This is a genomic window from Pseudolactococcus hodotermopsidis, assembly GCF_011170085.1.
Lineage (GTDB): Bacteria > Bacillota > Bacilli > Lactobacillales > Streptococcaceae > Pseudolactococcus > Pseudolactococcus hodotermopsidis.
Genome location: NZ_BLLI01000009.1, coordinates 1 through 48,504, shown reverse-complemented (window position 1 = coordinate 48,504; position 48,504 = coordinate 1). Strand labels below are relative to the sequence as shown.

The window sequence follows — 48,504 nt, the reverse complement described above, 5'->3', positions numbered from 1 at the left end:
CCCTAAACTCTTCACGACTTCGTCGTTCAATCATTAAGGGAGTAGCTAACCCAACGCCTAAGCGGTAAACCGCTAAGGCACGTTGTGCATAGCTACTTCCCTAAACTCTTCACGACTTCGTCGTTCAATCATTAAGGGAGTAGCTAACCCAACGCCTAAGCGGTAAACCGCTAAGGCACGTTGTGCATAGCTACTTCCCTAAACTCTTCACGACTTCGTCGTTCAATCATTAAGGGAGTAGCTATGACAACAGATAAATTCGGAGCGGATCTCATTGTAGATTCGCTCATTAACCACAATGTTAAATACATTTTTGGTATTCCAGGTGCGAAAATTGATAAGGTTTTCGATACTTTAGAGGACAAAGGGCCAGAGCTAATCGTTGCTCGTCATGAGCAAAATGCTGCTTTCATGGCACAAGCAGTTGGCCGTATTACTGGCGAGCCAGGTGTCGTTATCGCGACCTCTGGTCCAGGTGCGTCAAATTTAGCCACAGGTTTAGTGACTGCGACAGCTGAGGGCGATGCAGTTTTGGCGATTGGTGGTCAAGTCAAACGTGGTGATTTGCTCAAACGCACGCACCAATCAATGAACAATGCGGCACTTTTTGAACCGATTACCAAATACTCAGCGGAAGTCCAAGATCCAAACACGCTCTCGGAGATTATGGCGAATGCCTACCGACTCTCTAAGTCGGGTAAGCCTGGCGCGAGTTTCATCTCCATTCCCCAAGATGTTGTAGATAGCAAGGTCGAAGTTGCCGCTATCAAACCGCTAAATGCACCAAAACTCGGTAATGCCTCTATCGACGACATCAACTATCTGGCACAAGCTATTAAAAATGCTGTCTTGCCCGTTTTATTGCTTGGCAGTGGTGCGTCGTCAGCACCTGTAACTCAGGCAGTTCGCGAGTTGTTGACCCATGTTAATCTGCCAGTTGTTGAGACTTTCCAAGGTGCTGGCGTGATTTCACGCGATTTGATACACAATTTTTTCGGACGTGTCGGTCTTTTTCGCAATCAACCTGGCGATATGTTGCTGAAAAAATCTGACCTTGTTATAGCGATTGGCTATGACCCGATTGAATATGAGGCACGAAACTGGAATGCTGAAATCGACAGTCGTGTGATTGTCATTGATACGGCACTGGCTGAGATTGATACTTACTATCAACCTGAACGCGAACTGATTGGCGACATGGCGCAAACTTTAGAGAATTTGATTCCTGCAGTGCGTGGTTATAAGATTCCTGAGGGAAGTATTGCGTATTTAGACGGCTTGCGAAAAATTCTTGAAAGCCAAGATTTTGACCGTCATTCTGAAAAAAATCGTTTACATCCATTGGATTTTATTGACGTTTTTCAAGCTACTGTCAAGGACGATGAGACAGTTACCGTTGATATAGGCAGTCACTATATCTGGATGGCGCGCCATTTCAAATCTTATGAACCGCGTCATTTGCTTTTTTCAAATGGTATGCAGACTCTTGGTGTCGCATTGCCTTGGGCGATTTCTGCTGCTTTATTGCGCCCTAACAAAAAAGTTTACTCTATTTCTGGAGACGGTGGTTTTCTATTTTCAGCGCAAGAACTTGAAACCGCAGTTCGTCTTAAGTTACCAATTATTCACATTATTTGGAATGATGGGCATTACAATATGGTTGAGTTCCAAGAAATTATGAAATATGGTCGTTCATCGGGTGTTGATTTCGGAGCTGTTGATTATGTCAAATACGCTGAGGCTTTTGGTGCTACGGGTATCCGTGTGACAAATAAAACCGATTTGGCAGAAGTTCTGGGCAATCTTGAGGCGACGACTGGACCAGTCATCATTGACATTCCGATTGATTACAAAGATAATATCAAACTTGGCGAAACAATATTACCAGATGAATTTTATTGATGAAAATGATAAAAATATAGGTGTAACTTGTTGCTAAAATCGTTATTTTACATAAATTAAATTATGTAAAACCGAAAAATGAAAGGAAATAGAAGTTTGTCTGAACCCATAAAACTTTTTCAATATAATACATTGTCAGCGCTCATGAGTGGGCTTTTCGAGGGCAGTCTGACGATTGGTGAATTGCTAGAGCATGGCAATTTAGGCATTGGTACACTAGATGAAATTGACGGCGAGCTGATTGTTCTTGACGGTAAAGCCTACCAAGCACGTGGCGATAAGACGATTACCGAAGTCAAAGCAGATGTCAAAGTCCCTTATGCAGCAGTTGTTTTTCATCAAGCTGAAGTTATTTTTAAGCAGCGCTATGAAGCAACTTCTGACGAACTCCAAGCACGAATTGAGGCTTATTATGATGGTGCTAATCTTTTTCGCTCCATCAAAATTCATGGCACATTTACCAAAATGCACGTGCGTATGATTCCCAAGGCAAAAGCAGGTCTGAAATTTGCAGAGGTGGCGGAAAGTCAGCCAGAATACACGATTGAAAACGTGACTGGCACGATTGTTGGCATTTGGACACCTGAGATGTTTCACGGCGTGAGTGTTGCTGGCTATCATCTGCATTTTATCACGGATGATCACACATTTGGCGGTCATGTTATTGATTACACGATTGCGGAAGGCATCGTCGAAGTGGGCGCTGTTGACCAACTTGATCAGCGTTTTCCTGTGCAAGATCGCAAGTATCTGTTTGCCAAGCTCAATCTTGACGAATTAAAGGAGGATATTGAAAAAAGTGAGTAATGCAAGTATAAAGTGGATACATTCGCGACTGAAATTCGGTATCAAACCTGGTCTGTTGCGGATTAATTACCTGTTAGAGGCGCTGGATAACCCACAAAATAAGCTGAAAACTGTCCATATCGCTGGCACCAATGGCAAAGGCTCAACAGTTAGCTTTTTGTCTAATATTTTGCAGCAATATGACCTAAAAGTCGGCACTTTCACCTCGCCTTATATCGAGATTTTTAACGAGCGAATTGCGATAAATGGTGGCTTTATTTCAGATGATGAACTTGATTCGATAGTCGCAGTTATCAAACCTCTAGTTTTGGAAATGGATAAGGATGAAAATCTTGCCAATATTACTGAATTTGAGATTTTAACAGCCATTGGTTTCCAGTATTTTTATCAAAAAAAAGTTGATATTGCACTAATAGAAGTCGGACTTGGCGGTCTTTATGATTCGACAAATGTGATTACACCACTTGTATCGGCTATTGTAACGATTGGTATGGATCATCAGGATATTTTGGGCGATACGATTGAAAAAATTGCGAGTGAAAAAGCAGGCATTATTAAACATGCTGTGCCAGTTGTTGTCGGAAATGTATCAGATGAAGTGCTTCAAGTCATTGCTGCAAAAGCTGAGACTGAAAAGGCACCGATTTTCCGTCCTCAATCGCAAGTCTTTGAGCTTAGTCTACATGGTCAGTATCAACAAGAAAACGCTGCGCTTGCTGTCAAAATTTTCGATATTTTGGCTGAAAAATTGAATTTGACACCAAATGATGGGAAAATTGTTCAAGGATTGAAACAAACTTTTTGGCCTGCTAGAATGGAGAATCTCAACGGGTTTATTCTTGATGGCGCGCACAATATCCCCGCAATTAAACGTTTGATTACTGAATTTGACGGTAGCCAAAACGTGAGGATTCTTTTTTCAGCCTTGCAACGAAAAGATTTTCATGAAATGATTCGGCTTTTACGAACGATTCCAAATGTCAAGCTGACTTTGACGACTTTTGATTATCCTAAGACGATTGTGTCTAGCGATGTGGCAGGGATTTCGGACGTTACTTGGCTTGATGATTGGCGAGAGTTTGTTGAAACGCCTAGAAATGCTGATGATATTTATTTGATTACAGGGTCTCTTTACTTTATGAGTCAAGTTCGGGCGTATTTGCTTAATTTAAAATAATGTTAGATTAACAAAAATAATGTTTACCAGTTGACATTATTTTTTTGTCATGATATACTTAACTGGTAAACTAATTTGCGAATGCCTATACTTGACCAAGTACGAAAATGCTATGCAAGATTATTTGATAACTCAATAGTTGGTTAAATTATCAAAAAACTGTATTGATTTTGCGCTTGATTGTAATAGCTTCAAAGTAGTTATCTCAATATTTTGAAAGGAGAAGTCATGGCTAAAAAGTCAAAAATTGCCAAGTACAATCGGCAAAAAGCACTGATTGTTCAGTATGCTGAAATTCGCCAAGAATTGAAAGCGAAGGGTGATATTGAGGGCTTACGTAAATTGCCTCGCGATAGCAATCCCAATCGCTTGAAAAATCGCGATATGATTGATGGTCGTCCCAATGCTTACATGCGCAAATTTGGCATGAGTCGGATTAATTTCCGCAAGCATGCACATTTGGGACAGATTCCAGGCGTGAAAAAGGCAAGTTGGTAAGTCTAAAAAGTGTTAATGAGTGTTCAGCACCGTAGGAAAATAGAAAATTTTAAGGTTCTGCGTTTGCGCAGGTTCTAAAATTTGTCTTTTTCCCTAGGTGTTGCTCATTAAAAACTGGATTATAAAAAGTGTTAATGAGCGTTCAGCACCACAAGATACCGTGTTTACATAATTAATGTAAACTATCTTTTCTGCTAAGAATTGTTAATTATCCAATTGACATTTACCAAACAAAAATAAATCATGATATTGAAAGCGGTGCGATGAAGTCGCAAACTTTCGTGAAAATTAGGAAGAGCCGTAAGTGAACGTAGTTTGTGCGGACAAATTGTCTATTTTCCTAGAAAGTTAGCTTGAAATTCAAATAAGGAGGAAAAATGGCTAAACCACAAGATTTACCAACGGCTTACCGTCGTTTGAAAAGTCCTAGTATCAAGATTCGCAAGGCTGCTTTGCGTGTGATTCGGGAACACAATCGTAACAAAAAACGCACATAAGGTAATTTACCAGTTGACAATATTTTTTTTGATGATATACTTAACTGGTAAACTAATTTGACAAGGAGATATTTTTGAAAAAGAAATTATTATTTGGTCTTTTGACTGCTGCAGCTAGTTTATCACTTTTTGCTTGTTCAAATGCAGGTGATAGCGATCAAAAGTCTGATAAATTGCAAATCGTGACGACTTTTTATCCTATGCAAGCATTTACCAAAGGTGTTGTTGGTGATGAGGGCGAAGTTTCGGTCTTGGTCAAGCCGGGTATCGAACCGCATGATTTTGAGCCGTCTGCCAAGGATGTGGCGGCGATTCAAGAGTCGGATGCTTTTGTCTATAACAATGAGAATATGGAGACTTGGGTCGCCAAAACGACGAAAGAGATGACTGATGTTGACCTTATCAAAGCGTCTGAGGGAATTTTACTCCTAGCGGGTTCGCATGATGAGGAAGATGAGGGAGTCGGTCATGAGCATGCGCTTGATCCGCATGTTTGGCTGTCGCCAGCGTTTGCTATCAAAGAGGTTGAGACGATTCGTGATAGCTTAATCAAGCAGTTTCCCGATAAAAAAACGGCTTTCACGGCAAATGCTGCAGCATATTTAGAAAAGCTCACAGCACTTGACGAGGATTATCGGACAAGTCTCAGTGAGGCGAAACAGAAGAATTTTGTCACGCAACATGCAGCATTTGCCTATTTGGCGCTATCTTACGGTTTAAATCAGGTCTCTGTATCGGGGATTGACCCTGAGACTGAGCCGTCTGCAACGCGTCTCAAAGACCTCAAAGCCTATGTCGAAAAAAATGAGATTCACTACATTTATTTTGAGGAAAATGCCTCTGATAAGGTTGCAAAAACCTTGGCTGATGAGGCAAATGTCAAGATTTTACCGCTGAATCCCTTGGAATCATTGACCCAAGAGCAGATTAAGGCGGGGGAAGATTATATTTCTGTGATGAAAGAAAATCTTGCTAATCTTGAAAAAACGACAAATGCTGTCTCTAAAGTGACTGAAATTGCACCAGAAAAAGCTGTCGAAAAGACAATTTCTCAAGGCTATTTCAAAGATTCGCAAATCAAAGATCGTGCGCTTTCTGATTGGGCGGGTGAGTGGCAATCGGTTTATCCTTTGCTTGAAACAGGCGCGCTTGACCAAGTGATGAGCTATAAAGCCTTGCGCAACAAGGATATGACAGCTGAAGAATACAAGGCTTACTATGAAAATGGTTACAAGTCTGATGTTGATAAAATTGACATCAAAGGCGATAAAGTGACTTTTTACATCAAAGGCAAGGCGCATACAGCGACTTACAAATATGTGGGCAAGAAAATTTTAGACTACGAAGAAGGCAATCGGGGCGTTCGTTTTATGTTTGAGGCGGTTGGCGAGACCAACGGTGCTTTCAAGTATTTCCAATTTAGCGACCATAGTATTGCACCAACGAAAGCTGAGCATTTCCATATTTATTATGGCAATGAGAGCCAAGAGGCGCTTTTAGATGAACTTGAAAATTGGCCGACTTATTATCCTAGCGACCTTTCTCCAGAGGAAGTCGCACAGGAAATGGTGGCGCATTGATTGAAATTTTTAAGAAAAATTTATCGTATTCACAAATGCTAAGTGGCGTGGCTTGACTTTAGCTACGTTCTTAAGAACATCGTTTATCTGTAAATGGTGTTTTTTTGTTATTTTATTTAAAAATGTTTCAAAATCGTAACTTTTGTTGCATGAGCATATAATTTAGGTTATAATGTATATATGTAAGTATAATTTTAGAATGTTAGACGGTGGAGAGAGTCAAATGAGCTATATTGAGTTAAAGCATTGTTACAAGAAATACAAATCTGGCGATTCAGAAATAATAGCTAATAATGATTTGAATTTTTCAATTGAAAGCGGCGAATTAGCGGTTATTTTAGGAACGTCTGGTGCGGGAAAATCAACACTCTTAAATATTTTAGGTGGTATGGAAGTAGCTGATGAAGGGCAAGTTATTGTTGGTGGGGAAGATATTTCGCATTACAATGCTAAGCAGCTAACTAAATATCGACGGTTACATATTGGATTTGTCTTTCAGTTTTATAATCTCGTGACTAATTTGACTGCTAAAGAAAATGTTGAATTGTCTTCAGAAATTGTCTCAACGCCTTTGGAGCCTGTTCAAGTGTTGAGAGAGGTTGGGTTGGAATCTCGAATGGATTATTTTCCCTCTCAATTATCTGGTGGTGAGCAACAGCGTGTTGCGATTGCAAGAGCGGTCGCTAAAAATCCTCAAATTTTACTATGTGATGAACCGACTGGTGCACTTGATTATGAAACAGGAAAACAGGTGCTAAAGATTTTGCAAAATATGTGTCGGAGTATGCAAACAACGGTTATTATTGTAACACATAATAGTTATATCGCACAAATTGCGGACAAGGTAATTAAAATGCGTGATGGTAAGATAGTTGCGTGTGAAGTGAATCAAAATCCTAAAGATATTGATAATATCGAATGGTAAAAATAATGGGTGTTTTTTTATTTCTGAACTAAAAAATATCTAAATCAAAAGTCGAATTAATAGAAAGTGTTGAGTTTGAAAAAGAAAAAACTTTGGAAAGACATTCTATTGTCAATTCCGAAATCTAAGGGAAGATTTATTTCCATATTTTTACTAATGTTTTTAGGTGCACTCATGTTTACTGGTTTGAAAGTTACAGGACCAAATATGAGAAAGACAGCAAATGACTTTTATCAAAAAAATAATCTTGCTGATTTTACTTTAATTTCGACCTATGGCTTAGATGAGTCGGATATGGCGTTTCTTGATGAGATGTCTGGTATTGATAAAGTTGAGTTTGGCTATCTCCAAGATTCACTAATTAAGGGAACTAAGGATGCGATAAGAATTTTCTCAATGCCTAAAGAGTTGTCAAAATATAGTCTTGAGTCGGGGAGGTTTCCCAAGAATGACCATGAAATCGCCTTAAATTTTTCTTTGGAAGAGCGATATAAACTTGGTTCAACTATAACATTTGAGGTATTAGAAAATAATATTTTAGTTAATCATACCTACAAAGTAACTGGTTTTGTAAAATCTAGCGAAATTGTTGGTAGAAAAAATATGGGACAAACCGATATTGGTACGGGTGAATTGGCTGGTTACGCAGTTGTTATTCCTGAAACATTTGATGCAAGTTCTTATATCATTGCTAGGTTGAATTTATCGACGACAAAGGATATGGATCCTTATAAAAGAGCCTATACTGCTGAGATTATGAAGCAGCAAACTAGGATTGAGAAGGCTTTAACTAAGCGTGCGAAAGCGCGTTATTCAGATATTATAACAACGGCACAAGAAGAGCTGAATACAGGAAAAAGTGAGTTAAAGACAGCTAAGAGTGAGTTTGTTGAGGCGCAAAATAAGCTAAAAGAGGCTAAGGAGCAGATTGACGATTTAAAGCGTCAGATTGCAAGCAATCAAGAGGCGTATAATGAAACTGTTTCAAGTAAACAGGCTGAGATAAATGATGGTCGCAAAGAACTAGATAGCAAGCAAGCAACTTTAAGTGACTATGTTGCTGAAACAAATAAAAACATTAGCGAAATCAATCTCAACCAAGCTAAACTTGAAGAGAAAAAAGCTGAATATCAGGCTAATCAAGATATTATGCCTTGGCAACAAGCGCAAGCAATCGTAAATGATATAAATACAAGTCAACTTCAATTAAATCAAATGATAGATGAAGTTGCTGAAGTAAGCAAAAAGGTGGAAACATCTAAAGTTGAGGTTAGTGAGGCGCATGCGAAATTAGAGGCAGCGCAAACTGAATTAGATACTCAGACGATTGACGGACGAAAAAAGATAGATGAGGCGCAACTGCAATTATCTGAGGCTGAGGCTGAATATGCTGTTAAATTTAGTGAGTATGAATCAGAAAAAGGAAAAATTGAAGCTGATATTTCAAAAAGCGAAAAGAAACTAAGAGATTCGGAAGTAGAATTAGCTGATTTAGAAAAGCCAGTCTATACATTGGGCAGTCGAAAAACGAATCCTGGTTACAGTGGCTATATCGAAAATTCAACTCGGATTGATGTTTTAGGTAATGTTTTTCCGATAATTACTTATGTGGTTGCTGTTTTGCTTTCTTTGACAACAATGGTTCGCTTTTCCGATGAGGAACGCATTAATATCGGCACATTAAAAGCTTTGGGATATTCTGATTTTGATGTTAAAGCAAAGTTTGTTGTTTACGGTTCAGTTTCAGGTTTATTGGGCGCTGGACTTGGTATCGTTTTGGGGCATATTCAATTTTCAAAAGCAGTATTTGAGGCTTATCGACCAATTGCGACTTTTGATGTGCTTCAACTCCAATTTTATTGGAATTATACCTTGTTAGTCGTTGCTATTACTTTGTCATGTACCGTTTTAACGTCTTATCTTTCTGTTACAAATGATGTGAAAGCTAAAGTTTCAGAGTTATTGCGTGCTAAACCACCAAGAGCAGGACAAAAACTTTTCTTGGAAAAGTTACCATTTATTTGGAAACGTTTGTCATTTAAATATAAAATCATGATGCGTAATTTATTTAGATATAAACAAAGAGCATTTATGACAATCTGTGGTGTAAGTGGTTGTATCTGTTTGTTAATTGTTTGTTTGGGAATAAAAGGTTCATTGTCAGGGATTGTTGATAGACAATACCAAGAAATCATCAAGTTTGATTTTATTGTGACGAATCAAAAGAAATTATCTGAAAATGATGAAAATGAACTTGATAAATTATTGACTGGCGAGGAGGTAAAGAGTTTTTCAAGTGTTTATTTAGAACCAATTACAAAGTTGGATAGTAAAGGTTTTGATCAAGCTATTAATATGATTGTTCCAGCAGCAAGTGAAACTAATATTTCGGATTACATTCACTTTAAAGATCGAAAATCTGGCATTGACCTTAATATGCCAAGCGATGGTGTTGTTATATCTGAAAAATTGGCAAATTACTTCCATGTGGCTGTTGGTGATAAATTTAAGGTAAAAGTCGCTTCTGGGAAATATATTGCGATGCCAGTTTCTGAAATAACAGAGATGTATCTGGGACACTATCTCTTTATGTCCCAAGCAACATATGAAAAGATGTTTGAAAAAGATCTTTTGGTTAATTCTGAATTAGTACAGCTTAAAAATAATGATAGGCAAAATGAAGAAAAAGTAGCCACTCACTTTATGGAAAGTCCTGCTGTTAAATCAATGATTAGAAATAATTACAGAAAAGATTTAATCAATTCTTTACTTACTTCTCTAAATAGTATCATATTTATCCTCAGTGTCATGGCGGTAATACTTTCTATTGTTGTTATTTATAACTTGACTAATATCAATGTTTCTGAAAGAATTAAAGAATTGGCAACGGTTAAAGTTCTAGGTTATTATGATATGGAAAGTACTTTGTATATCTATCGTGAAACGATTGTGTTGACAATTATTGGCATACTTTTTGGATGTGAATTGGGCATACTTTTACATCGCTTTATTTTAAAAGTTTTACCAAATGATGATTCAATGTTTGACCCTAAATTAGAATTAGTTAATATTGCGCTAGCCTCGTTAATTGTAATGAGTGTAACGTTATTGATTATGGTTATTATGCACAGGAAGATTAAAAATATTCCAATGATAGAGGCTTTAAAATCAGTTGATTAAAGCAGTTTAATTTAGATAGTTCCAAATTGGAGCTATTTTTTGGAAATTTCTAATTTTTAGTATAATTAGATTTAGAGGAAATTAAGAATGTTACAATTAAGAAGGATTAGCAAGCGTTATATGACGAATGAATTTACGCAAATCGCACTGGATGAGGTGAGCGTAAATTTCCGTGAAAATGAATTTGTTGCTATTCTTGGTCCGTCTGGTTCAGGGAAAACGACTTTGCTCAATATCATTGGTGGTCTTGATCACTATGATACAGGCGATATGCTGATTGATCCCAAGCACATTTCCTACCCTGTTTCAAGGTATCTTGCCGGTTATGATGCGGGCGATTTGCTGATAAATGGCAAGTCCACTAGGGACTTCAAAGACAGAGATTGGGATGCTTACCGTAACAACTCGGTTGGTTTCATTTTCCAAAGTTACAACCTCATTGGTCACCTAAGTGTTCTTGAAAATGTGGAAATGGGCATGACCTTGTCGGGTGTGGCTAAAGCCACGAAGAAGTCGGAGGCAATCAAGGCGCTGGAGCGTGTGGGGTTGAAGGACCACGTGCATAAGAAACCCAATCAGCTGTCGGGTGGACAGATGCAGCGTGTTGCTATCGCGCGTGCGCTCGCTAATGACCCCGATATTATCCTCGCTGATGAGCCGACTGGTGCGCTTGACACGGTGACGAGCGAGCAAATCATGGCGCTGATTAAGGATATTGCCAAGGATAAACTGGTTATCATGGTCACGCACAATCCCGATTTGGCGACAACTTATGCGGATCGAATCATTAATTTTAAGGATGGTCATTTGCTTAGTGATAGCCATCCTTTTGATGGGGAGAAAGAAACCTCAGATTATGTTTTGAAGAAGACAGCCATGGGTTTGTTTACGGCGCTGAAATTATCAGCTCGTAATATTTGGACGAAGAAATGGCGAACAGCGCTGACAGCATTTGCCTCGTCAATCGGAATTGTTGGCATTGCACTGATTCTTAGTACTTCAAATGGTTTCCAAAAACATATTAACCAATTTCAAACAGATTCTTTGACGGAATTTCCAATTATTATTTCCCCGCAAGCAACGAGAAATAAAAATGAACTAACGCCTTCTGAACGCGAGAAGTTGGAAAAGAAAAGTTTGTCTAAGTCTAAAGAAATCGAAGTTTATGACCCAGCTAAGTTAGTTTCAGTCCATCGTAATAAACTCACACCTAAATATATTGATTATGTTGAAAAGATTAGCACAAAGGATGCGACAAGTGTTGGTTTTACTCACATTATCAGCTTAAATTTACTGCGTGATGACAAAGGAAAAATCGTTCCTGTCAAGCTCCCAACGGGAGAAGAGATGCCTGCAAATATTGCTATTTATGATACTGATGTGCATCTGACGACTTATCCAGTCCAACCTGACGGTGAAAAAGAGAGTTATTTGGAAATTAACTATGATATTCTAGCGGGGAGTTATCCCAAAAATGCGAATGAAGTTGTCATGGTCGTTGATGATCAAAATCGTGTGGATATGACAACGATGAAAAATCTTGGTTTCACTGATTTTGCTGATAAAGAAGGGCAAATCAAGTTTTCAGATATTGTTGGCATGGAAATGAAACTTATCCGCAATAATGATTATTATACAGAAGTGTCAACAGGTCATTTTGCGCCCACTCAAGATTTGGCTGCTGTTTATAAAAAAAGCAGTGGGGAAACAATCAAGATAGCGGGCATTATCCGTAAAAAAAAGACGATTCAGTTCCGCCTTTTAGGATTGGGGATTGCTTATTCTGATGAACTTTTTGAGAAAATTTTGAAAGCAGAAGGTGATTCTAAGATTGTTACCGCACAAAAAAATGCTAATACCAATGTTTTAACCAAAGAGCCTTTAACACCAGAGACGAAAATAACAGCTTTGAGCTATCTTGGTGGTAATGCGATTCCTTTGATGATTTATGTTTATCCAAAAAGTTTTGAATCTAAGGAAAATATTATCAAATATCTCGATAAATATAATAAAAATAAAAAAGAAGAAGATAAAGTCATTTATACTGATTTGGGGAAAGAGATGACCAGATTGACTGGCGATATTATGTCTGGTATTACTTTAGTTCTTGTGGCATTTGCGGCGATTTCATTGGTTGTATCGTTGATTATGGTTGGTATTATTACCTATATTTCAGTTCTTGAACGAACGAAAGAAATTGGTGCTTTGCGGGCGCTTGGTGCTAGAAAGAAAGATATTACGCGCGTTTTTAATGCTGAAACCTTAATTATCGGTAGCTTTTCTGGCATACTTGGCATTACGTTTGCTTATCTGCTGACTTTCCCAGTTAATATGATTATTAAAAAGAAAACTGATTTATCGAATGTTGCGCAGCTGAATCCGCTACATGCGATTATTTTAATCATTGTTAGTGTTACCCTTACCTTGCTTGGTGGTTCGATTCCTGCCAAATATGCAGCCAAGAAAAATCCTGTTGAGGCTTTGCGTTCGGAATAACTGATTGAAAAGACGTTTCTTGTTTATGATAGGGACGTTTTATTTAGTTTATTGATAAACTAAGTAAAATGTGCTATACTAATTTAATCTTTTGGGCTTGATTTTTTAATCCTTGTCAATTTGTTTTTGTTAGGGCATGTCATGGCAATTTATTATGAAAGCTACCAATCTTTTGGCACCGAGTAATCGTAGGAAATAGATAAAATCAATTTATTTAGGAAAATTTTGTTAAAATATAAGCATGGAAAAAGTAAAATTAGAAGATGTCATTCTTGAACTTGAATGTTGTGATGCGGAAAGTGAGAGCTATTTTAATCTCAAAACAGGTCAATTTTTACAGTGTAATGACTTTGTACTTGATAGAGAAGAACTTTTGGCACTTCAAAATGACTTGTTCTACGAAATTAGTGGTCGAGGTGCTTTTAGACACTTTAAGGACAAGGTTAATCTATTAGGAATTGAAGAAAAATGGTATGCTTTTCGTGACCAAGCTTATCGTGAAATTGCTATTCAGTGGTGCAAAGAGAATCATCTTTCTTATGAATAGAAAATGTTGATAACATTTAAAAGAGGCTGAGAAAAAGTCAGAAATTAGCATAATTTAGCTAATTATAAAATAGAAAACCACATGAATGATCTTATTGTGAAACGAGGTGAAGAATAACAATTTCGTATAATAAGCTAGATTAGATGTTATTTTTATTGTTAGCATAAATTTATGAAGTGAATTTGTTTTTTGTTCTCATATCAAATTTAAAAATTTTGAGCAAATTAGATAATATCAGTAATTTCAATAACTATCTTGCCTATAAAAAACGAGTCTTCCGATAAAAGAAGAACTCGTTTTTAATCAATCAAAAAACATAATCCTCATCCCGCATAGCCTCAACTTGCCCAAGCAAGTAGCCATTTCCGACTTGCGAGAAGAAGTCGTGATTAACCGTGCCAGTTGACAAGCCGTTCATCACAATCGGGTTGACGTCACTTGCATTATCGGGAAAAAGTGGCTCAAAACCGAGGTTCATCAGCGCTTTGTTGGCGTTGTAGCGCAGAAAAATTTTAACGTCCTCTTGCCAGCCGAGTTTGCTGTAAAGGGTATCAGTGTAGAGTTCTTCGTTGGCATATAAGTCATACAAGAGGTCGTAAGCCCAGTTTTTGAGATTTTCCTGTTCAGTTTCAGTCAACTCATCATAGCCGAGCTGGAATTTATAGCCGATATAAGTGCCATGCACCGATTCGTCACGGATAATCAGCTTGATAATTTCAGCAACATTGGCTAATTTATTATTGCCAAGATAATACAAAGGCGTGTAGAAACCGCTGTAAAATAGGAAAGTTTCGAGAAAAACGCTGGCAATTTTCTTTTCAAGTGGCGTACCCGTTTTGTAAATATGCGTGACTTTTTGCGCTTTATATTGCAGATTGTTATTAGCGTCAATCCAAGCAAAAATGTCATCAATTTCTGTTTTCGTGTTTAGCGTTGAAAAAATGGACGAGTAAGATTTAGCATGTACTGATTCCATGAACTGAATATTATTTAGTACTGCCTCCTCATGTTGTGTGCGCACATCGGCACGAAGGGAGTCCATGCCGCTGTCAGATTGGACGGTATCAAGCAAAGTCAAACCGCCAAAAACGTGGCTGACTAAATTGCGTTCATCATCAGATAAACTGCGCCAATCGTCCAAGTCGTTTGACAATGGTATGCGCGTGTCAAGCCAAAATTGTTCGGTCAATTTTTCCCATGTTGATTTGTCAATTAAATCTTCGATGTTATTCCAGTTTATCGCCTTGGTATAGTTTTGATTTGTCATAAATTCTTTCTAAATAACGTTATTTTACATAAATTTAAGTATGTAAAAAAGTTAAATCACACAAGATTCACAGTGGTTGCTACCTATCTCATCCCCATTATCAGTAAAAGTACGAACGTAATAAATAGACTTCACACCTTTATGGTGGGCATAATTGCGTAGAATATTAAGGTCGCGGGTCGTTTGCTTGGTGTCTGTTTTCCAGTCGTAAATGCCGAGCGGAATCTCGCTACGCATGAACAAAGTCAGCGACAGCCCTTGGTCAACATGCCGAGTCGCCGCTGCATAAACGTCAATGACGCGCCGCATATCCATATCGTAGGCACTCGTATAGTAAGGAATCGTATCAGTCGCAAGGTCGCGCGCGGGATAATAAATCTTGCCCGTTTTCTTCTCTTGTCTCTCCTCAATCCTTTGGGTAATGGGGTGAATGCTTGCCGAAACGTCGTTGATATAGGAAATCGAGCCGTTTGGTGCCACAGCTAACCGATTTTGATGATACAAACCGAATGACATGACATCTTTTTGGAGGGCTTTCCAGTCGTCAGCTGTCGGGATATGAATGCCGTTAAACAACGTTGCAATCTGTTCAGAAAGCTGTGCTTCTCCGATAAATGAATCGAAGTAGCTGCCATCAGCATAGGTTGATTTTTCAAAATCAGCAAACTTAATCCCAGTTGTCCGCGCAATGTTCATGGATGATTTGAGCGTGTAGAAATTCAGCAACATGAAATAAATATCGGTAAATTCAATTGATTCAGGCGATCCATAAACGATGTGATTTTGGGCAAAGTAGGAGTGGAGTCCCATTGCACCTAAGCCAATCGTGTGAGCGCGTGAATTACCATTTTTGATACTAGGCACAACATCAATTTCCGAATGATTTGTGATAAATGTTAGGGCTTTGACCATGCTGTCAATTGACTTCTCAAAATTTGGCGTTTTCATCAGATTAACGACATTTGTCGAGCCAAGATTGCATGAAATATCCGTACCTAAATGCTGGTAAGTTTGCTCATCATTAAGGATAGATGGCGTTTGAACTTGGAGAATTTCCGAGCAAAGATTGCTCATAACGATTTTACCGTGAATCGGATTAGCATGATTTGCTGTGTCAATATTGACAATATAGGGATAGCCCGATTCTTGCTGGAGTTTGGCGATTTCTTGCTCCAAATCACGCGCACGAATGTGGTATTTCTTGATATTGGCATTTGCGACCATTTTATCGTATTCAGATGTGAGGTCAACATAGCTGAAAGGCACGCCGTAAATACGCTCAACGTCGTAAGGACTGAAAAGAAACATATCAGCATTTTCACGGACAAGTTGATAGTATTTATCGGGAACAGTCACGCCGAGCGATAGTGTTTTAACGCGAATCTTCTCATCGGCATTTTCTTTTTTCGTTGACAAAAATGCCAGAATATCGGGATGAAAAACGCTGAGATAGGTCACGCCTGCGCCTTGACGTTGCCCGAGTTGGTTGGAGTAAGAAAAGCTGTCCTCGTACAGTTTCATAACAGGTACAACACCGCTCGCTGCATTTTCAATGCCTTTAATTTGTGCGCCCGCCTCGCGCAGATTTGACAGGTTGATCCCAACCCCACCGCCAATGCGGGAAAGTTGCAACGCAGAGTTGACAGAACGCCCGATGCTGTTCATATCGTCAGTGGGTTGAATCAAAAAACATGAGACGAGTTCACCGCGTCGTGCGCGACCAGCGTTTAGAAAACTCGGTGTTGCGGGCTGATAACGCTGATTGATGAGTTCATCAGCAAGAGCTTGTGCTAATGCGGTGTCGCCGTCTGCAAAATACAAAGCATTCATGAGAATTCGGTCTTCGATATTTTCCAGATAAAACTCGCCGTCATTGGTTTTCAAGGCATACTGCTGGTAAAATTTATAGGCTGCCATGAATGATTTGAATTGGAAATTTTGAGCGTAAAGCCAATCAGAGAGTTGTGTGATAAAAGCAATCTCATATTTTGAAATAAAATCTTGTTCAATGTAATTATTTTCTAATAAGTAACTTATTTTATCTGCAACTGTTGGAAAGGTTTTGAGATTTGGTTGCACATTTTCTTCAAAAAAGGCAAGAAGTGCCTCGTGGTCTTTGTGTAAGGGAATTTGTCCGTTGATAGGAATATTGATTTCATTGTTAAGCCGAAAATAAGAGACATTTTCTAAATTTTTTAGCGACATATTTTAATAACTTTCTATAATTTCTTTAACTTTCTCGACATCTTCAGATGTGCCATTAAACTCAAAATCGTATACTATCGGAATCTGATAGGCTGCGGATAACTCTTTTGCCGAGTAGATATAAAGTTCAGCAAAATTGCGGTTGCCACTTGCGATGATAGCTTGGCAATTTTGGGCATTTTCAGCCATGAAATCCCAAACATCTTGGAGAATTTCTTTCTCATAAGTTGGGATAATCAGAATGAAAGGTTCTGAAAGTGTCAATGTAGCAGTAATTTCAAGGGCAGGAAAATTTAGTTTTTTGACAAAACGTGCGACTTGGCGTGTCACGCTGTAATAAGCAATTTTCATAGTAATTTCGCCAATTCTGTCGGACGAAAACCAGAGAAAGCGAGATCGTTTTTGACAATGATTGGCGCTGCCATAAAGCCCATTGCCTTGATTTCTGCGATATATTCGGGTTGGTCGTCGATGTTGATTTCCGTGAAAGCGACGGCTTTGTCGGCTAACCATTTTTTGACCATTTTGCATTGCATGCAGTCATTTTTTGAAAATACTGTGACCATTTTTATTTTTCCACCTTTTTCTTGATTGTTCCTTTATTTTAACAATAAAAAAATATCTAGTCAATGATTTTGACTAGATATTGTGTCTCTGATATTTCAAAACACTAGATATTGTGTTTTTGGTGTGTGATATTAAGCCCAAAGTTGAAAATGTTTTCAGTTTTGTTACGAATCCTTGCGATATTGTCCCGATGCTTGCAGATGATAAAACAAGTGATAAATAATATAACAAATGTAAAAAGCCAGTCGTAATTAGTAAAAATGAAGTGAAGTGCTGGAAAAATCAAGGTTGCTAGAAAAGCGATAATACCAGATACAATACTGGACATTGACACCATACTGGTCAAATAAACCATCACCAAAAAAATAATCACAACAAAAATCATGAATTTGGGATTGTAACCTAAAATCATGCCAAGAGAAGTGGCAACACCCTTGCCACCGTGAAAATGATCAAAAATAGAAAAAGTGTGACCAAAAATCGCGCATAACCCAAAGAGAGCTGGGGAGAAAGTATGTAGGCCAAACATGATTGGAAGAGCGGTTGCGATTGTCCCTTTGAGCATATCAATGGCAAAAACGGCAATGCCAGCTTTTTTACCTAAAACACGAAAAGTGTTAGTTGACCCAGTGTTGCCAGAACCGAAATCACGTAGATTTTTATGGAAAAAATACTTGCCAATCCAAAGACCAGAGGGAATTGAGCCTAATAAATAGGCAATAATTAAGAATAATATCGTTGTCATATACTTATTATATCATAATTTTTTTGATTATATCATAATTTTTGATTTGACATCTGTTTGTAAAAGTTATATACTGGTGTTAGTTTTTAAAACTAACGATAAATGAATTGGAGTTGATATAGATGAGTCTTGCAGAGAATTTGATTTATTTTAGAGAAGTAAAAGGGTTATCACAACGTGAGATAGCTAAGAAAATCGGCGTTGCCAACACCTCTTATTTTGCGTGGGAACGTGGGACAGCAAAGCCTAAAAGAGAAAATTTGTTGAAGTTAGCAGAAGTTTTTGATGTGTCCCTTGCAACATTGACAAAGGATATTGCACAAGAGCTTCTAAGCAATTTTAATCAACTAGATAAAACAAGAAAGGAAGAGGTCATGAGTTTTACGGAAAAACAATTAGCCGAACAAAACGATGAAAAAGTTGTCAAACTCTATCCTTACAAGGTTTACGAGAAATTATCAGCTGGGACTGGTTTTTCTTATATGGACGATGGCAGTTATGACATGGTTTATTTTGATGCGGAGATGTCTTATGACTTTGCTAGTTGGGTCTATGGCGATTCCATGGAACCTGTCTATGCGGACGGCTCAGTTGCCTTAATTAAAGACACAACTTTTGATTATGATGGGGCAATTTATGCGATTGATTGGGACGGCCAGACTTATATTAAAAAAGTTTACAAGGAAGAAGGTGGGCTGCGTCTTGTGTCAATCAATAAAAAATATGCGGATAAATTTGCGCCGTTTGATGACGAACCCCGAATTGTTGGGAAAATTATTGGGAATTTCTTCCCAATTGATGTGTAAAATTTCACAAATTAGTCTATACCAATAAAAATAACTTTATCTCTTGACTTTCTATTTTGTTTAGTTTAAGATACTTATATCAAATTCCTTAAGTGGAATATTGAACTATACCAATTTTGAAAAATAGGAGAAATGATATGTGTGGCATTGTGGGAGTAGTTGGTAATAAAAATGCTTGTGACATTTTAATGCAAGGACTTGAAAAACTGGAATATCGTGGTTATGATAGTGCAGGAATTTTTGTGACGAATGACTCTAAAAACTCAAAACTCATTAAATCAGTCGGTCGCATTGCTGATTTACGAGAAAAAATCGGTATTGATGTGGCTGGAACTGCGGGAATTGGTCACACACGTTGGGCAACACACGGTAAACCGTCAGAAACGAATGCGCACCCCCATACCTCGGCTGATGGTCGTTTTGTTCTTGTCCATAATGGCGTGATTGAAAACTATCTTGAAATTAAAAGCGAGTATTTGGCGGCTGACACTTTTAAAGGTGAAACAGATACAGAAGTCGCTGTGCATTTGATTGCTGCCCTTGCTGAAAAAGAGGGACTTAACACGCTCAATGCTTTCAAAAAAGCCTTGACGATTATTGAGGGTTCTTACGCATTTGCCCTCATGGCTACTGAAGAACCTGATGTGATTTATGTAGCAAAAAACAAATCGCCACTGCTTATTGGTTTAGACGATGGCTATAATATGGTCTGTTCAGATGCTATGGCGATGATTCGCGAGACGAGCGAATTTATGGAAATTCATGATAAAGAGCTTGTGGTGCTGACAAAAGATGCCGTAGAAATTCAGGATATGGATGGTAAGATTATATCACGTGACAGTTATATTGCTGAACTTGATCTTTCAGATATTGGTAAAGGGACCTATCCATTTTACATGCTCAAAGAAATTGACGAACAGCCAGCTGTCATGCGTAAACTTAGCCAAGTTTATGCAGATGAAAATGGTGCTGTTAAAGTTGATGAGAAAATCGTTGCTTCTCTTGCCGAATCTGATCGTATTTATATCATTGCAGCAGGAACATCTTACAATGCGGGTTATGCCAGTAAATTTTTACTAGAAGAATTAACCGAAAAACCGGTTGAACTTGGTATCGCCTCAGAATGGGGTTATAATATGCCACGTTTGTCTGACAAGCCATTTTTCATCTTCTTATCGCAGTCGGGGGAAACGGCTGACAGTCGGCAAGTTTTGGTCAAGGCAAATGAGCTAGGTGTGCCAAGCTTGACCGTGACAAATGTCCCAGGGTCAACCTTATCACGTGAGGCGAGTTTTACCATGCTTTTACATGCAGGACCAGAAATCGCTGTTGCCTCAACGAAAGCCTACACTGCCCAGATTGCCGCCTTGGCATTTCTAGCAAAAGCAGTAGGAATAGCGATTAACAACAAAAAAGCAATTGAGTTTGATGTTGTTCACGAGTTGTCTATCGTTGCCCAGTCTATCGAAGCGACCTTGTCTGAAAAAGAATTGATTGAAAGCAAAGTAACAGGATTGCTTGAAACAACGCGCAATGCCTTTTATATTGGGCGCGGACAGGATTACTATGTGTCAATGGAGGCAAGTCTCAAACTCAAAGAAATCTCTTACATTCAGTGCGAGGGATTTGCGGCGGGTGAACTGAAGCATGGTACGATTGCCTTGATTGAAGATAACACGCCCGTTTTGGCACTGATTTCCAACAACCCAAAAGTTTCTGCTCACACGCGAGGCAATGTCTCAGAAGTGGCAGCACGCGGTGCCAATGTTGTGGCGATAGTTGAACAAGCCGCAGCGATTGCGGGGGACGATATTATTGTCAATAACGTACATCCTTATCTATCAAGCATTTCAATGGTTGTACCAACACAATTAATTGCCTATTACGCCAGTTTACACCGTGGACTTGATGTGGATAAACCACGGAATTTGGCTAAATCTGTGACGGTTGAGTGAAAATAAAAAAGTTGAGAAGTCATCATTTCTCAACTTTTCTTTTGCTATCTCTAATTTTCTGCCCTTTTTCCTCGTCAGCTAAAATTGTTTTAAAATCTGGTATTGCAAGGTTAGGATATTTATTGTGAAAGGCACTACTCACAATGCGATAAGCTAATCGGGCATTGCGTGAAAGAATCGGACCATGGAAATAGGAGCCAAAAACGTTCTTATAATTCATGCCTTCAGTGCCGTCCTCGTTGTTGTTGCCTTGACCAGTGATGACACGACCAAGCGGTTTTTGTGTATCAGCGAGAAAGGTGCGACCTTGATGATTCTCAAAACCGTAATAAGTTTCGTCAAATTCGTCATTGTGAATCTCAATATCGCCAATAAAACGGTTGTCTTTTTGATTTAAGGTATAGTGATTCATGGCAGAAATGCCGTTAATCTTGCGACCATTTGCCTCGATATAGAACTTACCAAGCAACTGGAAACCACCACAAATGGCAAGCATAGCACCGTTATTTTCAATGAATTTTGTTAGCTCACGAGCTTTTGTTGGCAAATCTTCGCTGACGATAAATTGCTCATAATCTTGCCCACCACCAAAGAAAATAAGGTCATAGTCATCAGCTTTAAAGTCGTCGCCAAGGGAAACAATGTCGACTATCATCTCTGTGCCAAGTTTTTCGCCGACATATTTCATCATGAGAATATTGCCATTATCACCATAAGTGTTCATAATATCGCCGTAAAGGTGCGCCACACGTAGCTTGTAGGGGAAATCGCCGTTGGATTTGATAGAAGTATAGGTCATTTCATTTCTCCATTCACGTAGTGGCGACTCGCCAAAATCTCGCGCATGTCAAGCATAGCGGTGTAAGTTGCAAGGATGTAGACGTGCTTGCTCGTTTGTTTTTCAATCAAATCAAGCACATCGTTTAGCTTTTCGCTTTCGGTAATCTTGTGCTTATCAAAGCCTGAGACACGGATTCTGCGCGCCATCTCACTATGCCGAACGCCACCAGTAATGACGGAAGTGACCTTGAGCTGATTGACCAGCTCAAAGTTCGCATCCCATATCCAACTCGTGTCAATGCCGTCAGCATAATTAGCATTGAGCAGCGCGACAAGCGCAAAGTCATAGGGGGCAAGTTTCATCATATCCAAGACTTGATTAGCGCCGACAGGATTTTTGATGAGGACAAGCGTACAGCTTTTTTCGCCAATCTTAAAAGTCTCTTGCCGACCGAAAACAGCGTGAGAATTATCGAAACCTTTTTTGATAACAGACGATTCCAACCCAAAAAACTCAGCAACTGAAACAGCAGCAAGGGCATTATAGATATTGTAAAGACCGCCAACATTGATTTTATAATTAGTGTCGTCAATGACAAATTCTGATGATGTATTGGTAATTTTGGTTAATTTTGATAGGCGATAATCAAGTTTTGGGCGATGAAAACCGCAGTTCTGACAGATATAATTGCCAAGATTAGCATAGGTGTTCATGGTAAAGTCGAGAATATGATGACAAGCAGGACATAAAATACCCTCTGTGTTATAATGTGCTCGACGAGGTTCGTGCGTTTCGTGGTCAAAACCATAATATTTGACAGGGTTGACAAGTACTTTCGAGTTAAAAAGTGGGCTGTCACCATTTAGCAAAACAGTCGCATTGGGCGCTTTAGCGGCCCCTTTAATGATAAAATCGTAGGTCGTGTAAATTTCGCCATAGCGATCCATTTGGTCGCGGAAAATGTTGGTAAAAACAAAGAGACTAGGCGTGAGAAAGTCAGTCACAGCAGGCAAACTTGCCTCATCAATCTCAAGGACGGCAATTTTCTTACCCGTTTTGTTCTTAGGTGCAGACAAAAAAGTGGCGACAATGCCAGTCAGCATGTTTGCGCCAGTCGTGTTGGTTACAATAGAACCAAAAGCATTTTCGAGAATGCCAACGCTCAGCGCTGTTGTCAGTGTTTTGCCATTTGTCCCTGTCACGACAACAATCTCATAATCACGAGCGAGCGTATCAAGAATTTTAGAATCGATTTTGAGTGCCAGTTGTCCAGGTAAGGTTGAGCCACGTTTGAAGAAGTTTTTTAATATAAATTTGCTCGATTTTCCAACGAAAATCGCTAAACTTGATTTTAAGGTCATATCCATATTTTACCATATTTTGTGGTAAAATTTAAGTGGAGGACTTGTCATGACTAAAATTAAAAAAATCGGTTTTATCGGTCTCGGCGTTATGGGACAGGCGATTGCGGCGAATTTACAGGTGGACGGCTACGACCTCACTGTTTTCAACCGCACAGCCTCAAAAGCAGACGATTTGGTTGAAAATGGTGCTAACTACGCGCCAACGCCACGTCAAGTAGCTGAAGTTAGCGACCTTGTCATTACCATGGTCGGCTATCCAACAGATGTAGAAGAAGTCTATTTTGATGCAGAAAATGGCATATTTTCAGGCATTTCAGCAGGGAAAATTGTTGTCGATATGACAACCTCAACACCGACATTAGCCAAGAAAATCGCTGAAAAATCAGCTGAACTTGGCGTTTTAACACTTGATGCACCAGTCAGCGGTGGCGATATTGGCGCTAAAAATCGCACTTTGACTGTCATGGCGGGTGGCGACAAGCTAGCATTTGAACAAGTTTCAGAAATTTTCAGCAAAATTGCCAAAAAAGCCCAATATTTCGGCGCAGCTGGCAGCGGACAACATGTTAAAATGGCGAATCAAATCGGGATTGCGGGAACAATGACAGCACTCTCAGAACTTTTGGTCTATGCCAAAGCAGCTGGACTAGAACTTGATGCCGTGATTGACACTTTATCAGCTGGTGGGGCAAATACGTGGTCACTGGTTAATTATGGGCCACGTATTCTCAAAGCAGATTACTCACCTGGCTTTTTTGTCAAGCATTTTATCAAGGATTTGAAAATTGCCTTGGATGAATCTGCCAAGATGTCCTTAGAATTGCCAGCAACTCAATTAGCACTTGACTTGTATGAAAAAGTGGCAAATCAAGGCTATCATGATGCGGGCACGCAAGCTTTGATTAGGCTTTGGTGGACGGAATAATTATTTTTAGAGCTCCATAAGTAATTTACTTGTAATGTTATTCTATTGAATGATTATTTCAGTGAGTTAGAGTTTACCTATGTTTTTCAAAATTTTATCCACAAAAAATGAAAAATAGCACATATCCAAAGTTTAATAAGCCTTAATACAAAAGGAGTTACAAAAAAATGGTACTAATCCAATGGTTTCCTGGACACATGTCCAAAGCACGCAGGCAGGTGCAAGAAAATCTCAAACATGTTGATATTATCATGGAATTAGTTGATGCGAGATTGCCTTTATCAAGTCGCAATCCTATGCTAGATAAGATAATCGGCACTAAACCACGTCTTATCATCATCAATAAGAAAGACTTGGGCGATGAGTTAGAGAGTCAAAAATGGGTGCATTATTTTCAATCACAAGGCATTTTAGCGATTAAAATCAATGCTAAGGAGCAGCAAACGGTTAAAAAATTGACCAAGGCTGCCAAGGCAGTTTTAGCTGAGCAGTTGCAACGTGCTAGTGAGCGTGGTATTCAAAATAAAGCGATTCGGACGATGATTATCGGCATTCCAAATGTTGGTAAATCAACCTTGATGAATCGTTTAGCTGGTAAAAAAATTGCGATTACAGGCAATAAACCTGGTGTCACAAAAGGGCAGCAGTGGCTTAAAACCAATGAAGAATTGGAAATTCTCGACACCCCTGGCATTCTTTGGCCAAAATTTGAAGATCAGACGGTGGCGCTTAAATTGGCGCTAACAGGGGCTATCAAAGATGATTTGATTCCCAAGGATGAAATTACGATTTTTGGTTTGACTTTTTTCAAGAAAAATTATCCGTCAGAATTGCAAGCACGTTACAAACTTTCTGAGGCACAACTGGCGCTTTCGGCGGTTGATTTGATTGTCTTTTTGACGAAAAAAATGGGCTTTAGAGATGATTACGATCGCTTTTACGATCTTTTTGTCAAGGATGTCCGTGATGGCAAGCTAGGCACGTACACCTTAGACCGTCTGGCAGATTTAGAGGATGATGAAAATGGCGACAATTAAAGAAATAGCGACTATTTTGCAGTCAGCTGAGAGTTTGGCAAGCCCTATATTTGAAGAGTGGTCGCAAGATTCACGTCAAGGGGTGCAAAAATTAATCCTCAAGCGCAAAAAAGAGATTCAAGCTGAACTCAAAGAAAATGCTCGACTAGAGCATTTATTAACTTACGAACGACAACTTTACATAAATAAAATTATGTTAATTGCTGGAATTGACGAAGTTGGTCGTGGCCCATTAGCAGGTCCGGTCGTTACAGCAGCCGTCATCTTACCAGAAAACTGTAAAATAACAGGCTTAAATGACAGCAAACAGATTCCTAAAGCACAGCATGAAACAATTTACAATCAAGTTATGTCAAAAGCACTTGCAGTTGGCATTGGTATCGTTGACAATCACGTCATTGATCAAGTTAATATTTACGAGGCAACAAAAATCGCCATGTTACAGGCGATTGAGAAATTGGCGATTCGACCAGAGCATTTGTTGATTGATGCCATGAAACTTGAGAGTGATATACCGCAGACTTCGCTGATTAAAGGCGATGCCAAGTCAATGTCAATTGCAGCGGCGTCTATTGTTGCCAAGGTCACGCGAGATCGTATGATGGCTGATTTTGATAAAGAATATCCAGGCTATGATTTGGCACATAACGCAGGATACGGGACGAAAAAACATTTAGAAGGACTTGAAAAATTAGGCTATACACCTATTCATCGCAAGTCCTTTGAGCCGATTAAATCAATGGTTAAATTTACATAATTTTAAATATGTAAATTTAACCATTTTTTTCATAATATTGACTTAAAATAGTTGCTTTTTGACTAGAAATGTCAGAATAATTCCCTGTTAGTTTTGTTCGCAAGTAAACTTTATCTTGGTCGGTAATTACCCCTATAAAGTCAGCGTTCGGATAACTTTCGTTTACTTTTAATAGCCGATTTTTGAGTTCAGAGACATTTGCCACATAAGTAATCGGTACATCAAGAAAAAGGCTCGTTTGGGTTCGAGAGAGGTTGGCGAGTGCTGTAATATGGCGGTTGGGAATGAAAATCAGTGCGCCGTTAGAACCGGTCAAAGTCATGGAACGGATGCCAATCGTCTTGACTGTTCCCGAAATATCGAGGTTTTTAAAGCTGACAATATCGCCAACATTGACTTGATGCTCGACAATGATGAAAAAGCCGTTGATCACATCACTCATCAAATCGCGACCAGCGAAACCGAGCGCCACACCAATAATTCCTGCTCCCGCAAGGAGACTGCCAACAGGCAGACCAAAAATACCAAGTACGGTGTAAATATAGAGGAAAATGGTCAAGTACTGAAAAGTCGACTGAATCAAGCGCGAAAGCGTTAGCACCCGCGCACTATCAGCAATGTTGGTCTGGCTATACTTGTCAAAAAGCCGTTTGATAATCAACTTGAGCAAGCGATAGAAAATATAAAATAACACTGTCGCAAGCAAAAGCTGGACAAATTTTTCTAAAGTTGTCTCAAAAAAGGTTTCAAGATGTAAAAATTTCAAGGTAATTTCTTCTCCAAATCAAATAATTTTCAGAAAATTTGTAATTCTTCTTGCAAAAACACCCAAAATGGGCTAAAATAAGTATATCAAATTTTTAGAAAAGATGGGTGATTTTGCCTGTCAGATAACGAGGAATTTTCAATGACTGTAAACATCGACTGGGATAATCTTGGCTTTAACTACATGAGGTTGCCATATCGCTATATCGCGCATTTCAAGGATGGGAAATGGGAGGCAGGAACACTGACTGAGGATGCTACTTTACATATCTCAGAGTCATCTCCAGCTTTGCATTATGGGCAACAGGCTTTTGAGGGTTTGAAAGCTTATAAAACTAAGTCTGGTGACATTCAACTTTTTCGTCCTGATAAGAATGCCGAACGCTTGCAAAAGACGGCTGATCGGCTGCTTATGCCACAAGTCCCGACAGATATGTTTATCAATGCGGTAAAAGCTGTGGTTAAGGCGAATCATGCGTATGTGCCACCTTACGAAAGCGGTGGTAGCTTGTATTTGCGCCCGCTCTTGATTGGTGTTGGCGATATTATCGGTGTACAGCCAGCGCAAGAGTATATTTTCACGATTTTTTCCATGCCTGTTGGGAATTATTTTAAAGGCGGTTTAGCACCGACGAATTTCATCGTTTCACGTGATTTCGATCGCGCAGCACCACATGGGACAGGTGCTGCCAAGGTTGGTGGTAACTATGCAGCAAGTCTTTTGCCAGGTTTTAATGCTCACGAATCTGGCTATTCTGATGTCATTTACCTAGATCCCGCAACACATACTAAAATTGAAGAAGTGGGTTCAGCCAATTTCTTTGGCATTACCAAAGATAATGAATTTGTCACACCGCTTAGTCCGTCTATTTTACCGTCAATTACCAAATATTCCTTGCTTTATCTAGCTGAGAATCGTTTGGGACTCAAAGCGACAGAAGGGGAGGTTTTCATAGATGACCTTGACCGTTTTGCTGAGGCTGGTGCTTGTGGTACAGCGGCAGTTATTTCACCAATCGGTGGGATTCAAAATGGCGATGATTTTCATATCTTTTATAGTGAAAATGAAGTTGGTCCAATCACGCGACAACTTTATGATGAACTTGTTGGCATTCAAAAAGGGGATATTGTCGCACCTGAGGGGTGGATTTATAAGGTTGAGATTGCTTAATAAAAACAGTTTACATAATTAAAATTATGTAAACTGTTTTTGAATTATGGAAATAAAGTTTATTTTTCTTCATTATAACATGATATTTTGCATTTATTATGTTAATTGGAAAGAAAAGTGCTACATAATAAATACATTTATTATAACACAACACAATTTCAAAATCTCACAGTAAAAGTAGTTCCTTTCCCCATCACACTTTGAACCTCAATCGTCCCACCAAGTTCAGCAAGATTTTTCTTGACAATGGTAAGTCCAAGACCAGTTCCATCGGAATTTCGGGAGGTGTCAGAGCGGTAAAAACGTTCAAAAATACGTGTTTTTTCGATTTCTGAAAGCCCAGGACCATTATCTGAGACGGTAAATGTTATTTTATCTGTTGTTTTGGCAATCGAAATGATAATATGACCAGTGTTTGGTGTGTAATTTATTGCATTTTCTATTAAATTTTTTAAAATAGCATAGAGATGTTTTTCATTAGACTTGATAGTCACGTTTTCTAAGTGTGTGCTGATTTGAAGGGATTTTTTAGAGATGGCTAATTCATAATTTTTAAGTATATCCTGCGTCATTTGTGTTAGATTGACTTTTGTTTTCTTGATATTTGTTGTTTGGCGGGTTATTTCTAGCGTATCTGCGACTAGATTGGTCAAGCGTTTACTTTCTTTGGCAATATGTTGGGCAAAGCCTTGTCTTTTTTTGGGTGTTAGTTGACCATTGTCATGCGCTAAAATATCAGCAAAGCCACTAATAGCAGTAAGCGGTGTTTTGAAATCATGGGAGATATTGGCGATAAAGTCATTGTGGGCACGTAGGGTTGCCTTATAGGCGGTCACGTCAATCATCGTAACCATAAGCAAACTATTGAGAGTTGAGAGCGGTAACACGTCAACAACGTAGTAAGCATTGAGTTTCTCGAAGTGAAAAGTACGTTCTTGACGCGTTGGTTGCAACATTTTATTGACGAGAAATTGGAGAACATCGCTGTAAGGACTAAAAATATCAAGAGTTTTTGTATCCGAAAACTCGTTTTTAAAGCTAGCATTAGTACTACGAATCGTGCCTTTTAGGTCATAAATAAAAATCGGAAATTCAAAATAGTCGATAAATTCATAAAGATTTTGTTTAGTAGGTGTCTGACTTTGTGCTTGATTTTGGATAAAGTCACCTAGAAGATTCAACTCTGTTGTTATTTTATTATCATTTTCTGAGATAAGATAGCTTTGAGTTAAGGGACTACGACGGATATTTTTAATTTTGGCAATGGTATCAGTTTCAAAGTGTCTTTGATTTTGGGTGCGTATGATGAATTGGACAGCCCAAATCAGATAAATACCGATCGTAAAAATGATAATCAGAATTGTTTCAAAGAGAGTAGATGAGCGTTTGGCAGTGACTTGAATATAATTTTGTAAAATTGCCTTTTTATAATTTGGAATGGTAACTTTTAGCGTATTTTGACTTAAAGTTCGCGAAAAAGTAGCGCCATTTTCAATATTTTTAATGGCTTTATTCTGATGGGTTAGGGGTAAAATTTTGATTGTTTCATCAAAATGAGTGTTAGGTGTTTTCTCTAAAACGTCGGAAATAGTATAGGCATGCGCCACTAGATTGTCAGTATCGACAGTCATTTGATGTGTATTGAGCAGAACCACAACAATAGTTGTTGCCAAAAAATAAAAGCCTGTAAAAAGTAGTGCTTTAGCGAGTTTAGTGCGCTTCTTTTTCTTTTTAATTTGTTTTGGTATAATTTTCATTGAACTGATACCCGAATCCTCGTTTTGTTGTAATAAATTGATTGTGAAGTTTCTTACGCAGATTACTCACTGTAACGTCAACCACACGTGTTTCATAGTCCTGTGTTTGACCCCAAAACTCAGTCAAAATTGCCTCACGACTGACGATTTTGTCCCGATTTTTGACCAGAAAAATCAGCAGATTGAACTCACGTTTTGAGAGCGAAAGTTGCTCGTCAGCTAAACTGACCATTTTTTGATTTAGATCAATTTTAAGGCTACCAAAATCGGCGCACTCAGATTTCTGATAAGTCTGATTTCGGCGAATTAGCGCATTGGCACGCGCCACAATCTCCCGCTGAGGCGTCGTCTTATCCAAATAATCATCAACGCCAGAGTTAATTCCTGTGATTTTCAGTTCATCATCATCACGCGCCGTTAGGATGATAATGGGCGTGAAATTGCCAGTTTCACGTAATTTTTTAGTGACAGCAAGCCCTGACAGCTCAGGCATCATCATATCTAGCAAAATCAAATCAAAGCCTTGCTTTGTTGCTAACTCTAAAGCCTGTTTACCATTTTCAACAAGCGACACGCTAAAATCGGCAGATTCAAAAGTATAGGCGAGCAGCGCCAAAATCGCAACATCGTCATCAGCAATTAAAATTGTTTTCATAACTCAATTATAACAAAATATGGTAAAATAGAGGTAGATATAAGAATAAAAACGAATTTGGAGACATGAAAAATGGCTAAAGATAATACTGAACAAAAACAAGCATATCGTAACAAGGGACTGATTTCAGCAGCTTTTATTTTGCTGATTGTCTTGCTGTTGGTAAATTTGAGCGTGCTCAATCAAGTTAAAAAAGTTGTCAAATCGGACACAGCAAATGCTAAAATCCTTAAAAAATTGTGGGACGAGGAACAAAATGGTCGTGGTGAAAATGGCTTACAAAGTTATACTTTTGAGGTTTATTATGCGCCGTCAACCAAAGAGGCACCAACGATGAAAGAAAATTGGCAAACAAATCCTGATACTAAATTGACTTTTGTTGAGGCGACCAGTCGTGTGGCAGCTCGTGAGGCAACGATGAATAAAGAAAAAATTGACGATAGTCAGATTCTTGCTGTGGTCAATCCCGATGGTACAACGACTGATGGTTGGATGGCACCTGTTGTGCCAATTGTGAAATAAATCACATACGCATTCGTTTAACCATAAAAAGTTTACGTTATCTTTTTATGATTAAACGAATATAACGTCTTTGACTTTCTAAGACGTTTTTTTGATAATGAGGAAATAAAAATGGCGACAAAAACAATCGTTACCTATGCTAGTTATTATGGTGCAAGTGAGCGTTATGCCAAAAAAATGGCGGAAATTCTTGCTTGTGATAGTTTTGAGATAAAAGATAATGAAACGGTCAATTTGCAACCTTTTGACACAATTGTCCATTTTGGTGGTCTTTATACTGAAGGAATTTTAGGTGTAGCGACTGTGCTTGCAACGCCTCATTTTATTGCGAAAAAAATTATCATTGTAACTGTTGGTCAGACGGATCCAGCAACGACAAATTATGACGGTTATGTGCGGACAGCGACACAAGATAATTTTCCGCAGGTCAAATTTTTCCATTTGCGTGGTGCATTTGATCCTGCTAAGCTGACTTTGCGCCATAAGACAGAAGTAACGATTATGCTTGCGGCATATAAGGCGATTAAAAAAACACCAGAGCGCCAACTTTTCTTGGACACTTATGGTCAAAAAAGAGACTATGTCGATTTTGATACGCTTGAACCGATTAGAATTGCGGTTCAAGGGAATCGCGCGCAAAAAGTGGCGATTATTGGCGCTAGTCATGCGGGAATTTCCTGTGCCTTTCGCTTAAAAGCACACAATCCCGAGATGTTGCTAACTTTATTTGAGCTAAAACCTGAGATTACTTTTCGCTCTCAAGCTATTTCTTTTCAGCTTTTAGGCGCTAAAATTGCTAATAATGTTAATTATGCGACAGTTGATGAATTACTTGCTAAAAAGATTGAAGTCAAGATGCAAGCCTTGGTTGAAAGTGTTGATTTTGAGACACAGACTTTGAGTTATCGAAATTTAGCTGATGATGAGACTGCTAATTTTGCTTATGATAAATTAGTCATTGCAACAGGTGCTTATCCAGTTTTACCACCGATTGATAGTGATGAAAAGAGTGTTTCGGGTGTTTTCAGTTTTCAGACTTTTGAAGATATTGAAAAGCTGGACCATTTTTCTAACACGCATGATTCGCTGATAATTGTTGGCGGTGGTGTTGTTGGGTGTGAATTGGCGAATCTGATGCACAATCGTGGTCTGGAAGTAACGATTGTGCATGATCAAAAACAGCTGATTCCTAGCTGTTTAGATACGGCTGCGGCTGAAAAATTAGCTGATATTTTCCAAAAACGTGGGATTCAAATTCAGTTTAATCGCTTGGTCACTAGCTATGAAAGCGTAACTTCTGGTATTTTGCGCGAAAAAAACATTAAGGCAACACTTGATGACGAGACTGTCCTCAAGGCTTGCGGTATTATCATCGCAACTGGTTTGCGACCGTCTACTTTTTTCGTCAATGACCAGCTGACTTTGGGCAAGCACGGTGCCATTTTGACAAATGCTCAGATGATGACAAGCCTAAACAATGTTTATGCGGTGGGAGATTGTGCTGAGTATGTGCCTGAAAATGCGCAAGATTCTGTGTATTCGGCGCATGCGGCTGACGCGATTCGTGAGGGTGAGCTTGCGGCTATGGCGATTTTGGGCGAAAATGCGCATTTAAACACACATCAAGGCACTTATAAGCTGAATTTTACCGATTTGACTGTTGCTGTGACTGGTTTGACAAATGCACAAGCTGAGCAAAATGGCTTGAAAAGTCAGCAAGTCAGCTACACTAATCCGACACTTGATGGCAAAAATTTCACAAGTATGTGGTTGAACTACGCAAAAGAAACTGGGAAAGTCCTAGGTCTTCAAGTCATTTCCACCCTTGATGTTGCAGCTTTTGTTGATGTCATGTCAGTTGCAATTGAGCAAGATTTGACGATTTTTGATTTGGAATTTTCGGATCAATATTTTGAGCATGGTTATAAAAATCCAAGTGGTTGGTTTAGTATTTTCGCTGAATTAGTCCGTGCTGCTGGAGGTAGCGGTAATGGGCGCTAATGACCTCAAATCAGCAGAAAAAGATAAATTAAATCAGATGTTGTCACAGCTCCAAAGATTAGAACAGCTCAGACACGCCAGACAAAATCTTATCTCAGATGTCAAAAAGAAATCAGAGATGAAAACAAGGCAAATTGCACTCATTATCGCTGTGATGTTAGCCTTGTTTGTTGCAATTAGTGTCGCCTTTGCGATGAATCTATTAGCTGCCTCATCAAGTGGTATTCAGAATATTCTGAAATTTACAATCGTAATTTTTGTCATTGGAACAGGCGTTTTTTATCTTTTCGTCAAATTTCTCATGACGCGTGGCTTTCTTAAAACCATTTTCAAAACGATGGCAGATAAAGCTGAGGTAGCTAGCCAAACGCAGAAAAATGATTTGCTTGGCGAAAGTCAACAAATTATCCAAAATCCGATTTTCACGCAAAGTGATGTGCCGAGCAAGTATTTTAATATCCAAAATATCCGCATGATTCTCCGCTATTTTGATAGCGGACAGGCGTATAGTATCAAAATGGCAGTCTCTCTTTTTGAAAATGACCTAGCAACACAGGCTGACCATTATCAAAATAAATTTCAAAATGAGCCGACAATCTATGAATTAGAAGTCCAAGCTTGCGCCCACAAAGGAGGTCAGACTATTGATTGATCACTTACTAAGCCTTAACTGGTGGATGATCATTGTCCTATTTATTTTCGTTTTTTACCCGATTGTTGGCGGGATTTTTTGGATTGTCGCAGGTGCTTTTTACCATTTTCTATCAAAAGGACGTTTTCCAGATTTTCCAGAGGACATAACGCCCAAAAAACAGCCTTTTGTGACGATTATGCTCCCGTGTCACAACGAAGAAGTGGTTTTGCAAAATACCTTGTATTATTTGACCCAGCAGATTGATTATGATAATTATGAGATTTTAGCCATTTCTGACGGGTCAACTGATACAACCAATGAGATTCTTCGTGCTGAGTTGCAACATTCCCAAAAACTGCGGGTCATCAATGTTGAAAAAAATGCGGGCAAGGCACATGCCTTAACGCAAGCTGCCTTGCATGCCAAGGGGGAATTTCTCCTTTGTATTGATGCGGATAGTTTTGTGACAGGCGAATCTGTCAAGAAAATGTTGGCTTGGTTCTTGGTCGATTCCTTATTTTCAAATGCTGCAGAAGTGGGAGCAGTTACTGGCAATCCAACACCGCGCAATCGGTCGAGCTTACTTGGCAAACTCCAATTTGTTGAATACAACTCAATTATCGGTCTAACCAAACGTGCGCAGTCCATGATTGGTAGACTTTTCACGGTTTCTGGCGTTTGTGTCATGTATCGCAAATCGGCGCTGATTGATGTTGGCTTTTATGATCAGCGCAAAATTACCGAAGATATTGCGGTCTCGTGGCGTTTGCAGTTAGGTGGCTGGCGGATTCAGTATGCGCCAAATGCTCGGTGTTATATGCAAGTGCCAGAGGACATCAAAACACTTTACAAACAACGTCGGCGTTGGGCGCAAGGCGGTTTTGAAGTCTTTCTTGATAATGCCATTCGCGTGATTTTCAATCCCTTGCGAACTTTTCCGCAACTCGTTTTACTCATGGATAGTTTTGTCAGTATCATGTGGGCGATTTTCTGGGCGATTTCCTCGCTTTTTACAGTCGGTTTGATTGTCTGGGAGGCAGTACATCAGCAGTACAATGCGCTTTTTATCTTTATCATGATTAATCTGATTTTTATCGCTTTTGAGTTCGTTGTCGGCATTATTCAGCTGACGACTTCCCTCGTTTTCAATGACAGCGACCGCTCAACCTATCGTTATATTTTCTTTGCGGGGTGGTATACTTGGCTTTACTGGCTGATTTCCCCGATTACACTGATAGCTGCCATTCCGCGCGCCTTTAAAAGCATGTTTTCTGACGGCGGTGGCACATGGGTCTCGCCAGTTCGTGATGCGGATCATGAGCCAGCTGAAAATGGTAACCAGACCACAAACAAAGTGATGACAACTGCTAAAGAGGTCAAAGAACCCATTCTCAGCGACGCTGAAATGAATAAAAAAGTCATATTTGACCTCTTTTTTGATAAAAAAGGCAAACTAACGCCCGGAATTATCATGTTTCGTGTCAAGCAAATCGCAGGCACGCTAATCGTCTGGATCGTGACTCTCGCACCAATTGTCATTATCGCAAGAGAAATGATTTTTTATCTGACAGGCAAACACAAACCCAGTTTATATTACAAGGAAGTCCCCAAACTTTTTGAAAACTTTCTGACGTCCACAGTGATAACCGTCGGTATTGTCGGCATTGTCACGATTGCTTTTAACTTTTATCGAGAATATTTGCTAACGTCCAAAACCCATACCAGCAATTTTGATGAAACGCATCAAGATATTGCAGACAAAAAAGACTTGCTAGAATTTCATTTCCAAGGTGTTCTTGGTTTACCAGATGAACGAACGGAAAAACGCTGGATTGATATTATTCCTGAGAATAATATCGGGAAAGATGAGATTGATGTTTTGTATGAGAAGTTGGGGGAGGATAGTGAGAAAATGTGACACCATAAAAACTAATAAAACGGCATTTTATATGAAAAACTTTCCTTTACAACATTTACATGATAGCGCCTATTTTTTGGTATAATAGAAACTATGGAAATCGAAAAAACGAATCGAATGAATGCCCTGTTTGAATTTTACGCCACATTGTTGACGGAAAAGCAGATGAATTATATCGAGCTTTATTATGCGGACGATTACTCGTTGGCGGAGATTGCTGAGGCGTATCATGTGTCGCGTCAAGCTGTTTATGACAATATCAAGCGGACGGAAAAAGTGCTTGAAAGCTATGAAACCAAGCTCCATATGTACTCGGACTACATCGTGCGCGAGCAAATTTTTGGCGATATTTTGACGAAATATGCGACTGATTCTTATCTGGTTGAGCAGATTTTGATTTTGCAGAGTTTGGAGAATGAGTAAGCCCTATGAAACTAAATTTATTTTGGCCTGTTTATAAAAATCTTGAAAAGGAAGTTTTGAATCTTACTTATGCGATTCATTTTTCTGACAAACAACTTAATACTTATTCAAATAAAATCGCTGAATTGATTTTACGTTGTGGTACATATATTGAAAGTGTTTCAAAGGAATTGTATAAAGAGGAGTTCAAAAAAGACAATAACGATTTTCTGCAGTGTATTGATAAATTTATCAAGGAATGGAAATTAGAGGAAAAAGTTGTTCAAATTGCGGCACAAAATATGTACTTTTCGGAGAATCAACAGATTTTCCCGTTTAAAAAAGATGAAAAAAAACATCGTTTTAAAAATGGAAATAAAATTTTTGAGAAAAAAGGCAAACCCCGCGATGTTTGGCTGGAAGATGATAAAAAAGAGATTCATTCTTGGAACAATGCTTACAATGGCTTAAAACATGATTATTCACGTCATCTGAAATATTTTGGAAATGTGAAAAATTTGTTACAGAGTATGGCGGCATTATATTTGTTGAATGTTTATTATAAGAATAAAAAAGTTGCAGATAGTATAAATAAAGGGGATTTCCCCGATTCTCTAGGTTCTGATTTATTTATAGTGAATGTTTTGGCTAAATATTCAGAAAGACAAAAAGATCTGATCGAAGTACTTAAGTCCTTAGAATGGGTGGAAGTAATTGGTTAACATAAAAATGATAAGGAGAATCTGAATTTATAAAATTCAGATAAAATAAAAAAAATGGCATTTGAAAACCTAACAGAACGCCTACAAGGCGTATTCAAAAACTTGCGTGGCAAGAAGAAAATCACTGAAAATGATGTGCTTGAAATCACAAAGGAAATTCGCGTTGCGCTTTTGGAGGCTGACGTGGCTTTGCCTGTGGTCAAGAAATTTATCCGAAATATTCGCACGCGGGCAATTGGTGTGGAGGTTTCTGAGGCGTTGCAACCTGCGCAACAAGTGATTAAAATCGTTGATGAGGAGTTGACGGCAATTCTTGGTGGTGGCGAGTCTGAGCTTGATAAATCTCCGAAAATTCCGACAATTATCATGATGGCGGGTCTCCAAGGGGCTGGTAAGACGACTTTTGCGGGGAAACTGGCAAAACGGTTGAAAGAGACTGAAAATGCTCGTCCTCTCATGATTGCTGCTGATGTCTACCGTCCTGCTGCCATTGAACAGCTGAAAACGGTGGGAAGTCAAGTGGATGTGCCTGTTTTTGAGGAGGGGACGACTGTTGCGCCTGTTGAGATTGTGCGCCATGGGCTTGCGCTTGCGGCTGAAAAGCGCAACGATTATGTGCTGATTGATACGGCGGGGCGGCTTGAGATTGATGAAAAACTCATGGATGAGCTGGTTCAAATCAAGGCGCTTGCGCAACCGACGGAGATTTTGCTCGTTGTTGATGCGATGACGGGGCAAGTTGCGGCTGATGTTGCCAAGAAGTTTAATGAAACATTAGATGTTACTGGTGTTATCATTACAAAACTTGACGGCGATACACGTGGTGGGGCGGCTTTGTCAATTCGTGAAATCACTGGTAAGCCGATTAAATTTGTTGGGACGGGTGAAAAATTGACCGATTTGGAAGTTTTCTATCCTGATCGTATGAGTTCGCGGATTCTTGGCATGGGGGATATGCTCACGCTGATTGAAAAGGCGCAGAGTCAGTATGATGAGGCTGAATCGCTCAAACTCGCTGAGAAAATGCGGGAAAATACCTTTGATTTCAACGATTTCATTGAGCAACTCGACCAAGTACAATCTATGGGACCATTGGACGAAATCATGAAAATGATTCCTGGTATGTCGGAAATGCCAGGTATGGCAAATGTTAAGGTGGACGAGAAAGATATTGCCAGAAAACGCGCAATGGTGCTGTCAATGACACCCGAGGAGCGTGCTAATCCCGATATTATCAACCCTAGTCGTCGTCGTCGCATTGCTGCTGGTTCGGGGAATACTTTCATTGAAGTTAATAAATTAATTAAACAATTTAACGAATCTAAGAAGATGATGAATGGTCTGATGAACGGCGATATGGCGTCTATGCTAGGTGGCATGGGGGGAAAAATGCCAAATATGCTGGGTGGTATGCCTGATATGAGTGCGCTAGGCGATATGGCTGGGGGCATGCCCGATATGAGCGCTATGTTTGGTGGCGGTGTCAAGGGGAAAGTTGGCAAACTTGCCATGAATGCTGCTATGAAACGCGCGCAGAAGAAGATGAAAAAGGGTAAGAAGAAGAAAAAATAAAGTTTCTTTCGGGGTAATTTTGCGATTTTAGACACTGTTTTTTCTGAAATAAATGAAACGAGAATCATGACAACTTTTCTAATAGGCTTTATGGGTTCGGGAAAATCAACGATTGCAAGCTTGCTTTCAGCTGATTTTGTGGATATGGATACGGTGATTGTTGACAAAATTGGCATGCCGATTGCTGATTTTTTTGCGCAGTTTGGTGAGAGGCGTTTTCGAGAAATTGAATCGCAAGTTTTGCAAGAATTGACGACTTCTGGGCGTGTGATTGCGACTGGTGGCGGTGTCGTGGTTGCTGCTGAAAATCGGCGGATTTTGCATGAATCAACTGCTGAAGTGATTTATCTCAAGGCTGATTTTTCTGAACTTTATCGGCGAATTTCGGCGGATAGACAAAATGTTCGACCGATTTTTGAAAATAATTCACGCGCTGATTTACAGCTAATATTTGACAAAAGAGTTGCATTTTACGAAGAAATCGCTAGTAAAATCATCACGGTAACAGGCAAATCGCCATGCGAAATAGTAAAGGAAATTCAAACATGAAAATTGGTTTTTTGGGACCGAAAGCGTCCTTTACTTATGCGGTCGCACAAGCGGCATTTCCGAACGTTTCCGATGAATTGGTCGCTTTTGATACGATTACTGAGGTAATCAGAAATTATGAACAAGGTTTGGTTGATTTCGCCATTGTTCCTGTCGAAAATTCGATAGAGGGGAGCGTACACCAGACGGTTGATTATCTCTTTTTGCAGGCGGAAAATATTTGTGCGCAGGCGGAAATCGTACAACCTATCAAGCAGCAGTTAATGGCGACTTCTGCTGACAAGCCGATTGACAAGATTTTTTCACATCCGCAAGCAATTGCGCAGTCACTCAAATATTTGCAGCAACATTTTCCGAATGCGACAATCGAAAGTACGGATAGCACAGCATATGCGGCGCAGTTTATCGCGCAAAACTCAGCTCAAAATTTTGCAGCGATTGCTCCTAGTGCAAGTGCAACTGAATACGGCTTGACAATTATTGCGCGTGATATTCAAGAGATTGATGAGAATTTTACGCGTTTCTGGCTTTTGGGCGATGTCAAACCTCAGATTCCATTGCCGATTGAAACGGAAAAAATGACTTTGGCGCTAACTTTACCTGATAATCTCCCAGGTGCGCTGTATAAGGCTTTGAAGATTTTTGCAGATTTTGGGGTTGATTTGACCAAAATCGAGTCGCGACCTTTGAAAACTTTCTTGGGGGAGTATTTTTTCTTGATTGATGCCAAGTATTCGGGCGATTATCAGTATTTGGTCAATGCGCTTGAAAGATTGGGCGTGACGGTTAAGAATTTAGGGCAGTATCGAGTTTATAAGATGTGACTGGAGAAAAATGCAAAAAAGCTATGAATTTACCGACGAGTTGAAAATTATCGGCGCTAATCCTTATCTGACAGTTCCTGTTGCCATTTTGCGAGCGATTTTTGCTGATGCTAAAAAATCGACTGGTCCGATTCAAGTCAAGGGCGAGATAAACGGCAAGGCTTACAAGCAAACTTTGGTCAAATACTCGGGTGCTTGGCGTTTTTATGTGAATATGACCATGCTGAAAAAATCCCCAGAACGAATTGGCGAGAGTTGTACGGTCACGATTGCTTTTGATCCTGTTTCACGCAAATTTGCGATGCCTGAAAAATTACGTTTGGCATTAGCTGAAACACCGCAAGCTCAGCAAGTTTTTGACAGGTTATCGCCGTCAAGGCAGCATGAAATTGTTCGTTATATTGCGAGATTGAAGTCGGAAGAAACGGTTGACAGAAATATTGTGCGAGCCATTGATTTTCTGCTTGGTAAGGGGCGTTTTGTTGGGCGAGATAAGCCTTGAGTTATTTTTGTGTTCTATTTTATGGTTAATAACTTAGAGAATGAGAAAGACATTATGGTTATGAAAATGAGAATGATTGATACCATGTATTCAACCAATTTTAATAAACAACAAGAAAAGAATGCACTACAAGAGATTGCTCAAAAAATAATAGATAATAATTTTGATGAACGTTTAAAAAATGGTGATATAGAAGTCATATCAGATATTATTAACGAATTAAACTACAAGCCATGTTCATTCTTACATTTCTGTAAGAAAACAACCCAGACCTGTAAGAATCGCAGGTCTTTTTTGTGCGATAATAAAAGTATCAAATAAAAGGAATTGCAAACACATGCAAAACCTAAGAAATGGAGAAATTATACTCAATTCGTTAAAAATAAAGAACATCTTCAATAGCCTCACTATCGGCATAAGCCAAAATTCTCTTTTAGATTGTTTTATCATAGGTCATACTTACAGTATATCATACGTTGCGCTTTTTTATCGAATCGAGTATAATTAGCATAATAGTCGTGGTGCTAGTCATTATTGGTGCGCTTATGCGATGCATCAAAAAAGTTACGGCGGTGAGACTTATTATGTGAAAATCGTCGTGGACGGTACTCAAAGTAAGGCTGATAGTGGGAGAGTTTACACGAACTATCGTTATAAAAAATGTCAGCCGTAAATCAAAAAAGTAAGCGGAAAACACTTACTTTTACAGCTAATTATAACTTTAGAAAAGGGGCTTATCTGGCATTAACTGTCAATAAAACCAAAGGTGTGATGAGTTATAAAAAAGTTAAAAAGTCAGAAATAAACGCAGAAATTATAAAGGAGCTCAACTAATGTTTTTACAAGTCAATCATTTAGAAAAAACTTTCCAAACGCGCTTTTCAAAGGAAAAAACGCAAGCCTTGCGCGATGTGAATTTTACAGCAGAAAAGGGCGAGTTTATCGCAATCATGGGCGAAAGTGGGAGTGGTAAGACAACTTTGCTTAATATCTTGGCAACGCTAGAAAAATCAAGTTCTGGCGATGTGATATTAGAGGGCAAGAAAATCAGCACGATTAAAGAACAACAGCTCGCTGAATTTCGCCGTGACCATCTGGGCTTTGTCTTTCAAGATTTTAATTTGCTTGATACGCTCAGTGTTCGTGACAATATCTTCTTGCCACTTGTCCTTGGTCGCCATAAATATGCCGAAATGGCGGAACGATTGGCGCTTTTAGCGCCAAAACTGCATATCGCAGATTTACTTGATAAACAACCGTTTGAGCTGTCTGGTGGGCAAAAACAGCGTGTTGCGATTGCGCGTGCCTTGATTACCAATCCCAAATTAATTTTGGCAGATGAGCCGACTGCGGCGCTTGACTCCAAAAATTCAGACAATTTATTGGTTTTATTTGAAAAAATCAATGCTGAAGGGCAAACGATTCTCATGGTAACGCATTCAAGTCTTGCTGCCAGCCATGCCAACCGTGTGCTTTTCATCAAAGACGGTAAAATTTTTCATCAACTTTACCGTGCGGGCAAGACGACAAGCGACTTTAACCGTGACATCACAACTGCCATGACAAGTCTGTTAGGAGGGCAATGATGTTTTATCTCAAACTTGCTTATCAAAATATTCGGAAATCTCTAGCGACTTTCGCTCCCTTTTTACTTGCCGCCACCGTCATGTTTGCGATGACTTTGATTTTGTCCACAATTGCTTTTTCATCAAGTGTTGACGAACTTAAAGGCGCAGAATACGTCAGATTTTTGTTGCTCTTAGGTCTAGCCATCATTGTCTTTTTTGCCATTATCATTGTCAGTTATAGTTATCGTTTTTTGCTCAAACAACGGACGAAAGAATTTGGTCTTTACAATATTTTAGGACTAAATAAACGCAATATTGCGACGATTTCATTCTGGGAATTAGTGCTGTCATTCCTTGCAACATTGTTAGTCGGCACGATTTTAGGTGTGATTTTCTCACAGTTTTTATATCTGATTTTTGTCAATCTCATCGGTAGTGATTATTTTGCACTCAAACTTTCGCTCAAAGCAATTTTATTGACAATTGTGGTTTTTGCCCTCATTTTCGGTCTACTCATGCTTTTCGCTTTTCTGACCATTCGACGCAATTCAGCGATTAGTCTTTTGCAAGATAATGGTCGTGGCGAACGTGAACCGCGTGGTCGATTGGTTATTTCGATTCTCAGCCTTGCTATGATTGGCATTGCCTATTATCTGGCGCTGAGTGTCAAAAGTCCGATAGAGGCACTGATGAAATTTGCAATCGCTGTTGTCCTTGTCATTATTGGGACTTACCTGCTTTATCTTGGTGTGACGATTTTCATCTTGAAACGCCAAAAAGCCAATAAAGCCTATTACTACAAGCCAGAGCATTTCATCACGACCAGCAGCATGCTTTATCGCATGAAGACAAATGCCGTTGGTCTTGCCAATATCACAATTCTTGTGACCATGACTTTTGTCATGCTTGCTACATCTGTTACCCTTTATGTTGGCACCGAAAAAGTTATCAAAGATCAATTTCCACAAAATAGCAATATTACTGTGTTCGGTTCAAATATTGCCGAAAATGAGCAAATACTAATTGATTTTGTTGAAAAAAATGATATAAAAACATCAAAAATTAAATCTTATTCAACTTTTATGGCTTTAGAGGTTTTCAATGTTAATCAAACTAAAGAGGCAAAATTTCCAAGTAAAACTAAAGGTGGCAGTGATTTTGCAGAAATTAGTTTTGTGACACGTGATGATATGGTTAAAATTGGGAACGATTTACCCGAAATTCAAGCGAATCAAGTACTGATTTGTAATCAAACGGGCAAGCGCGACGTCAAAACGATTGACTGGTACGGCGAAAAATTAGAGGTCACAAAAACAGTCATGCTTAATAATTTTCCGCTCTTTTTAGCCACTTATGACACATTTGTCCTAGTTGTAAAAGACGAGGAGGTTCTTCTTAAACTCAATAGTCTTTATTCAAATCTTTATACAACCTTTGAAACAAGGACTTTTATGACGCTGTCTGATGACGAACAAGCAACACTTATGGCGGTTAATACGACTAATGGTAATCTCCATGTTTCAACTGAGAAAGATAGCATGACTGCCACACTTTCCTTTACAGGCGGTTTCCTGTTCATCGGCTTTATCCTAGGCATGACCTTTATTCTCGGTGCTGCTCTGATTATTTATTACAAACAAATTTCAGAGGGCGCAGAGGACAAGCGGAGTTATCGTATCTTGCAAGAAGTTGGCTTGACCAAAAAAGAAGTCAAAAAGTCGATTAATTCTCAAATTTTGATTGTCTTTTTCATGCCAATCGTGGTCAGTGTGATTCATTTTTCGGCTGCTTTCGTGATGATTTCTAAACTCATCAAACTCTTTTCAATCACAGATATGACAATGATTGCGAGCGTGAGTATCATCACAATTTTGATTATCTCAGCTATTTATTATCTGATTTATCGCAAAACATCAAGGGTTTATTATCAAATTGTTGAGCGGTGAGGGGGGGGGAGATAAATCCAGCAGAGCGAATTGAGTTATCGACAATCTAATTGCGCCTAACGGTGCTTTTTTTGGTAAAATAGAAGTATGAAGAATAAAGTTTTTATTGTTGAAGATGACGAAACGATTGTTAAGTTATTACGTGATAAATTAACGGAGGAATTTCAAGTCACTGTTATTAGTAATTTTCGTGCTGTCGCAAGTGAAATCACAGACACGCAACCCGATTTGGTGTTAATGGATATTACCTTGCCCTATTTTAATGGTTTTTATTGGACAACCGAAATTCGTAAAAATAGTGATTTACCGATTATTTTCATTTCCAGTGCAACTGATGAGATGACTGCAGTTATGGCGATGAATATGGGTGCTGATGATTTTATCAGTAAGCCGTTTTCAATCGAGATTTTAATTGCCAAAATCAATGCGCTTTTAAGGCGCACACAAATACAGGCAAAAAAGTTAAGTTTTGACAATTTCACGCTAGATACACAAGGCAATTTTTCAAATGGTCTTGTGAGCATTAGCTTGACTAAAACGGAGAGCGTTATCATGACTTTGTTGCTTGAACAGTCTGGCAGTATCGTTGACAAGCACGATATGCTCAAAAAATTGTGGGAAAGCGATGATTTTATTGATGACAATACTTTAAATGTCAATATGAGTCGCTTGCGTAAGAAACTGCTCCAAGTTGATTTTGATAAGATTCATACAGTCAGAGGTGTGGGGTATGTGGTCAAATGACGGCTTATTTTCGACTTTTTAAGTCCTTTTGCCAAGAGAAAATCGGCGATATTCTGGCATTTTTTGTGTCAGAAGGCTTGATTGCGTTGATTTTAGTCTTGCAAAAACTCGATTTGCAACTATTTGTGACGGCTTTTCTAATGCCTTTGCTTATTTTTGATCTATTTTTTGCCCTTTCCTTTGCCAAATTTGTTCGACAACACCATTTTCTCCAACAGATTAGCGTTGAAAATCTGCCAAATTTTCTATCTGGCGGGCTAATTGAGCAAGATTATCAAGAAATTATTGCCCAACTTGATTGTCTTAGTCAGCAAAAATATCGAGAAGTCGTACAATTTGATAAGGATTTGCTTGATTTGACTAAACTTTGGACACATCAGATGAAAGTGCCACTAGCAGCACTTGATTTGATGGCACAAACTGATCATTTGACTAAAATCGACGTTCAAAATCAGTTGCTAGAGTTGGATAACTATCTCAATATTTTGCTGAGTTATTTGCGCTTGCAAAATACAGCGACTGATTTTCGTTTTGAAACATTTGATGTTGCTGACATTGCGCGTGACCTTGTCAAAAAATATGCCAGTCTTTCTATTTTGAAAAATCTGTCGGTTACGATTGTCGGCGGTTGGGAAGTCACCAGTGATAAAAAATGGCTAACCATGGCGCTTGAACAAATCATCAACAATGCCGTCAAATATACAAAAACAGGTGGTTTAATAATTAGTTTCGACAAAAATATCACAAGTTCTGATATGGGCATTGGTATTTTGCCAGAAGATATTCCGCGCCTTTTTGAGCATGGTTTCACTGGCTATAATGGTCGTAAAAATCAGAAATCAACGGGTCTCGGTCTTTATCTTGTCAAAGATATTTTGGATAAACTTGATTTTGAGATAAAGATTACAAGTCAAGTTGAAGTTGGTACTAAGGTAATAATTTGGAAAAAGGATGACTGATAAATGGCTTTTTTTGAGGTCAGTCTCCTTGTTTTACATAGTTTAAATTATGTAAAACAAGTAAAGATAAACTGTAAACAAACGTCAATTTTAACATTAAAATTCCGGAATTATTAATTGCCATAAACGCAGTAGAACAGAATAATTTAAATTATGTAAAACAATCATTTTTTGATGTTTACCTCCCAAATATGCTATAATAAAGTCTAACATAAAAATAAGGAAATCAATCATGTCAAATCATATCAATGTCATTGGTGCAGGAATTGCGGGGTCAGAGGCAGCTTATCAAATCGCCAAGCGTGGCATTCCTGTTAAACTCTACGAAATGCGAGGTGTCAAGGCAACACCGCAACATAAAACAACAGATTTCGCAGAATTAGTCTGCTCAAATTCCCTACGTGGCGATTCATTGACCAATGCTGTTGGCTTACTCAAAGAAGAAATGCGCCGACTTGATAGTGTGATTATTCGTTCGGCTGATGAAACTCGTGTGCCTGCTGGTGGTGCTTTGGCAGTCGATCGTGCCGGCTTTTCTGCGCTTGTCACTTCTAAAATAAGCAATCAGCCATTGATAGAAGTCATTCGCAAAGAAATCACGGCAATTCCAAGTGATGAGATTACCGTGATTGCCTCTGGTCCCTTGACTTCTGATACATTAGCCCAAAAAATTCATACGCTTAACGGCGGTAACGGCTTTTACTTTTACGATGCGGCAGCGCCGATAGTTGATGTTGCAAGCATTGACATGAGTAAGGTCTATCTCAAATCGCGCTATGACAAGGGCGAGGCGGCTTATCTCAATGCACCCATGACCAAGGAAGAGTTTCAAAATTTTCAGCAAGCGCTTGTCAAGGCAGAAGTCGCCGAGATTAAGGCTTTTGAAAAGGAGAAATATTTCGAGGGCTGTATGCCGATAGAAGTCATTGCGGCGCGCGGTTTCAAGACCATGCTCTTTGGTCCGATGAAACCTGTCGGGCTTGAAAATCCAAATGAAACCTATACCGTTACCAAGCGAGATGGCACGACCTATGAGACAAATGTGCCTTACGCCGTGATTCAGCTCCGTCAAGACGATGCGGCGGCTAGTCTCTATAATATCGTCGGTTTTCAGACACATCTCAAATGGGGCGAGCAAAAGCGCATTTTCCGTATGATTCCAGGGCTTGAAAATGCGGAATTTGTTCGCTATGGTGTGATGCACCGCAATTCTTATATGGATTCGCCACAACTTTTGAGCCAAACTTTTCAGTCGAAAAAGCAGGATAAGATCTTTTTTGCCGGTCAGATGACTGGTGTTGAGGGCTATGTCGAGTCAGCTGCCTCTGGTCTGGTTGCGGGCATTAACGCTGCTAGGTTGTACCATGGAAAAGCACCACTTATCTTCCCTCAAACCACAGCAATCGGTGCGCTGCCTTACTATATCACGCATGCAAGTAGTAAAAATTTTCAGCCGATGAACGTGAATTTTGGCATTATCAAAGCACTTGACGGCGAACGCATTCGTGATAAGAAAGCACGTTATACAGCAATTGCTGAACGTGCTTTAAAAGACTTGCAAGATTATTTAAACGCATGAATTTTACATATTTCTAATTATGTAAAATTCATGATACTGAAAAATAAGCACCACTAGGCATCAAGTAATCACAGACGCAAGCTTTCGCCTAAAATTAGGATGAGCCGTAAGCGAACATCGTTCGTGCGGACAAAACATCTATTTTCCTAGAAAGTTAGCTTGAAGTTCAAATAACATGATACTGAAAGCGATGCGACGGAGTCGCAAACTTTCGTAGAAAATTAGTGATTCGCCGTAAACAAGCGCAGCTTGTGCGGACAAATCGTCTATTTTTCTAGAAAGTTAGCTTGAAGTTCAAATAGTAAGGAGAATCATCAGATGAAAATCCCTTTTGTCACAGCAGAACAACTTGAAAAAATCACAGCAGAATTTCCGACACCTTTTCATCTTTACGACGAAAAAGGCATTCGTGAAAAAGCACGCGCCCTCAACCAAGCTTTCAGTTGGAATCCTGGTTTCAAGGAATATTTTGCTGTCAAAGCAACACCGACACCCACCATTTTGAAGATTTTACAAGAAGAAAATTGCGGTGTCGATTGTGCCTCAGAAATTGAACTCCTCATGTCTCACAAACTTGGCTTTAAAGGCGAGGACATCATGTTTTCATCAAATGACACCCCCGCTAAAGAATTTCAATACGCTCGAAAACTTGGGGCAACACTCAATCTTGATGCCTACGAACATGTTGAATTTTTGAAAAATGTGACAACAATTCCTGAAATTATCTCATGCCGATATAATCCTGGTGGTATTTTTACGCTAGGAACAGACATCATGAACAATCCTGAAGAATCGAAATTTGGCATGACCAAATCGCAGCTGATTCAAGCCTTTAAAGACTTGAAAGCGCTCGGTGTCAAAAAATTTGGCATTCATTCATTTTTAGCCTCAAATACAGTAACTAATGACTATTATCCGACACTTGCCAAAGCATTATTTGAATTGGCAGTAGAAGTTGTTGCTGAAACTGATGTTGCGTTAGATTTTATCAATCTTTCAGGTGGTATTGGTGTCAATTACAAACCAGAACAGACAGAAAACGACATCTTTAAAATTGGCGATGGTGTGAGAAAAGCCTATGAAAAAGTACTGACACCAAATAATTTAGGGCATATTAAAATTTTTACGGAACTTGGGCGTTTTATGCTAGCACCACATGGTCATCTTATTACCAAAGTTTTGCATAAAAAGCAGACTTATCGTGACTATATCGGCGTTGATGCCTGCGCTGTCAACTTGATGCGACCTGCGATTTACGATGCTTATCATCATATTAGCGTCTCTGGTAAAGAAATTCTGCCAGAAACTGAGAGTTACGACGTTGTTGGTTCTTTGTGTGAAAATAATGATAAATTTGCCAAGCAAAGAAAGTTGCCACCGATTGAAGTCGGAGACACCTTAATCATCCACGATACAGGTGCACACGGCTTTTCCATGGGCTATCAATACAATGCTAAATTGCGTTCAGCTGAGATTTTATGGCAAGAAAATGGCACCCCACGCATGATTCGTCGAGCTGAAAATGCGGCTGATTATTTTGCAACTTTGTATGGATTTGATTTTTGAAAATGTCAAGCGAAATTGAAAATGTCCCAAAAAAAGTCTAAACATGAGTTACATTTTGCTAAAGCAAAATTTGCTTTTAGATTCCATTTTTGATATTATTGAGTTATGATTTAGGCTGAATTTTCAGCTT

General features: G+C 39.1%; 45 protein-coding genes. 35 read left to right on the top strand and 10 right to left on the bottom strand.

What is annotated here, in order from left to right; genetic code table 11:
• Positions 1-243 precede the first annotated feature (243 nt).
• From alsS to Hs30E_RS02765, 10 genes are all read left to right on the top strand, one after another.
• Positions 244-1,902 carry an acetolactate synthase AlsS gene (gene alsS / locus Hs30E_RS02810; protein ID WP_172207783.1) on the top strand — a complete coding sequence of 553 codons (1,659 nt, stop codon included), beginning with the start codon at positions 244-246 and terminating at the stop codon, positions 1,900-1,902.
• 96 nt (positions 1,903-1,998) lie between these two features.
• Complete coding sequence (gene budA / locus Hs30E_RS02805) at positions 1,999-2,709, top strand: acetolactate decarboxylase (RefSeq protein ID WP_172207781.1); 711 nt, start codon at positions 1,999-2,001, stop codon at positions 2,707-2,709.
• On the top strand, positions 2,702-3,886 hold the full coding sequence (locus tag Hs30E_RS02800; protein ID WP_172207779.1) for a bifunctional folylpolyglutamate synthase/dihydrofolate synthase: 1,185 nt from the start codon (positions 2,702-2,704) through the stop codon (positions 3,884-3,886). The genes budA and Hs30E_RS02800 overlap by 8 nt, the downstream gene beginning before the upstream one ends.
• 228 nt (positions 3,887-4,114) lie before the next feature.
• Entirely contained in the window at positions 4,115-4,384 is a 270-nt protein-coding gene (gene rpsN, locus Hs30E_RS02795) for a 30S ribosomal protein S14 (RefSeq protein WP_172207778.1), read from the top strand.
• Between the two features lie 377 nt (positions 4,385-4,761).
• Entirely contained in the window at positions 4,762-4,881 is a 120-nt protein-coding gene (locus tag Hs30E_RS02790) for a putative metal homeostasis protein (protein WP_172207777.1), read from the top strand.
• Positions 4,882-4,955: 74 nt separating this feature from the next.
• On the top strand, positions 4,956-6,461 hold the full coding sequence (locus Hs30E_RS02785) for a metal ABC transporter solute-binding protein, Zn/Mn family (protein ID WP_172207776.1): 1,506 nt from the start codon (positions 4,956-4,958) through the stop codon (positions 6,459-6,461).
• A 223-nt stretch (positions 6,462-6,684) separates the two neighbouring features.
• On the top strand, positions 6,685-7,386 hold the full coding sequence (locus tag Hs30E_RS02780; RefSeq protein WP_172207775.1) for an ABC transporter ATP-binding protein: 702 nt from the start codon (positions 6,685-6,687) through the stop codon (positions 7,384-7,386).
• Positions 7,387-7,542: 156 nt separating this feature from the next.
• Positions 7,543-10,566 (top strand): FtsX-like permease family protein, encoded by a 3,024-nt coding sequence (locus tag Hs30E_RS02775; RefSeq protein WP_172207774.1) that lies wholly within the window; start codon positions 7,543-7,545, stop codon positions 10,564-10,566.
• A gap of 87 nt (positions 10,567-10,653) precedes the next feature.
• Positions 10,654-13,062: an ABC transporter ATP-binding protein/permease gene (locus tag Hs30E_RS02770; protein ID WP_172207773.1), complete on the top strand. Its 2,409-nt coding sequence runs from the start codon at positions 10,654-10,656 to the stop codon at positions 13,060-13,062.
• Between the two features lie 241 nt (positions 13,063-13,303).
• On the top strand, positions 13,304-13,609 hold the full coding sequence (locus Hs30E_RS02765; RefSeq protein WP_172207772.1) for a UPF0158 family protein: 306 nt from the start codon (positions 13,304-13,306) through the stop codon (positions 13,607-13,609).
• Positions 13,610-13,916: 307 nt separating this feature from the next.
• Here Hs30E_RS02765 and nrdF read toward each other — a convergent pair whose 3' ends face one another.
• The 5 genes from nrdF to plsY all read right to left on the bottom strand — a co-directional run bounded on the left by nrdF (position 13,917) and on the right by plsY (position 18,393).
• On the bottom strand, positions 13,917-14,876 hold the full coding sequence (gene nrdF / locus Hs30E_RS02760) for a class 1b ribonucleoside-diphosphate reductase subunit beta (RefSeq protein ID WP_172207771.1): 960 nt from the start codon (positions 14,874-14,876) through the stop codon (positions 13,917-13,919).
• 51 nt (positions 14,877-14,927) lie between these two features.
• Positions 14,928-17,081, bottom strand: a complete 2,154-nt coding sequence (gene nrdE, locus Hs30E_RS02755) for a class 1b ribonucleoside-diphosphate reductase subunit alpha (protein WP_172207769.1) — start codon at positions 17,079-17,081, stop codon at positions 14,928-14,930.
• A gap of 3 nt (positions 17,082-17,084) precedes the next feature.
• Complete coding sequence (nrdI, locus tag Hs30E_RS02750; RefSeq protein WP_172207768.1) at positions 17,085-17,432, bottom strand: class Ib ribonucleoside-diphosphate reductase assembly flavoprotein NrdI; 348 nt, start codon at positions 17,430-17,432, stop codon at positions 17,085-17,087.
• A complete protein-coding gene (gene nrdH, locus Hs30E_RS02745; RefSeq protein ID WP_172207767.1) occupies positions 17,429-17,647 on the bottom strand; it encodes a glutaredoxin-like protein NrdH in 219 nt (72 codons plus the stop codon). Before nrdH ends, nrdI begins: the two co-directional genes overlap by 4 nt.
• A gap of 104 nt (positions 17,648-17,751) precedes the next feature.
• Complete coding sequence (gene plsY / locus Hs30E_RS02740; RefSeq protein ID WP_172207765.1) at positions 17,752-18,393, bottom strand: glycerol-3-phosphate 1-O-acyltransferase PlsY; 642 nt, start codon at positions 18,391-18,393, stop codon at positions 17,752-17,754.
• 122 nt (positions 18,394-18,515) lie between these two features.
• Here plsY and Hs30E_RS02735 point away from each other — a divergent pair, with 122 nt between their 5' ends.
• A complete protein-coding gene (locus Hs30E_RS02735) occupies positions 18,516-19,199 on the top strand; it encodes an XRE family transcriptional regulator (RefSeq protein WP_172207764.1) in 684 nt (227 codons plus the stop codon).
• A gap of 137 nt (positions 19,200-19,336) precedes the next feature.
• A complete protein-coding gene (gene glmS, locus Hs30E_RS02730) occupies positions 19,337-21,154 on the top strand; it encodes a glutamine--fructose-6-phosphate transaminase (isomerizing) (RefSeq protein ID WP_172207763.1) in 1,818 nt (605 codons plus the stop codon).
• Positions 21,155-21,176: 22 nt separating this feature from the next.
• Here the strand turns inward: glmS and gatD are convergent, their stop codons facing one another.
• Positions 21,177-21,953, bottom strand: coding sequence for a lipid II isoglutaminyl synthase subunit GatD (gene gatD, locus Hs30E_RS02725; protein WP_172207762.1), 777 nt, complete (start codon positions 21,951-21,953; stop codon positions 21,177-21,179).
• On the bottom strand, positions 21,950-23,296 hold the full coding sequence (gene murT / locus Hs30E_RS02720) for a lipid II isoglutaminyl synthase subunit MurT (protein WP_172207761.1): 1,347 nt from the start codon (positions 23,294-23,296) through the stop codon (positions 21,950-21,952). Before murT ends, gatD begins: the two co-directional genes overlap by 4 nt.
• Before the next feature lie 58 nt (positions 23,297-23,354).
• On the opposite strand from murT, the gene Hs30E_RS02715 reads away from it, so the two are divergent.
• From Hs30E_RS02715 to rnhB, 3 genes are all read left to right on the top strand, one after another.
• Complete coding sequence (locus tag Hs30E_RS02715) at positions 23,355-24,224, top strand: NAD(P)-dependent oxidoreductase (protein ID WP_172207787.1); 870 nt, start codon at positions 23,355-23,357, stop codon at positions 24,222-24,224.
• A 167-nt stretch (positions 24,225-24,391) separates the two neighbouring features.
• The gene (gene ylqF, locus Hs30E_RS02710) at positions 24,392-25,261 is read left to right on the top strand and encodes a ribosome biogenesis GTPase YlqF (RefSeq protein WP_172207760.1); all 870 of its coding nucleotides are present in this window, start codon (positions 24,392-24,394) and stop codon (positions 25,259-25,261) included.
• Complete coding sequence (gene rnhB / locus Hs30E_RS02705; protein ID WP_172207759.1) at positions 25,248-26,018, top strand: ribonuclease HII; 771 nt, start codon at positions 25,248-25,250, stop codon at positions 26,016-26,018. The genes ylqF and rnhB overlap by 14 nt, the downstream gene beginning before the upstream one ends.
• A gap of 16 nt (positions 26,019-26,034) precedes the next feature.
• On the opposite strand, the gene Hs30E_RS02700 is transcribed toward rnhB, so the two are convergent.
• Positions 26,035-26,784, bottom strand: coding sequence for a mechanosensitive ion channel family protein (locus tag Hs30E_RS02700; RefSeq protein WP_172207758.1), 750 nt, complete (start codon positions 26,782-26,784; stop codon positions 26,035-26,037).
• Between the two features lie 117 nt (positions 26,785-26,901).
• Between Hs30E_RS02700 and Hs30E_RS02695 the strand changes: the two genes are divergently transcribed.
• The gene (locus tag Hs30E_RS02695; protein ID WP_308780706.1) at positions 26,902-27,954 is read left to right on the top strand and encodes a branched-chain amino acid aminotransferase; all 1,053 of its coding nucleotides are present in this window, start codon (positions 26,902-26,904) and stop codon (positions 27,952-27,954) included.
• 158 nt (positions 27,955-28,112) lie between these two features.
• On the opposite strand, the gene Hs30E_RS02690 is transcribed toward Hs30E_RS02695, so the two are convergent.
• A complete protein-coding gene (locus Hs30E_RS02690; protein WP_172207754.1) occupies positions 28,113-29,711 on the bottom strand; it encodes a sensor histidine kinase in 1,599 nt (532 codons plus the stop codon).
• Positions 29,686-30,366 (bottom strand): response regulator transcription factor, encoded by a 681-nt coding sequence (locus tag Hs30E_RS02685; protein ID WP_172207753.1) that lies wholly within the window; start codon positions 30,364-30,366, stop codon positions 29,686-29,688. The genes Hs30E_RS02690 and Hs30E_RS02685 overlap by 26 nt, the downstream gene beginning before the upstream one ends.
• Positions 30,367-30,438: 72 nt before the next feature.
• On the opposite strand from Hs30E_RS02685, the gene Hs30E_RS02680 reads away from it, so the two are divergent.
• The 19 genes from Hs30E_RS02680 to Hs30E_RS02595 all read left to right on the top strand — a co-directional run bounded on the left by Hs30E_RS02680 (position 30,439) and on the right by Hs30E_RS02595 (position 48,374).
• On the top strand, positions 30,439-30,888 hold the full coding sequence (locus Hs30E_RS02680; RefSeq protein ID WP_172207751.1) for a hypothetical protein: 450 nt from the start codon (positions 30,439-30,441) through the stop codon (positions 30,886-30,888).
• Between the two features lie 111 nt (positions 30,889-30,999).
• Positions 31,000-32,889 (top strand): FAD-dependent oxidoreductase, encoded by a 1,890-nt coding sequence (locus tag Hs30E_RS02675; RefSeq protein ID WP_172207750.1) that lies wholly within the window; start codon positions 31,000-31,002, stop codon positions 32,887-32,889.
• On the top strand, positions 32,879-33,541 hold the full coding sequence (locus Hs30E_RS02670; protein WP_172207748.1) for a hypothetical protein: 663 nt from the start codon (positions 32,879-32,881) through the stop codon (positions 33,539-33,541). Before Hs30E_RS02675 ends, Hs30E_RS02670 begins: the two co-directional genes overlap by 11 nt.
• Positions 33,534-35,441, top strand: coding sequence for a glycosyltransferase family 2 protein (locus Hs30E_RS02665; protein ID WP_172207746.1), 1,908 nt, complete (start codon positions 33,534-33,536; stop codon positions 35,439-35,441). The genes Hs30E_RS02670 and Hs30E_RS02665 overlap by 8 nt, the downstream gene beginning before the upstream one ends.
• A 93-nt stretch (positions 35,442-35,534) precedes the next feature.
• Positions 35,535-35,864: a putative DNA-binding protein gene (locus Hs30E_RS02660; RefSeq protein ID WP_172207745.1), complete on the top strand. Its 330-nt coding sequence runs from the start codon at positions 35,535-35,537 to the stop codon at positions 35,862-35,864.
• 5 nt (positions 35,865-35,869) lie between these two features.
• Positions 35,870-36,565 carry a hypothetical protein gene (locus tag Hs30E_RS02655; protein WP_172207743.1) on the top strand — a complete coding sequence of 232 codons (696 nt, stop codon included), beginning with the start codon at positions 35,870-35,872 and terminating at the stop codon, positions 36,563-36,565.
• Positions 36,566-36,619: 54 nt separating this feature from the next.
• Positions 36,620-38,137, top strand: coding sequence for a signal recognition particle protein (gene ffh, locus Hs30E_RS02650; RefSeq protein ID WP_172207741.1), 1,518 nt, complete (start codon positions 36,620-36,622; stop codon positions 38,135-38,137).
• 66 nt (positions 38,138-38,203) lie between these two features.
• Positions 38,204-38,686 carry a shikimate kinase gene (locus Hs30E_RS02645; protein ID WP_172207740.1) on the top strand — a complete coding sequence of 161 codons (483 nt, stop codon included), beginning with the start codon at positions 38,204-38,206 and terminating at the stop codon, positions 38,684-38,686.
• Positions 38,683-39,510 carry a prephenate dehydratase gene (gene pheA, locus Hs30E_RS02640; RefSeq protein WP_172207738.1) on the top strand — a complete coding sequence of 276 codons (828 nt, stop codon included), beginning with the start codon at positions 38,683-38,685 and terminating at the stop codon, positions 39,508-39,510. Before Hs30E_RS02645 ends, pheA begins: the two co-directional genes overlap by 4 nt.
• A gap of 10 nt (positions 39,511-39,520) precedes the next feature.
• Positions 39,521-40,012: a YdeI/OmpD-associated family protein gene (locus Hs30E_RS02635; protein WP_172207737.1), complete on the top strand. Its 492-nt coding sequence runs from the start codon at positions 39,521-39,523 to the stop codon at positions 40,010-40,012.
• Positions 40,013-40,033: 21 nt separating this feature from the next.
• On the top strand, positions 40,034-40,333 hold the full coding sequence (locus tag Hs30E_RS02630) for a hypothetical protein (protein WP_489752587.1): 300 nt from the start codon (positions 40,034-40,036) through the stop codon (positions 40,331-40,333).
• A 229-nt stretch (positions 40,334-40,562) separates the two neighbouring features.
• The gene (locus tag Hs30E_RS11085) at positions 40,563-40,685 is read left to right on the top strand and encodes a YxeA family protein (protein ID WP_228461975.1); all 123 of its coding nucleotides are present in this window, start codon (positions 40,563-40,565) and stop codon (positions 40,683-40,685) included.
• Positions 40,673-40,846, top strand: a complete 174-nt coding sequence (locus Hs30E_RS11490) for a YxeA family protein (protein ID WP_172207734.1) — start codon at positions 40,673-40,675, stop codon at positions 40,844-40,846. Before Hs30E_RS11085 ends, Hs30E_RS11490 begins: the two co-directional genes overlap by 13 nt.
• A complete protein-coding gene (locus Hs30E_RS02620) occupies positions 40,846-41,598 on the top strand; it encodes an ABC transporter ATP-binding protein (protein ID WP_172207732.1) in 753 nt (250 codons plus the stop codon). Before Hs30E_RS11490 ends, Hs30E_RS02620 begins: the two co-directional genes overlap by 1 nt.
• Positions 41,598-43,526 (top strand): FtsX-like permease family protein, encoded by a 1,929-nt coding sequence (locus tag Hs30E_RS02615; protein WP_172207731.1) that lies wholly within the window; start codon positions 41,598-41,600, stop codon positions 43,524-43,526. The genes Hs30E_RS02620 and Hs30E_RS02615 overlap by 1 nt, the downstream gene beginning before the upstream one ends.
• Positions 43,527-43,613: 87 nt before the next feature.
• Positions 43,614-44,270 carry a response regulator transcription factor gene (locus Hs30E_RS02610; protein ID WP_172207729.1) on the top strand — a complete coding sequence of 219 codons (657 nt, stop codon included), beginning with the start codon at positions 43,614-43,616 and terminating at the stop codon, positions 44,268-44,270.
• Positions 44,267-45,229 carry a sensor histidine kinase gene (locus Hs30E_RS02605; RefSeq protein WP_172207728.1) on the top strand — a complete coding sequence of 321 codons (963 nt, stop codon included), beginning with the start codon at positions 44,267-44,269 and terminating at the stop codon, positions 45,227-45,229. The genes Hs30E_RS02610 and Hs30E_RS02605 overlap by 4 nt, the downstream gene beginning before the upstream one ends.
• Before the next feature lie 229 nt (positions 45,230-45,458).
• Positions 45,459-46,808, top strand: a complete 1,350-nt coding sequence (gene trmFO, locus Hs30E_RS02600; RefSeq protein ID WP_172207785.1) for a methylenetetrahydrofolate--tRNA-(uracil(54)-C(5))-methyltransferase (FADH(2)-oxidizing) TrmFO — start codon at positions 45,459-45,461, stop codon at positions 46,806-46,808.
• Between the two features lie 318 nt (positions 46,809-47,126).
• Positions 47,127-48,374, top strand: a complete 1,248-nt coding sequence (locus Hs30E_RS02595) for a diaminopimelate decarboxylase (protein WP_172207726.1) — start codon at positions 47,127-47,129, stop codon at positions 48,372-48,374.
• Positions 48,375-48,504: the final 130 nt, after the last annotated feature.

Coding starts and splice junctions, on each gene's coding strand:
- Hs30E_RS02630 (WP_489752587.1), top strand. CDS start 40,034: ATGGTTAATAACTTAGAGAATGAGAAAGACATTATGGTTATGAAAATG.
- Hs30E_RS02655 (WP_172207743.1), top strand. CDS start 35,870: ATGAAACTAAATTTATTTTGGCCTGTTTATAAAAATCTTGAAAAGGAA.
- Hs30E_RS02595 (WP_172207726.1), top strand. CDS start 47,127: ATGAAAATCCCTTTTGTCACAGCAGAACAACTTGAAAAAATCACAGCA.
- Hs30E_RS02670 (WP_172207748.1), top strand. CDS start 32,879: ATGGGCGCTAATGACCTCAAATCAGCAGAAAAAGATAAATTAAATCAG.
- rnhB (WP_172207759.1), top strand. CDS start 25,248: ATGGCGACAATTAAAGAAATAGCGACTATTTTGCAGTCAGCTGAGAGT.
- Hs30E_RS02680 (WP_172207751.1), top strand. CDS start 30,439: ATGGCTAAAGATAATACTGAACAAAAACAAGCATATCGTAACAAGGGA.
- nrdF (WP_172207771.1), bottom strand. CDS start 14,876: ATGACAAATCAAAACTATACCAAGGCGATAAACTGGAATAACATCGAA.
- Hs30E_RS11085 (WP_228461975.1), top strand. CDS start 40,563: ATGCATCAAAAAAGTTACGGCGGTGAGACTTATTATGTGAAAATCGTC.
- glmS (WP_172207763.1), top strand. CDS start 19,337: ATGTGTGGCATTGTGGGAGTAGTTGGTAATAAAAATGCTTGTGACATT.
- ffh (WP_172207741.1), top strand. CDS start 36,620: ATGGCATTTGAAAACCTAACAGAACGCCTACAAGGCGTATTCAAAAAC.
- Hs30E_RS02790 (WP_172207777.1), top strand. CDS start 4,762: ATGGCTAAACCACAAGATTTACCAACGGCTTACCGTCGTTTGAAAAGT.
- nrdE (WP_172207769.1), bottom strand. CDS start 17,081: ATGTCGCTAAAAAATTTAGAAAATGTCTCTTATTTTCGGCTTAACAAT.
- Hs30E_RS02645 (WP_172207740.1), top strand. CDS start 38,204: ATGACAACTTTTCTAATAGGCTTTATGGGTTCGGGAAAATCAACGATT.
- gatD (WP_172207762.1), bottom strand. CDS start 21,953: ATGACCTATACTTCTATCAAATCCAACGGCGATTTCCCCTACAAGCTA.
- Hs30E_RS02775 (WP_172207774.1), top strand. CDS start 7,543: ATGTTTTTAGGTGCACTCATGTTTACTGGTTTGAAAGTTACAGGACCA.
- ylqF (WP_172207760.1), top strand. CDS start 24,392: ATGGTACTAATCCAATGGTTTCCTGGACACATGTCCAAAGCACGCAGG.
- Hs30E_RS02605 (WP_172207728.1), top strand. CDS start 44,267: ATGACGGCTTATTTTCGACTTTTTAAGTCCTTTTGCCAAGAGAAAATC.
- Hs30E_RS02675 (WP_172207750.1), top strand. CDS start 31,000: ATGGCGACAAAAACAATCGTTACCTATGCTAGTTATTATGGTGCAAGT.
- Hs30E_RS02685 (WP_172207753.1), bottom strand. CDS start 30,366: ATGAAAACAATTTTAATTGCTGATGACGATGTTGCGATTTTGGCGCTG.
- Hs30E_RS02660 (WP_172207745.1), top strand. CDS start 35,535: ATGGAAATCGAAAAAACGAATCGAATGAATGCCCTGTTTGAATTTTAC.
- pheA (WP_172207738.1), top strand. CDS start 38,683: ATGAAAATTGGTTTTTTGGGACCGAAAGCGTCCTTTACTTATGCGGTC.
- Hs30E_RS02765 (WP_172207772.1), top strand. CDS start 13,304: ATGGAAAAAGTAAAATTAGAAGATGTCATTCTTGAACTTGAATGTTGT.
- murT (WP_172207761.1), bottom strand. CDS start 23,296: ATGACCTTAAAATCAAGTTTAGCGATTTTCGTTGGAAAATCGAGCAAA.
- Hs30E_RS02690 (WP_172207754.1), bottom strand. CDS start 29,711: ATGAAAATTATACCAAAACAAATTAAAAAGAAAAAGAAGCGCACTAAA.
- Hs30E_RS02735 (WP_172207764.1), top strand. CDS start 18,516: ATGAGTCTTGCAGAGAATTTGATTTATTTTAGAGAAGTAAAAGGGTTA.
- rpsN (WP_172207778.1), top strand. CDS start 4,115: ATGGCTAAAAAGTCAAAAATTGCCAAGTACAATCGGCAAAAAGCACTG.
- Hs30E_RS02610 (WP_172207729.1), top strand. CDS start 43,614: ATGAAGAATAAAGTTTTTATTGTTGAAGATGACGAAACGATTGTTAAG.
- nrdH (WP_172207767.1), bottom strand. CDS start 17,647: ATGGTCACAGTATTTTCAAAAAATGACTGCATGCAATGCAAAATGGTC.
- Hs30E_RS02780 (WP_172207775.1), top strand. CDS start 6,685: ATGAGCTATATTGAGTTAAAGCATTGTTACAAGAAATACAAATCTGGC.
- nrdI (WP_172207768.1), bottom strand. CDS start 17,432: ATGAAAATTGCTTATTACAGCGTGACACGCCAAGTCGCACGTTTTGTC.
- Hs30E_RS02770 (WP_172207773.1), top strand. CDS start 10,654: ATGTTACAATTAAGAAGGATTAGCAAGCGTTATATGACGAATGAATTT.
- alsS (WP_172207783.1), top strand. CDS start 244: ATGACAACAGATAAATTCGGAGCGGATCTCATTGTAGATTCGCTCATT.
- Hs30E_RS02615 (WP_172207731.1), top strand. CDS start 41,598: ATGTTTTATCTCAAACTTGCTTATCAAAATATTCGGAAATCTCTAGCG.
- Hs30E_RS02620 (WP_172207732.1), top strand. CDS start 40,846: ATGTTTTTACAAGTCAATCATTTAGAAAAAACTTTCCAAACGCGCTTT.
- plsY (WP_172207765.1), bottom strand. CDS start 18,393: ATGACAACGATATTATTCTTAATTATTGCCTATTTATTAGGCTCAATT.
- Hs30E_RS02635 (WP_172207737.1), top strand. CDS start 39,521: ATGCAAAAAAGCTATGAATTTACCGACGAGTTGAAAATTATCGGCGCT.
- Hs30E_RS11490 (WP_172207734.1), top strand. CDS start 40,673: ATGTCAGCCGTAAATCAAAAAAGTAAGCGGAAAACACTTACTTTTACA.